This is a genomic window from Streptomyces sp. NPDC049040 (genome assembly GCF_043197715.1).
Lineage (GTDB): Bacteria > Actinomycetota > Actinomycetes > Streptomycetales > Streptomycetaceae > Actinacidiphila.
This window is the reverse complement of record NZ_JBICTO010000005.1, coordinates 324,984-378,981: the sequence shown is the minus strand read 5'-3', so window position 1 is coordinate 378,981 and position 53,998 is coordinate 324,984. Positions and strand designations below refer to the sequence as shown.

Here is a 53,998-nt window from a genome sequence, read left to right as displayed (position 1 = left end):
GCCGGTGGATGTCGCTCACCGACGCCTCGCCCACGCCCTGACCGGGCGACACTGTCCCGTCGAAGTGCATCCGGACAGCATTTTCGCTGGTCAGGCGTAGGTTCGGTAGTTCGGTGGGAGTTGCGGCCACTCGGGTTGTCGTTCGCTTGGGAGGCCGGGATGCCGTGGGCTGTCGCGTTGCTGGAACAGCACGAGGTTGCTGCTTGTGGTCGCGTTGATGGGCTGCGGAAGGAGGCCGACCGAATCCAGGCCGAGCGGTCGGCGGCGGAGCAACGACGACAGCGACGGCGACTATGTGCTGCTCAGCACCGTTGTCGATCGGCCAAGCGGGCGTTCTCGCGGACTATGCGGTCGCAACGCCCAGGAAGCGCAGCACCGCCAGGACGCGGCGGTGGTCGGCGTCGGCCCTGGGCAGGTCGAGCTTGGAGAAGATGCTGTTGATGTGCTTGGCGACCGCGCTCTCGCTCACGACCAGCTCGGCGGCGATGCCGGAGTTGGACCGGCCGCCCGCCATCAGCTCCAGCACCTCCCGCTCGCGCGGCGTCAGCCGGTCGAGCGGGTCGCTGTGCCGGCGCACCAGCAGCTGCGCGACGACCTGCGGGTCGAGCGCGGTGCCCCCGGCCGCCACCCGGCGTACCGCCTCGGCGAACTCCTCGATGTCGGCGACCCGTTGCTTGAGCAGATAGCCGACGCCCGAGGTGTTGGCGGCGAGCAGATCGGCGGCGTACCGCTCCTCCACGTACTGCGACAGCAGGAGCACGGCGGTACGCGGGTACTGGCGGCGGATCACCAGCGCGGCGCGCACTCCCTCGTCGGTGAAGCCGGGCGGCATGCGCACGTCGACCACGGCGATGTCGGGCCGGTGCTCCTCGACGGCTGCCAGCAGCCCTTCTGCGTCGGCGACTTGCCCGCAAATCTCGAAGCCGGCCGCCTCCAGCACCTTGACCACACCGATGCGCAGCAAGAGGGAATCCTCGGCGATCACGGCGCGCACGGCAGCTCCACGGTGATGACGGTCGGGCCCCCGGCGGGGCTGTGGCAGGAGAAGGTGCCGTCGACGGACGCGACGCGCTGGGCGAGCCCGGCGAGCCCGGTGCCGCCGCCGGACGCTGCGAGATCCGCGCCGCCCGCGCCGTCGTCCGTGACGACCACCAGCAGTGTCTCCCCGAACCGCTCCACGGTCACGTCCGCCCGGCTCGCCTGGGCGTGTTTGGCCACGTTCGTCAGGGCTTCGGAGACCACGAAGTACGCGACGGCCTCGACCGTGGGTGAGGGGCGTCGCGGCAGGTCCACCGCCACGCGCACCGGGATCGTCAGGTGGGCGGCGACCCCGGACAGCGCGGCGTCGAGGCCACGGTCCTCAAGGACGGCCGGATGCAGGCCGCGCACCAGGTTGTTCAGCTCGGCGATCGCCTCCTTCGCCTCGCGGTGCGCCTGGTCGATCACCCTGCGCGCTTCCTCCGGCAGGTCGCCGAGGGTGGCCCTGGCCAGGCCCAGGTTGACGGCGAGTGAGACGAGGCGCTGCTGTGCGCCGTCGTGCAGGTCGCGCTCGATCCGCCGCCGCTCGGCGTCGGCGGCGTCGAGCACACCGGCCCGGCTCTCGGCGAGGTCCGCGACCCGGCGGGCGAGCTTCTCCGTGCGGCTGGGTCCGAGCAGGACCTCGGCCGTCCGGGTGTCCAGCCGCACCACAGCGCCGGTCAGGCGGGGCCCGAGGAACAGCAGGGCGAGGCCGCCCGCGGTGATGTACGCGGCCTGCACGGTGTACCCGACGTCGGTGACCCGCCATTGCGGGGGCAGCGCCCAGATCCACACGTAGAGGGAGGCGGCCACGAGAGCGGCGGCCCAGACAGCGAGGACGGCGAGGTCCAGGACGGCGAGCAGCGGACCCGCCACGGCGTGGTAGCAGGCCTGCCGCCACAGGGCCCGGCTGGTCAGCCGGCGCACCGCCGCCTTCCGGTTGCGCCCCGGCCCGGGTACGGCGGGGCGCGGAAGGTCCTTGCCGACGAGCGCCCGATAGCGCCGCCGCTGCCCGACGGTCAGCAAGGGCGTCACCACGAGCGTGAGCAGCACCGGCAGCGGAGTCACGGCCGGCGCCCCCGCAATCGCGCCGGCCAGCCAGAGCCACAGCGGTATGAGGGCGAGGTGGAGCGGCAGGCCGGCGGCGACGAGCGCGGTCCGGTGTCCCGCCCTGCGGAACGGCCGGCCCAGCACCAGCCGCAGCCACGTGGTGAGTTGCATGCGCCAAACGGTAAAGCCGCAGGCCATCCCCATGCCATGACGCTCCCGCCCGGTTCAGGGGTGTACTTGACTCCACCCCGGGTCGGAACCTTGCGTGACTGACGGCGCCGCAGTGCACGCCGGAGGCTGGAACACGTGAAGGAGAAAGCCGTCAGATTGCGGGGGAAGACGATGCGTCATCTGGCTCTGTGCGATGAGGAAGTGGCCGGCGCCGAGGTGATCCCGCTCCACGAACAGGCGGAGGAGCCGCGCCCGGCGTGGGGCAGGCGGCGGTCCGGGTGGCTGCTGGTCGCCTGCGGGCTCGCCCTGCTGCCATGGCTGTACGTGCTGGCCACCGGCCTGCCGTCCACCGCGACCGCGGCGCACTGGCCGGTCGCCTGGGTCGGGCTCGACGCGCTGGAGGCGCTCGGCCTGATCGCCACCGGCCTCCTCGCCGCCCGAGGCGACCGGCGGCACGCCGTGGCAGCCGCCGCGACCGCGACGCTGCTTGTGGTGGACGCCTGGTTCGACACCACGACCGCCGCCCCAGGCGGTGACTTCGCCACCGCGGTCGCCATGGCGCTCGGCGTCGAGCTGCCGCTCGCCGCGCTGTGCGGCCGGCTGGCGCTGCGGACGCTTCGGCGGCCCGCGTGACGCCGACCGCCCGACTGCGTACCACGGACCGAATCGATCCCACCGGAGAACACGATGCACCGCATCACCACCGCCCCGGCGCCCCGATCCTGGCCCGGACCCGCTGGGCAATCGCCGCCGGCGTTGGCGCCGCATTGGCCGCCGCCTGGTGACTGGGGGCGACACGGCGCCCTTTCCGTACGCCCAACACGGCATGTCCGAAGTGCCGTTGCCGTCCCCGACCGCTGGCAGGATGGACACCGTACGGCGGCCGCGACCGTGGGAGCGGATCCTGGAGTTCGCCCGGGGACCGGCCTGCAGCCGCTGCACGTCGCCCCGCAGTTCGGGCCGGAGGGATGGCTCGATGTATTCGACATCCAGCAGGAGATGCCCGACCACGTGATGTGCCGCGCAGAGCGCGACCGCCTGGCGACGAGCACGCCGACTCGCTGGACGCACGTGAACAGCCCTACGTCGACGGGACCTTCGACGCCATGTACGCCGTGACCGCGCTCGGCAAGGTCCCCGGGCCGGATCGGGTACTGCGCGAGGAGACACGGGTGCCGGCACCAGGCGGGGCGAGTGGTAATCGGCGAGTTCGTCCACCGGCACTGGATCCCCTTCGGCCGGCTGCACCGGCTCACCGGCGCCATCGGACTGTTCCTGGCACCCGGCCACCCTTGGGCAGCTGTCGTTTTTGGGCTTTGCTGAAAGCAACAAGGGGGAGAGATGGCAGACGACACAGATGTCTTGCTGGAACTGTGGAAGGGCCAGCGTGAGGAAGCCCGTCAGATGGAGAATCAACGGGCAGCGCTGACGACCGTCGTGATCGCAGTTGCTGCCGCAGGGTTCGGCTTCCTCACACAGCAAGGGCCCCTTCGCCCCTCCTCGCTGGGAGTCACACTGCCGATGTTCATGCTCGGAGCCTTCGGGGCTGTGGCCTGTACCAAGTACGGGGAACGATGGGCTGTGCACTACGGGCAGGCCACCGCTTTACATCGGGCGATAGGGCTGCGGCACGGATCTCTGGACCTCCCCGGTCTCGTGGCTGCCAGCCGCGCCGAGCACCAAGCAGAGTTCCCGCGCATCTCGAAAGTGAAGATCTGGGTGCTCTGGGTCGGCCTCCACTCGGCGATCTCAGCCGGTGGTCTGGTCCTGAGCCTCTGTGCACTGCTGTCTTGATCCTCGCCTCGGAGGTGGTCTCCGCGGTGTCGCAGGCCTCGCCGGGCTCGGCGCAGCACGTTCGGGACATCCCAGGCCACCGCCTGGCGACACGTCGACGAGGCCCTGAACGCAGGAAGCATGGCATGGACGCGCAGGTCATCGCCCGGACCGACGGCACACCGCATATTGCGGTTCCCTATACGGGAGGGGTGGCCACGGTGGGGGTCGCCGGGCCCGCAGCGAGGGTGGCCGCCACGTCGGCACGTACCTCCTCCAGGTTCATGGTCGTGTCGGGAGCACAACCCGGGTCCCATTTGTCCTTGGACCACTCGGCATGCGCGATGACCGACCGGGCCGTCCAGCCGTGGTGGGCGAGGATCCCCGCGCTCACCCGCAACGCCGTCCGGTACTGCTCCGGCGACATGTTTCGGGACCCGGAGTACTGGATCTCCATGCCGTAGAAGCGCGCGTTGCCGTCGACCCCGTCCTTGTTGCCGCGGACGGGGTGAAGCTGGCTGGTGTAGTCCTCGGCGATGACATGGGTGAGCGTGGCCGGATCCCCGCCGCCCGCATGGTTCGTCCGGCCCCAGCCGACGAGGTACACCATGCCGTCGAGGCCGACGGACAGGTGGCACAGCGGCCCGGGCAAGTCCGGTCGCCCGTGGTAGAGGGTGCCCTTGGCGTAGGCGACGCCGTCCGCCGCGGAGAGCGCGACACCGGTGTGGTGCCAGACGAATCCGTGCACCGGTCCCCAGGGGCCGACCGAGTTGCGGTTGTGCGTGCGCCAGTGGGACACCTCCGTGTACGTGAGGCCCCACTCCCCCAGTCCCGCGACCAGCTGGTCGGCTGTCATCGGAGCGGCCATGACGCCTCCAAGGTGTCAATAGCCCCCGGACCGCCGGGCCGCGGGGCTGCCGGGCCGGGTGTCAGCCGGCGGGACGGGACTCCGCCCCGTGTCCACAGGGGTGGGCCCTGTCCGGGCCGGGCTCCGAAGGCTCCCCCACGGGGTGAAGCGTGGGGCTCTGGGAGGGCCGGCGGTGCCTCGCCCTCCCGGAACCGCCTGAATTATCCCATCCATAACACCTGACGTGCCCGCACGCCCGGCGATCAGCCGGGTCCACGCGCTGCCGACCGGGGCAGCACGGATGTCGGCGCCGGCTCTCTCCGGCTTTGACGCGGCCTGACGTGCCGGTCCCGGGCCCGACGTCCCTCAGCAGCCGCAGGGGCGGCGTCCACCACGCGGGATTGAGCCGAACGAGTGAAGCTCGCGCACTCTGCTGGTCCGCACGGATCCCTCGCCCGCCAAGCGCCGCAGTGTCAGTCGAGCGTGTCGTAGGCGGCGCGGGCGACGTTCACCTCGTCCATGTGCTCCTCCGCCCAGCCCTTGATGGCACGCATGACCGGCAGCAGCGAGCAGCCCAGTGGCGTCAGTGCGTATTCGACGCGGACCGGGACGGCGGGGGTCACGGTCCGCGACACCAGCCCGTCGCGTTCCAGGTGACGCAGGGTCTGTGTGAGCATCTTCTGGCTCACGCTCGCCAGCCGGCGTTGCAGTTCGCTGTACCGCTGCGGCCCGTCGGCAAGCGCGTTGACGGCAAGGCTGACCCACTTGTCGGATATGCGGTCCAGCAGTTGTCGGGCGGGGCATTCGGCGAGGTAGGCGTCGTAGGTGCTGCTCGCCTCGGCTCGGTGCTGGGCGGCCGTGCGGGTGGGCATGACTCTCCTCTCGGTGCCGTACGCACCATGAAGTGCGTACTTCCTGATGGAGAGTAGCGGTTCATACGGTGTGCGGTATGAACGCTGAAGAGACGATGCGGGCGGTGGTCGCCCGCGGCTACGGTGGGCCCGAAGTGCTCGAGTCGGTGAGGGTTCCGCTGCCGGAGCCCGGGCCCGGGCAGGTGCGGATTCGCGTCGAGGCCGCGACTGTCAACCCCGTTGACCTGGTCACCCGTTCCGGCACGCTCGTCGAAGCCGGACTGATGGCGCCCCGGGAACGCACGGGCATCGGATGGGACGTTGCCGGCCTCGTCGACCGGCTCGGAGCGGGTGTGACCGCGTTCGCGCCGGGGCAGCGGGTGATCGGGCTGCGCGACCTGCTCGACGTGTCGCTGGGCGCCTACGCCGAATGTCTCGTGCTGGACGCAGCGGCCGTCGCGCCGGCACCGCCCGGCGCCTCTGCCGCCGCTGCGGCGACGCTGCCGCTCAACGGCCTCACCGCCCTCCAGTCACTCGACCTGCTCGATCTCGCCGCAGGCGACACCTTGCTGGTGACCGGAGCTGCGGGAGCGGTCGGAGGCTTCGCTGTCGAGGTGGCACGGCGGCGCGGCCTGCGCGTCGTCGCCCAGGCCGGCGCCTCCGACGAGGGGCTGGCGCGAAGCCTCGGCGCCGAATGGGTCGTCGGTCGGGACTCGCGCGAACTTGCGGCTGACGTCCGCCGCCTGGTGCCGGGCGGCGTCGACGGCGCAGTCGACACGGCGGGACTGGGAGTCCGAGCCCTGGCCGCCGTTCGCAGCCGAGGCGTCTACGTCACGGTGGTCGGCGGTTCAACCGCGCCCCCGCTGCGCGGCATCCGGGTCCATCAGCAGTGGATCAGCGCGGACGGGGCCGCCTTGGCCGAACTCGCCGCCATGGACCTGACGCCGCGGGTTGCCGACATCCTTCCACTCGATTGTGCCGCCGAGGCGCACCATCGGCTCGCGGCGGGCGGGATACGCGGCCGACTCGTGCTGGTTCCCTGACCGACTCGGGACGGATCACGCCCGCCGTCGAACGCATCCGGCGTGGTCACCGGAGCGTGGCGATCAGCAGCTTCGCAGCTCACGGCCAAGCGGTGGCGGACCACCCCGCCCGCGCTCTTGGTACTCGGCGGGGCGGCGCACCAGGTCCTGGAGGAGGGTGTAGCCGACGGAGACCACCGCGCAGGTGCGGTCGTGACAGGTGGCGAAGGCGGCGACGGCGCTGCGGCCGACCGCCCGTTCGCGACGCGTACGAGGGTCCGTGCCGAGGATGGTCGAGGTCAGGGCAAGATGCTGCCTGCTCACAGGCGGGTGTCCAGGAACTCCCCGAGCTCGGTCCGGGCCATCGGACCGCTGCCCGCCCCGATCACCTCGCCCCGATCGATCAGTACGAAAGAGGGCGCGCCGGTGACCCCGTACCGCCGTACGGGGCCGGGGCACCTTGCGATGTCGGCCCGCACAACGATCAGCCGGCCCTGGTAGGCGTCCGCCACCTCCCGCACCAGGGGATCCATTTCCCTGCATGCCGCCGCGGCCTTGGGCCACACCCCGTGGAAGTACGCGAGGACGGGGACCTCAGCCCTCGCCAGGACGAACTCGAACTCGGCGTCTTCCTGGGGTTGATGGACCCTGTTCGCCATCGGCGCTCCTCGACCTCCACTCGGTGCGACGCAGCGATGCCTCCTGCCGCAGATCACAACGTAGACCCTGCGTCGACGATCACGATTCTCCCCGGGGGTGAGTTCAGGTAATTCCCCAGGGCTCCGGCTGGCGCTTGGCAGCCTGCCCGACGTGACCTTGGGAGCGGTCATCCGTGTGCCCTGCTGCCCGGCCCGCTCGCCTCGGGCCCCATCCTCGTCCGCCTGGCGGGCCGACCTTTCTGTGTCCTGGATGTCCGGACGAGGTGGCGCGCACGATCAGCGGGCGAACAATACGACCGCCTCCGCCATCCCGGCGCCCGCCCGCACTTCGGCGGACCCGACCCCGGGGGTCGTTTCTTCCGCAGCCGTGCCGCGCTCGCCACCGGTCCGGGTGCGGATCAAGTCCGCAGATGCGGACGCCGGCCCCCTGGTCGGGCTGGGTCTGGCCGCCGACGGGACGGTGCAGGTGCCGCCCCGTCGCGACCGGCGCCGTGCGCACCCGACGCATTGCGTGACCCTCCGACTCGGCGGCGACGCATCCCCCGCGTCCGCTGCACGTCGGCCACGGGACCGGTCGCCGTACGGGTGCGTTCATACGGCATTGACATCATGTGGCAGCCGCCATTGCATGCGCACGTCACGTCCGATCGGGATTCGCAAGGACCCCTCGGGCCGCACGGGCGCAGGCGTGTCCGCTGCCAGGGCCGCCCCACCGGATGTCAGGAGAAGCACTCATGGCCAACGTCGATCGCCGAAGGTTCCTGCAGCTCGCCGGGTCCACCGCCGCCGCTTCCGTGCTCACCGGCGGTATCGCCAGAGCCGCCGCGATCCCGGCAGCCACGGGGACCGGGACGCTCCAGGACGTCGAGCACGTCGTCGTCCTGATGCAGGAGAACCGCTCCTTCGACCACTACTTCGGCACCCTGCGCGGCGTCCGCGGCTTCGGCGACCCGCGTCCGGCCACGCTCCCCAGCGGCAAGACGGTCTTCCACCAGGCGAACGCCTCAGGCCACGAGACGCCGCCCTTCCGGCCGGCCGCCGACAACCTGGGCATGCAGTTCATCCAGGACCTCGACCACAGCTGGTCCGGCACCCACCAGGCGTGGAACGGCGGCAACTACGACCGCTGGATCCCGGCCAAGACCACCACCGCGATGGCCTACCTCACCCGCGAGGACATCCCCTTCCACTACGCCCTCGCGGACGCGTTCACCATCTGCGACGCCTACCACTGCTCGATGCTCAGCTCCACCGACCCCAACCGCTACTACATGTACACGGGTTACTCGGGCAACGACGCCAAGGGCGGCGGCCCGGTGCTGGGCAACGAGGAGAAGGGCTACGGCTGGACCACCTTCCCGGAGATCCTGGAGAAGGCGGGCGTCTCCTGGAAGGTCTACCAGGACACCGGCACCGGCCTTGACGCCTCCGGCAGTTGGGGCTGGACGAGCGACGCCTTCATCGGCAACTACGGTGACAACTCGCTGCTCTACTTCAACCAGTACCGCACCGCCAAACCCGGCAACCCGCTGTACGACAAGGCCCGTACCGGCACCAGCGTCAAGACCGGCGGCGGCTACTTCGACCAGCTCAAGGCAGACGTGCTGGCGGGGAAGCTGCCCCAGGTCTCCTGGATAGCCGCCCCCGAGGCGTTCTGCGAGCACCCCAACTGGCCCGCCAACTACGGTGCCTGGTACGTCTCCCAGGTGCTGGACGCACTGACCGCCGACCCCGACGTGTGGAGCCGTACGGCCGTCTTCCTCACCTACGACGAGAACGACGGCTTCTTCGACCACGTGGTGCCGCCCTTCCCGCCCGCCTCCGCCGCCCGCGGCCTGTCCACCGCCGACGTCACCCAGGACCTCTACACCGGCGGCCTGTCCGGATACGCCGCCGGGCCGTACGGGCTCGGCCCGCGCGTGCCGATGCTGGTCCTCTCACCGTGGAGCACCGGCGGCTGGGTGTGCTCCCAGACCTTCGACCACACCTCGATCGTGCAGTTCATCGAGAAGCGGTTCGGCGTGCGCAACCCGAACGTCTCGCCCTGGCGCCGCGCGGTCTGCGGCGACCTCACCGCCGCGTTCGACTTCACCCGAAGCAACACCGCCGCACCCGCGCTCCCCGGCACCGGCGGCTACGTCCCGCCGAACCACAACAATCCCGGCAGCTACGTCCCGGCCCCGCCGGCGACCGGTACCGTGCCCAGGCAGGAGCCGGGCCTGCGCAACGCCCGCGCGCTGCCCTACAACCTGGCCGCGGACACCGCCCCGGTCAGCGGGCGCATGCAGTTCACCTTCAGCAACCTCGGCTCGGCGGGCGCGGCCTTCCTGGTCACCTCGGCGGTGCGCTCCGACGGCCCCTGGCCCTACACGGTCGAGGCGGGCAAGACCCTCGCCGACACCTGGGCGATGCCCGCCGCCGGCTCCCGCTACGACTTCTCGGTCTACGGCCCGAACGGCTTCCTGCGCCGGATGGCCGGCACGGCCGGCTCGACAGGCCCCGAGGTGACCGCCAGGCACGACGCCTCCACCGGGCACGTCACCCTGGTGTTCGCGAACCCCGGCCCCGCCTCGGTCACCTTCACCGCCACCGACGCCTACGCCCCCACCCAGCACTACACGTACACCGTCAAGGCGGGCGGCTCGCAGAGCGTCCCGAACTGGGGCGTCGCGGCCGGCAACCGCTGGTACGACATCACCGTCACCTCCGGAACGGACGCCGCGTACGTGCGCCGCTTCGCCGGCCACGTGGAGACCGGCACCCCGAGCACCAGCGACCCGGCCACCGCGACCACCGCCTGACCGCCCGCCCGGCTCGTGTTCTGACCGGTGTCCCGCCTCCTGACACCCTCGCGGTCATGCCGGACACTCTTCCCCTCCCGGGCCGGTCACGGGTGAGCCGGCCGGGTCCGGCGTCCGTATCAAGGAGGGCGGCCACCTGATCAACACGCCGCGGACCGGGCACAGGAGACTGGGCGCATGACCTCTGAGGGCTATGTGACGTGTCCCGAGTCCGCGGCGGCGCCCGGTGGTGGTGCCGCCGCCGACGGCTCGGCGAAGGATGCCGCCGGGCCCGCCGCGGCCTCGTGGGCGCCGGTCGCGGCGCTCACCCTGGGGATCGCGGCGCTGGTGGGCAGCGAGTTCCTGCCGGCGAGCGTGCTGCCGGCGATGGCGTCGGACGTCGGTGTCAGCGAGGGCACCGCGGGGCTCGCCGTCGCGGCGACCGCGGTCGCGGGCGCCGTCACCGCGCCGACGATCGCGGTGCTGCTGCCTCGCACCGACCGCAGGACCGTGCTGATCGGCCTGCTCGCCGCCGCGGTCCTGTCCAACGTGGTGGTGGCGGTGACCCCGAACTTCCCGCTGCTGCTCGCGGGCCGGCTGCTGCTGGGCGTCGCCATCGCCGGTTTCTGGTCGTTCGCGCTCGGGGCCGGTACGCACGCGGCGCCGGGGCGCGACCATGTGGTGTCCACGAGCCTGGCGCTTGGCGTGAGCGCGGCCACCATCATCGGGGTGCCGCTCTCCTCCGTCCTCGGTGACGCGGTGGGCTGGCGGCCGGTGTTCTGGGCGGCCGCGGGCCTGAGCATGCTGGCACTGCTCGCGGTGGCGACGACCGTGCCGCCGGTGCCGGCGCAGCCGGGAGCGGGGCTCGGCATGCTCCGGCAGGCCCTGGCCAACCGCCGGCTGATGGCCGGGGTGGGCTGCATCGTGCTGGTGGCCTTCGGCAACTTCGCCGCCTATCCGTACATCCGGCTCGCGATCGAACGGGTCACCACGGGCAGTACGGTCTGGCTGCTGCTCGGCTGGGGTGTCGGCGGTCTGGCGGGCAACCTCGCCGCCGGCGCGCTCGCCCGCCGCCTCGGGCTCGCCGTGGTCGCCGCGCCGGCCCTGCTGGCCGCCAGCCTGCTGGTGCTGGGGACGACCGACGGACTGCCCGCCGCGACCGCGGCGATCGTCGTCTGGGGCTTCGGCTTCAACATGGTGCCTGTCGCCACCCAGTTGTGGGTGGCGAGCGCCGAGCCCGAGCGCGTCGAGTCGGCTCTCTCCTTGCAGGTGACGGCCTTCCAGGTGGCCATCACCGCCGGGTCGGCGATCGGCGGGGCCGTGGTCGACGACGGCGGGGTGCGGGCGGCGCTACTGGTCGGGGCCGTTCTCGCGCTGGCGGGCAGTGTCGGCTTCGCGGCGGCGAGCCGTCCCCGGGCGTGAGCGCCATGCCTGCGGCGAGTCGCCGTGGTAGGCGGAGAACGCACGGCTGAAGGCCGCGGCCGAGCCGTACCCCACGGTGAAGGCGATCCGCTCGATCGGCCGGTCCGTCCCGGTGAGGAGGTCCCGGGCGTGCCGCATGCGCACCTCCCGCAGGACCTGGGCGGGGCTGCGACCCAGTTCTCGGCGGAAGCGCTCGCCGAGCGACGAACGGGACAGGTGGGCGACCCTGGCCATGCTCTCCACCGTCCAGGGGCGCCCGGGGTGCGCGTCGAGCGCCGACACCAGCGCGGTGAGCCGCGCGTCGGAGCACTGCCGCCCGCCCTCATCGAGTGCCTGCACCATCGCGGCCTGGATCAGCCCGCCGTAGCTGGCGGCGAAAAGCGGCTGCCCGAGGCGCGGGTCAAGGGGGCAGATCCGCACCAGTTCGGCGATGCCGCGGTTGCTCCCCGCGAAGTCCCGCGCCACCAGCGGGCTGGGCAGCGGCGGAACCGCCCGCAGCGTGCCCACCGCGAGCTCGGCCCGCGTCAGCGCGACAAGCCGGTAGGTGCTTCTGGCGTCCACGTGGAAGGCGTCCCCGGCGTGCAGCGCCTCGACGCCCGCCGCGGTCTCCAGCCGTACGTCGCCGTCCAGGACCAGCGCCCAGATCGCGCCGTCCGCCCCGTCCAGCCACTCCCCTGGCTCCAGCCCGCGGACCGTCACTGCCGCCATGTCCCACGTCGGCACACCGCCCACACCGCTGCCGGGCGCGGCGCCCCCTTCCACCGTCGTCATGCACCGTCAAGCGCTCGGGCCGCGCGCGCTATTCCGCCGGAGGGCGGCAAGGGGGTCCCAGGCTTGTTCCGGACCAGCGCGCCGCCCGGTCGGCGGCGCGCCGGATCTGAGGGGGAGACATGGCCAACGGCACACCAGGAGCGCCACCGCCCGGGAACGGCGGCCCCGACGACGCTCCGACCTCCTACTACTTCTCCGCGGCCGGTTCCTGGCAGCCGCACGGCCCGGAGCACCCCGCCGTACCGCCCGCCACCGGGGTCCAGGGGCCGGCCCCGGCCACCTACTCGACCTACACGAACGCGACGGCCGACGCGCCCGCGTGGTCCCCGCCACAGGCGTGGGGCACCGCACCCCACCCGCCTGGCTGGGGCGCCGGCGGGCCGTACGCGCCGCAGGCCCGGGGCCCCGCGGGACCGTACCCACCGCAGACCAGGGGTGTCGGCGCACCGTACCCGCCACCGGCGTGGGCCATGGGGGCGCCACCGAGGCCGCCGCGCGCGCCGGGTGACTGGCCGTCCGTCGCGGAATTATGGGCGCAGACGCCCGGATGCCTCGCCGTCGGACTGCTGTTGCTGCCGCCCACCATCCCCCTGCTCCTGCTGTACGCCATGGCCCGATCGGCCCGCCACCATGCCCGCGCGGTGTTCGCCGGCCTCCACAGCCCGCTGGCCGACCCCGCCCTGTCCCGGGCGAAGACGACCAGGACGGTGCTCGCGGCACTGGCCTCCACCGCCTTCCTGCTCCTCTTCGGGGCCAGGAAGGACTACGCGGAGGCCTTCGAGGGCGGTGCCGTCCGGCTGATGATCGCTCCATGGCTGCTCGCGGTCACCGCACCGCTGGTCGTCCACCTGCTGATGCGGTGGGCGTCGGTGGACGAACGCCGGCGGATGCGGGCGAGCTTCCGCATCCCGCTGGCAGCCCTGGGCAAGTACGTCGTCGGACTGACGGCCGTTCCGCTGCTGGCCCTGCTGGCCTACGTGACACCGAAGTGGCCGGGGTGGTCATCGTTCCACGCCGTCGCGCTCAAGGTGGCGCTCGGCGCGTCACTGGCCTGGGCGGTCACCTTCACCCTCTTCGCCTCCAGCCTCGTGGTCCGCAGCGGCTTCGGCATCGGGCGGATCCACCAGGCGCTGCCTGCCCTGCTGACCGCGTTGCTGGTCTGGGAGTTCGTACCGGTGGCCGCGGTGCTGTCGGGTCTGCCGCCGGGTCCGCTGGTCCTCTCCCTGCTGTCGATGTTCAGCGGGCCGCTCTCGGTGACGGCCGTGGCGTGGTGGGAGGTTCACCTGCTGACCACCCGGCACGGCGTGGTCCTGCGGGCGTGAGGGGAGTGACGGGTCGGAGCGTGGCCTCGACCCATCGTTCTGAACCCACCGAGCCGACAAGGGCACTACTGTTCGACTGTGATCAACATCGACGGAACCCGCCTCGGGGTCGAAGCCGCCCGCCGCCTGCGGCAGGCCGACTGCTGCACCATCGAACCCGGTCTCGGCGACGACGAGTTCGAGCGCATCGAGGCCGACTACGGCATCCAGTTCTCCGACGACCACCGCGCCTTCCTGGCAGCCGGCCTGCCTGTGGGCTCACCACCCCAAGCGGGCGCTGCCTGGGAGAAGCCCTGGCCGGACTGGCGCAACGGCGACCCCGACGAACTCCGCGCCCAGCTCGCGTGGCCGGCCGATGCGGTGCTGTCAGATGTCGAGCACGGCTACTGGCACGCCTCGTGGGGCCCGCGCCTCACAGAACCGCAGCACGCCCGGGCCGCAGCAGAAAAGCACCTGGCGTCTGTGCCCCGGCTGGTACCTCTCTACGCGCACCGGTTCCTTCCCTCAGGTGGCGGAACCCATGGGCACCCGGTCCTGTCGGTCTGGGGCACGGACATCATCTACTACGGCGAAGACCTTGCCGACTACATCAGCCACGAGTTCGACGCGGGGCACGAACACTCCGGACCCTGGAACCCGCGGGCCACCGTCGCCTTCTGGCGGGACTTCGTTCAGTAGTCCATGACCGTGGGCGGGGCTCGCAGCCCTGAGCGCCGGGGCCGTCCGGTAGGGCAGAGGGACGGCTGGGGTGTTCTGCCGGCAGCAGAACACAGGCCGGACCGGGCTCGACGGTCACTACAGTCCCATCTCATGACGACGATGACGACGCGGACGGTCGAGTACCCGGCCGACGGTCTGACGATGATCGGGCACCTCGCGCTCCCGGCCGGTGCCGACCGCCGGCCCGCGGTGCTGCTCGGACCGGAGGGCATGGGGCTCAGCGACGTCGAGCGCCGCCGGGCCGATGCTCTCGCCGAGCTGGGATACGTAGCGCTGGCCTTCGACCTTCACGGCGGGCGCTATCTGGGTGAGCCCGAGGAGATGCTGGCCCGTTGCCTGCCGCTGCTCGCTGATCCCGACCGGATGCGGGGCATCGGCCACGCGGCACTCGACCGGTTGCGCGCCGAACCGCGGACCGACCCCGACCGGATCGCCGCCATCGGCTACGGCACCGGGGGCGCCATCGCGCTGGAACTCGGACGCGACGGCGCCGACCTGCGCGCGATCGGAACCGTCAACGCAACCACCACGGGCCGAGCGGGCGAGGCCGCACGTATCCGCTGCCCGGTGTGGGCCGGGGTCGGATCGGAAGACCCGATCATGCCGCCCGCGCAACGGAACGCGTTCACCGCTGAGATGCAGGCCGCCGGCGTCGACTGGCGCCTCACGATCTACGGCGGCGCCCTGCACGCCTTCCACCACCCGCCGGTCGACCACCCCACAGTCCCCGGCGTCGGCTACCACCCACGGCACGCGCAACGAGCCTGGCACGACGTCGTCGACCTGCTCGCCGAGTGCCTGCCCTTGGCGAAGGACCTGGAGGCATGACCTGGTCCAACACGCCGGCGCCGGGCCTGGTCAGCGTCGGGCACTGACAGCCCCTCGCCTCGAGTCCGCACACAACGCGCATGTCTCACCTGGGCGCATCATGCCCTGGAGAGCCGTGTGGCACCATTCCGCAATGAATGAGGACACGCCGAACTACGCTGCCCGCTGTCTGGCCGTCTGGGAAGGCGAAGGCCCGCCAAGCGACATCACTGCTGGTCAGACCTATAAGGAGCTCTACGGGCGCTTCGTCTGGAGTGGCGAACCGCACGAGATCCACTGCCCGAGCGAGCCTCCGACCGAGCCCATAGCGGCGTATGCGGCGGCGTTGCTGGAGCGGTGGCCCATCCCCATTGGGGAAGTCGATGACCATCCGATATGGGATGACGGACTGGTCGGCAACGAGACGGGCCCGCTGATCTACTTCGCTGTGCGGTGGAACATGGCCGAGAAGGTTTCGGCGTTCGCAGCTCAGGTCGCGGCGTCCATGGGGCTGGTGTGCTTCGACGTCTCGCGCGGGAAGCTGCTGTCGTAGGGGGCACCTGTTCTGGGCATGCGGCGGCGGCAGATGATGCAGCATGCGAGTTCCAGGAGGGCCTGGTGGAGGTCGGCCCGGCGTTCGTAGCGGGTGCGGAGTCGTTTGAACTGGTGGAGCCAGGCGAAGGTGCGCTCGACGACCCAGCGGGTTTTGCCCAGGCCGGAGCCGTGGGCGACGCCGCGTCGGGCGATGAGGGGTTTGATGCCGCGCTTCCACAGCAGGCGGCGGTACTTGTCGTAGTCGTACCCACGGTCGGCGAAGAGCCGTTTCGGTCTGTTGCGGGGGCGCCCGTGCAGTCCCCGTATCGGCGGGACGGCGTCCAGCAGCGGTATGAGCTGGGTGACGTCGTGCCGGTTGCCGGCAGTGACCGAGACAGCGAGCGGGGTGCCGTGCCGGTCGACGATCACATGGTGCTTGGATCCGGGGCGGCCGCGGTCGACGGGCGAGGGCCCGACGTGATCCCCCCTTTGAGCGCCCGGACGTGCGAGCCGTCGATCGCCCAGTCATCCATGTCCAGCAGCCCTACGCCGCGCAGTTCGGCCAGCAGCGTGCGGTCCAGGGCCGGCCAGACGCCCGCTTCAGTCCAGTCGCGCAGTCGGCGCCAGCTGGTCACACCGGAGCAGCCCACCACCTGAGGGGGGACATCACGCCAGGCCACACCCTTGCGCGGCACGTAGATGATGCCGGCCAGCGCCACCCGGTCAGGCACCCGCAGCCGCCCCGGATGACGACGCCTGCGCGCCGGCCCAGGAGGCAGCAACGGCGCTATGCGCGACCACAGTTCATCCGACACAAGATCAACAGACATCCCACAGAGCCGGCCGACGACCACCACCACATGCGAACCGACACACCGATCTCATTCTGAAACGATCAGTGCCCCACCGATTCCTTTGTGCCTCACGCATGGTCGGTACTCACGGGACCCCGCTGCGGGAGTCCCGTGACGGAAGGGAAGAACGTGACGAAGTTGAATGCCGCACTACGCACACTGGCCGTGACCTCAGCCGCTGTCGGGGCGGTGGTCGCAGGCACGGTCAGCGCCAGCGCGAACGCGTCGACCGTCCAAGACTGGGGTGTGGTCGGTGAGGACGGCGGGGAGACCGTCCACTTCGACAACTGCGCGGCCAACATCCACGCCGGGGTGGACACGGCCGACTCCGACAAGATCTACGCGCGCGCCATCTTCCTCCTGCCCACCAGCAGCAGGGGGCGGGCATGCAAGGGCTGGTTGCAGCGCTCGCAGTACGGTGGCCCGTGGGAAAGGGTCGGTGACGTCCACAGCGGCGGGACCAGCAGCACCGCCTGGTACTTCGCCGACGGCAACTACGGATACACCGTGCGCGTCTGCGTCGGCGACCTTCTCGACCCGTCCGTCTCCTACAGTTGCGGAAGGGAGTGGACACTGGTGCTCTAGTAATTCCCCCAGAGACAGGCGAGGGGCCGGGTCCCCGGGGGATCCCCGAGGCCCGGCCGACCGCTCCAGGGACCTGAGCCGCAGTGGATCGAGGCCACGGCGACCGGCACCTCGGGGTTTCGAGTCCACCAGTAGCCGCTCCCGCATCTCCGTGGTGATGCCGGGCCGCGCTCGCGCGTGGGAGCACCGGCGAATCCCCACCGCCGTGCGTCGGCGTGGCCTCGACCACCCGCGTCCGGGAGAAGCTCCTCGCGCATCGCCACTCCGTGGAGGCCCGCCATGTGCGCGGCCAGGCGGGCCAAGACGTCCACGTGAGCAGTCGGGTTCCGCCCCAGCCCCGACAGTTGCGGCTGCTTGAGATCGACCATCAACCAGCGTTCACAGTCCCCAAACAGCAGCGTGCACAGCACTCCCCCCGACTGCCCTCCAGGGCAAGCCCCTGGCCTGCAAGTTGTCCGTAGCTCGCCGCAACGTCGGCTTGCGCTGGCAGACCTTGGCACCATCGAACGCGGCGCCACCGCGGCCTGATTTCGAGGTGCCTCAGGCTGACTCGAAGCTGGGCCTCGCCGGCGCCGCCAAGGGCGTCGCACGGCACTGATCAGTAAAGCCGGCATTCCCAGGGCTCGATGTCGCAGGCACCCGTGGCCGCGCGACGAGACCGCGCCCGGGAAGGTGGTGCGGTGGTTCGACGCTAGAGATCGAGTACCGCCCGCAGCGCCTGGTCGACGCGCACCATGACGGCCGGGCCGACCGGTCCCAGGCACTTGGCGTCCTCGAGCCGTGCGACGCGCAACTGCTGGAGGTTGACGGCAACCGCGGTGCACGGAAGCGGATCGTCGATCACCACGGACATGGCCGTGTCGGGGTAACGGCCCGAGGGGTGGAGCACGATCACCAGGACGGCGCCGTACGTGCCCTGAAGGCCGTCCAGCGACACCAGCAGAACATGGCGCCCGTCGGCAAGGGTCCAGATCTCCCCTCGCCTCACAGAGTGTCGCCCTCGCCGGCCAGGTCATCGCCGAGACCGAGAGCGGCAAGCTTCTGCCCCGCATCGAGCACGGCCTGGCGGCGCGCGGCGCGCACGATGTAGGCATTCAGACTCATGCCGGCCGCCTCGGCGCTGGCACGGATCGAAGGATCCAGGTCATCAGGAATGCGAAGCGTCATCACAGACATGCCACCATGGTAGCCACCACATTTCGGTTGCACCACCTGCCACCGCATTCCACACCGAAGGGCCGGACCGGGCGGCCTTACCTCTCGGGGCACCCGCGGGAAATACTGCGCCCCTCGATGCGTCAGGCCCAGCACCTCACCCTCCATGTTGTCGTCCCTGATCCTCCACAGAGGGACGCGAGCGTGGAGGTCCGACCGCTGGTCGACAGCGAGGACATCCTGGCCGAGGCGTTCGCAGAAGGCCCCGGCGAAGATCCCATAGGACGGTGTTGACCTGCCCGAGTTCTGGTCCGACGCCCGGGAGTACCAGGCAGAGGTAGAGCGAACTGGTGCGCGGATCGCGGAGAGCTGTGCCTACTGAGCGGCCAGACACCTGACTGCCGCATCCTGGACACCGCCACCCCACCGCCCGGGCCCGTCACAGGCCCGCACCCGACAGCCTGCTCCACCGCGCCCACCATCCCAGCGGCCAGCACTCCACCCGCGCACTCACGGGTCAGCCCCGCGATGTGCTGCGGGGACGGATCAGACCCGGCGGGGCATGGCTCAGACCAGTTCGGGCCGCGCCACCGGCCGTGGTTCCGGCGGCAGCTCCGCCCAGCGTTCCGGGTCCCAGCAGCTTGTGGTCCGCGCGTAGTGGAGGACCACAGAGGCCAGCGCCAGGATGAGAAGCGGTCCGAATGCCCACGGATGGGTGGCCATCTCCACCGGCAGGTAGCGGTAGGACACCAGCAGCGCGACGAAGACCGCCGCGCCGTGGGCGACCAGGTGCGAGGCCGAGCGGTCCCAACCGCGGTCGAGCGCGCGCATCGCCGCTTCGACGGTGAGTGCGAACACCGCGCCGGCGACGAGGTCAACACCGTAGTGGTAACCGAATCCCAGCGTCGCGGCGAGCGTGGCGACCAGCCAAAACGCGCCGGCGGCCCGCAGGGCCCGCGGGCCCTTCCGCGAGTGGATGAAGATCGTGGTCGCCCATGCCGTGTGCAGGCTGGGCATGCAGTTGCGCGGGGTGATCCCGTCGAACACCATCTGGTGCGGGGGTCTGATCGGCGTCGGCGTGTCCGGCCACAGATTGGCGATCGCCCATTGGCTGCCCTCGGCGCCGAAGGCGTAGACCGGGCCGACGACCGGGAAGATCATGTAGACGGCCGGCCCGAGCAGGCCGATGACCAGGAACGTACGCACGAGATGGTGGCCCGGAAAGCGGCGCTCCACCGCCACGTTGCGCAGCTGGTACAGCGCGACGAGGGCCGCTGCCAGCGGGAGCTGACCGTACACACCGTGCAGGAGATGGCCACCCACCGGATCGGTGGCCGCGACGACCCGACCCATCACCCACGACGGGTTGCCCAGCGCGTGATCGGCGGTGGCTATGTACTGGTCGAACACCATCGGGCGGGTCTTCGACGTGATGAGCAACCAGGTGTCGCCGGTCTTGTGGCCGGTCACCAGCAGCAGGCCGAGCCCGACACCCTTCAGCAACAGGGCCCGCTCCTGGCCGGCGCGGCGCGTGACGGCGAAGACCGCACAGCCCAGGATCACCCACAGGGCGCCGTTGCCGAAGTGCATATCGGCACCTATCGCCCACCGCACCAGGCAGAAGACGATGTCGACGCCGACCGCTGCGCCGACGGCGATGAACCGCTGCCGCCAGGTGAGCACCACCGTCATCAGCGCCAGCCCCGCGTACAGCAGCGGCCCTGAGGTCGGAGCGAACACCACCTCGCGTGCCTGGTTGGTGACCGGTCCACGCAGGCCGTAGTGGCGCGCGACGATCTCCAGCGAGACGAGGAAACCGAGGATCGCCACGCCTGCAATGCCCCACAGCACCGCCCCCGGCCGGCGCCATGCGGTGAACACTGCTCTGCTGCTCGTTCGTGAAAACGCCCGCGATGTCTTGGGTATCAATTTTGGTTGATTCGTCGGATATCGGCCGCACGGAACACTCTTCGTGCCGGATGGCACGCCTCCCCCCGGCGAAGGCCGGCCGAAGAAGGCGATCCCCGCGAGTTCGAACATGCTACCGGGAGCCGAACGGGGGATGGACGGGGGGCGGACACCCGGTCGATCGGTGCCCCGCGGGCTCAAAAACAGGACGTACGCCACGAACCCTGTGGGGCTCACAAACAGGAGCGATCCGCATGCGCTGGAAACCTTCGCCGAGAGAACCGGAAGCTCCCCGACCAACCGCCTGACCTCCGGGATCATGGTGAGCGATGGCCCTGTCCACGAGAAGTGGCACTGGTCCGGATCCCGGAATCTTTCGCTACTGTGAGTCACGTCCATTCGCCCCGGGCAGACCTCGACGTCGCCCGAAAATGAGCCGCCGTGGGGCGGTCGGGCTCAGAGTCCCGGGCGCGGAAGAAGGTGGCCTTGGACTCCGGGAGCTGTTGCGCCCCCAATCGCGGACGTCGCGACACTGTCGGTGACCTGGATGTCAAGATCGTGCGCGTTGCGGTGCAGGGCACCTCGGTCGGCACCGCCATCCGCGGTGCGGAGATCACGGCGGCTCGACGATCCGAGTGGAGTAGCTTTCCCGCCCACACCGGAGTTGAGGGAGCCAGCCGATGAAGTACACGACGACGCCCGACGGGACCCGCATCGCCTACCAGCTCCAAGGCCGAGGAACGCCACTGGTCCTGCTGGCGGGCCAGGCCAACAACCACCACTGGTGGGACCCGGTCCGCGCCGACTTCCACCCCGCCCGCAGCACACTCACCCTCGACTACCGCGGCACCGGCGACAGCGACAAGCCCGACACCCCCCACAGCACCGAGCTGTTCGCCCAGGACGTCATCGCCGTCCTCGACGACCTCCGCATCGAGCGGGCCGACATCTACGGCACCTCCATGGGCGGCCGTGTAGCCCAGCAACTCGCCGCCCGCCACCCCCACCGAGTCAGCGCCCTGATCCTCGGCTGCACCTCACCCGGCGGCCCGCACGGCATCGAACGCGACAAGAACGTCCGCCTGGCCCTGGCCCAGCCTCGACCCGAAGCGGCGAGACAAGCCCTGCTGGAGCTCATGTACACGCCCCGCTGGCTCGCCGACCACCGCGGCCCGTACCGCACCCTCGGTGACCCCCGCATGCCCGCCCACTCCCGACGCCGCCACCTCGCAGCCAGCAACCGCCACAACGCCTGGGACGTCCTGCCCGCCATCAGCGCCCCCACCCTGGTCCTCCACGGAACCGACGACCTGCTCAACCCCACCGCCAACGCTCCCCTGCTCGCCGGCCGCATCCCCGACGCCCGACTCCACCTGATCCCCCAAACCCGCCACGCCTACTTCGAGGAAGCCCGCGCCTACGCCAGCCCCCTCGTCCTGGACTTCCTCACCGCCACCTCGCACCAGCAGTAGAAACGCCAGATCCCCAGTCACAGCGCCGCCCTCATTGCGAGCACGGCGATACAGCCCCCTGCCACACGTGCCGACCGGGCCGCCGCGCCGGGCCGCCCTGACTTCTGCCTGCTCCCGATGGCAGCGTCGACGCCCGCCGATCCATGACCTCCCGACGCCTGGCAGCTGTCCGGGGGCGTCAGCACCCCTCCCGAGCCCCAAGGTCGTGGGGCGGAAGGGCCGCCTGTAGCGTCGAGTCGTGCTTCGCGTTCTGATCACCCGCCGATGGATCGTGCTGACGATGGTGTTCGTCGCACTGACACTGGTCATGTGCCGGCTGGGTCTGTGGCAATTCCACCGCTACCAGCAGACCAAGCAGAACGACCATCGGATCTCCGAGGCCATCCACTCGCCGGCAGTCCCCCTGGAGACACTGTCGCGCCCCGGCGCGCAGGTGCCGGAGTCGAACCGGTACCGGACGGTGACGCTGACCGGGAAATTCGACACCGCCCACCAGTTCGTGGTCCGCCGCCGCACCAATGCCAGTGGTGAGATCGGTTTCTTCCTGGTCACACCGATGGTCACCCCCGACGACAAGGCCGTCCTGGTCAACCGCGGCTGGGTCGCACCCGACGATGACGACGGCGCCGCGTTTCCCGCCCTGCCGAAGACCCCGCAAGGCACGCTCACGCTGACCGGACGCCTGCAGGTCGACGAGACGTCGAAACTCAGCGGCATCCGCAACGTCTCCGGACTCCCCCCACGGCAGTACATGCTCATCAGCAGCAAGGAACAGGCCAGCAGGCTCCCCGAACCCCTGCTCGGCGGCTACGTCGAACTCGTCGCGACGAAACCGGCACTCCCCTCGGCGGACCGCGCGCAACGCGTCGCCGGGCCCGACGACAACGGCCCGTCCACAACCGACGCCGCGATCGTCGGCAAAGGCGTACATCTGCCCTATGCCATCCAGTGGTGGCTCTTCGCCCTGATGCTCCCGATCGGCTGGATCGTCCTCCTCCGGCAAGACCACAAAGAACGGCAGAGAAAGCAGGACACGACCAGCGTCACCACACCCCCGACACAAACCGCGCCCACAGCTCAATAACGGCTGACACCCCAGACAAGCCCATCCCCGGCTCCCCAGGTGCCCTCCCTCTCGAGAAGTGAAGGCGCCGCTCAGGTGTCAGGATGCTCCGGCAGGGCGAGCCAGTCCGACCAGGAGATGTCGCGGCCGAGGAAGCGTGGCTGCGCGAACGGCCATTCGGCGGTGATCCACTGCGGCACCAGCGTGTCGAGGGCCTGCTCGACCTTGCCGCCCTCCAGTTCGTCCACCACCCACCAGGAGATCTCGCCGTCGGCGCCGGCCCTCTCCGGTGGGTCGATGTAGACGCAGCCGAGCAGAACTGTCTCCGCCGCATCGAACAGCGCGTAGTTGAAGGACTGGTGTGCGGCGATCTCCTTCTCGTGCCGCAACAGGTCGGCCTGGTCGGCCTCGTAAGTCATGGTGGCCGCGGGCCAGCCCCAGGCCGGGCCGAAGATGGTCCACAGCCGTTCGCGCGAACCCATCACAGCCCGATAATCGAGCGGGGCGTCCGCCTCCCGGATCGGCCGCAGGTGGTGACCACCACCCGGCAGCGGTACGAGAACGGGATGGACGAAGTCATCGGGAAGCCAGCTCATGGCGCCCGACCGTAGCAGTGCGCATCCATCGGCTCCCCTGGACTGTCGCCGTATGCCTGCGCTCTGGATCCGAGCCGACAGCCACGAGACGATCATGAATCGCGCACCCCTACAGCGACAACTCCCCGACGACCTGCCCCTGGAGCTCCTCCCCGGTCGGGCGGAACCCCAACTGCCGGTAGAACCCTGCCGGGCCGTCGTCGCCGGGCACCCACAGCACCGTCATCCGGCGTTGTCCTCTGCGGCGGGCCTCCGCGCCCACCGCCTCCACCGCAAAGCGTCCGTAGCCCTGCCCTTGCCGGCCCTCCGCGATGTTCAGCCGCCAGATGCCGCAGCGGAAGGCGTCCACCGGGCTCAGCGGATCGAAGCCGCCCATGACGAATCCCACCGGCTCGTCCCCGTCGAAAACCAGCCGCGGCCAGGCGGCCTCACCATGCGCATAAGCGTCAGCCAGGGACCTGACGACCGGCGCGACAAAGCGCTCCTGCTCGGCACCGACCTTCACCCCACACGCAGCATCGACGTTCTCCGGCGTGATCTTCTCCAACCGCAGCGATGACCTCATCCCCGCAGCCTATGGATCAACGCGTCTACCTCGACAGGGCGAACGCTGCTCGATGGGGCACTAGGCTCAGCCGGGTGATCTACGATCATTTTCCCCTGGCCGGCGGCTTCAAGGAGCTGGCGTACGGCAGGCAAGACGGGCCGTCGATCCGGGCTGCTGTGCGGCCGACCGCGTCAGAGCACGAAGCGGGTCTGGTCCAATACCTGCATGGTGGTGCGACTTTGGTTCTCTCGCCTTCGGCTGAGCCCGATGTGCTGAGCGAAACCGGCGAGTTCATCGGAGGGCTGCACCTGCTCACCGATGGCCAGTGGCTGTGGTATTCCGATCTGGCCCACTACGTGACGCGCTACCACGTGGAGCTTGACCTAGCTTTCGTCGAGCACGCGCGTAGTCACAACTGGACCGTTCCGCAGATCAGCGAGGAGCACCTCGAAACCATGGTGACGTTGCTCGTTGAGGAGGAGGTGGAGTCGGACTGACGTTGCCGCCCGGTCCTCGGTATCACACAGGGGTGAGGGTCAACGGGCGCGGTCCCGGCCGGGTAGCCGACCTTGCCCGAGTCAGGCGGCGGGCCATGAGCAGGTGTGCTGGGCTGAGGCCCGGTCCCGGCCCGCCGTCCGGCGCTGGGAACATCCGTGCGAGACCGCAGGCCGGCACGAGCACGCTGTGTGGTCGAGGCAGACGGTCCGAATCATGTCCGCGATGGGGGTCGCCGTCCGAGTCCAATCGCCTGAGATCCGGACGCGGGTGCGATGATGTGATGGTGGTGACGGTTGCCGAGTGGGCTCGGATTCGCAGCGGGCTGCGCTTCGGGCAGGTCTTCGAGGGAACCGTCGTGAAGGTTCCGCAACCCGGTGCGATCGGGATCTTCGTGGACATCGGTCTGGGCGTCGGAGGTTTCGTCGACGTCCTGTTGCTGCCGAGCCAGAGTGAGGACTGGCCGAGGGAAGGCGCCATCGGGGAGTTCGAGATCTGGTGGGCCGACAGCCGTCAGCAGATCCGCCTGAAGCCGTGCGATCCCCGCTGTCTGCGCGGCGACTTCGCAGACTTCGTTGAGCGCTTCCGTCCCGGTTGGCCGTCCGACGTCGGCCGTCCCGTTCGCGACCCGGGGCCTCCGTCCCTTGAAGAGTTGCGGGCCGCGCTTCGCTCTGATGGGCCATCGGCTACCTCACCACAGGGTCCGGTGACGTAGCCGGCTGTCCTGGTGAGACGTATCCGGCCGGCTTCCGCCCGCGCGGGTGCTACCCGGCTGTCATGTCGCCGCGGGACCGGATCAGGGGGCCTCGCGGACTGCGTAATCGGCGAGGGATGGTTCCAGCAGCGCGAAGACCTCCTCGGCCGCCTCGGGCAGGGCGTCTGCGAGTTGGCGGTTCGTGCGGCCCGCGATGACGAGGTCCAGGGCGTGCTGGAACAGAGTCCGGTGGGCCGCAGCGAGCAGGGCCGCGGCGGCCCGGGGGGCCAGGGAGCCTGCGCGTGCTCCGGTTGCGACGGCGAGGGCCTCGGCGAGGGCGTCCTCGCGCTGCTGATGGAGTTCGCGCAGGCGGGCGGCGAGAGTGGGGCTGTCGATGATCATCCGAGCGAACTCCGGTCCGGCGAAGCCCGCGAGGGCGTCCTGCCGGTCGACGGCCGCCAGATACTCGCGGCGCAGCCCGGCGAGCGCGGACTCGCCCTTCTCGCGGGAGTCCAGTGCGGCCGCCAGGCTGCCGCGGAAGGTCTCGTGGAAGTCGAGGGCCAGATCCTCCTTGCGCGGGAAGTAGTTGGTGACGGTCATCTTGGCCACCTGCGCCGCGGCGGCGATCTCGGCGATGGTCACCGCCTCGAAGCCGCGCTCCAGGAACAGCCGCGTCGCGGTGTCGGAGATGGCCTGGCGGGTCTGGTGCTTCTTCAGTTCGCGCAGTCCGGTTGCCATGTCACCCAGTCTAACTTAGGTCCAGCCAAATATTATCGTTGACCTCTTAATAGGTCTGACCTAACTTTGTGTCTGTCCGAGCGACACGACGGAACGGAACCGTGTGAACCTGCGCATCACCCCGGAACAGTCCATTGCCGTCCGCGAGCGGCTCGCCCAACTCGCCGACGGCATCCCCGAAGTACCTGCCGATGCCGGCCTCGTGCCCGCGTTCCCCGGCCCCGGCATCGCGTCCGGCGGCTGGCCGACGCCTCCGGCCGGACGCCCGGCGAGGCAGGCACGCTCCTCTACGTCCACGGCGGCGGGTTCTCCGATCGGCAGCCGGAAGCCGAAAGGGCACTGGCCCGCCACCTCTCCCGCGCCACCAACCGCCCCGTCCTCGGCGTCGACTACCGGCTCGCCCCGCAGCACCCGTACCCGGCAGCCGTGCACGACGTCGCCGCCGCCCACCGGGTACTGCTCGACCAGGGAGTGCCCGCCGAGCACATCGTCCACTTCGGTGAGTCGGCCGGCGCCACCCTGGTCCTCTCCGCCCTCCTCACCCTCAAGGCGGCCGGGGAGCCGCTGCCCGGTGCGGCCGTGCTGGTCTCTCCGCTCGCCGATCTGACCCTGTCCTCCCCCTCCCTGACGGACAACCGGGGCCGGGACACCGTCACCAGGCAGGGCCTGGAGCAGGCCTGCGCCCAGTCCCCCCTGCACGGCGACCTGTCCGACCTGCCGGCCCTGCTGATCGCCACGGGCGGCGCCGAGGCCCTCGCCGACGACGCCCGCCGCCTCGCCGCTGCCGCCCGGGTGGCAGGAACGGTTGCCGAACTCGACCTCTACGAGGACCTGCCGCACGTCTTCCACCTGGCTCTGCTGGCCGGCCCGACCGCCGCCACCGACACCTTCCTCCGCCGCCTGGCGGAGTGGACCGAAAGGAACGCCGCATGAACCTGCGCGTCACCCGAGTACAACCGCTCCGCCTGATGAGCGTCCACGCCCACCCCGACGACGAGTCCAGCAAGGGTGCGGCGACGCTCGCCAAATACGCCGCCGAGGGCGCCGAGGTGCTGGTGGTCACCTGCACCGGCGGCGAGCGCGGCACCGTGCTCAACCCCGCGATGGACCGCCCCGAGGTACGGGCCGACCTGCCCCGGATCCGCCGCGAGGAGATGTCCGCCGCTTGCGAAATCCTCGGCGTCCGACGGCAGTTCCTGGGTTTCACCGACTCCGGGCTTCCCCCCGAGGGCGAACCGCTGCCAGCAGGCTGCTTCGCCGCTGTTCCGCTGGAGGAGTCGACGGCGGCGCTGGTCGCGCTGGTCCGCGAGTTCCGCCCCCACGTGCTGCTCACCTACGACCGGACCGGGGGCTATCCGCATCCCGACCACATCCGCACCCACCAGGTGGCCGCTGCGGCCTACCAGGCGGCAGGAGACGTCGACCGCTTCCCGGAGGCGGGACCGGCCTGGCAACCGTCCAAGCTCTACTATCAAGGGGCGCTGTCCCGAGCCTGGTTCAAGGCCCTGCACGACGGTATGACCGCTCGCGGCATCCCCTCCGGCATGGACGAGGTGCTCGCCGAGTTCGGCGACGAAGGCACCGACGCGACCGCGGAGTTCACCACCCGGGTGCCGTGCGCGGAGTATTTCCCCACCCGCGACCGGGCGCTGCTGGCCCACGCCACCCAGATCGACCCGAACGCCGGCTTCATGCTCCACGACCGCGCGGTGGAGCGGGAGGTGTGGCCCACCGAGGACTACCACCTGGCCGACTCCCGGGTCCCGGTCTCCCTTCCGGAGAACGATCTGTTCGCAGGGGTGCGGCCCGAGCCGCCCAAAGTGCCGGTCTCCCGGGGCGGGGTGGCACCGGCGCCGGCGTGAACTGCGTCCTGCCGATTCGGCGGTGAACGCCGGCGCTGGTTTCCGTGGCCTGCTCGAAAAGCACGGAGTCGACTCCTACCACGTCGCACCCGGCTGCGCCCCGCACAACGACACCGACTCCTGGGCGACCGTCTACGACGGCACCTCGGCCCGCCCCGGGGCACCGTGGATCCGGCGGCGGTGGACGATCACGATGCGCCGTGTGAGATCCGGCCCCGTGGGTGGTGTCTGCCCTGACACGCGGAGGTCCTCTCAGCCGCGGCGGCGCCGACCGTGCCGGCTCGGCGGGTCACACGATCGTCGGGTTGCCGACTCGGGTGTGGTTGCTGCGCAGGTGGGCGGGTACGGCCCACCACTGGTCGGGGCGGTCCACCACCGGGGCGTCGGATCCGATTCCGGTAAACCGGCCGAGGCGGAGCAGGTAGGCCGCGATCCCTGCCGCGCCCTGCATCCATGCAGTTCCCGGCGGCAGAAGTGGCGGATCCTGCCGGTGTTCCAGGAAGCGCCAGCGGACGCCCGACGCGTCGGCGATCGCGCGCCGCACCAACGCGTCGCCCATCGTCAGGGCCGCCTGCTCCAGGATCTCCCGCCGCTCGGGATCCGGGCAGTCCTGGGCCGCGTCCAGCAGGACGTCCCCGACCCCCGCCGTGCCACAGCAGCGGCCGTCGTTGTCCCAGAAACCGGGACGCAGGCGTTCCGGCACGCCCGAGGTGAGGATCGAGGTGAGGCAGCGCTGCCGCAGTTCTCCGACGTCGAGGCCCGCCACCTCGGTGACCCCTGCGTGCGCCAACGCCGTGAAGAGGTGCGAGGTACCCGCCGGACCGTGGCACCAGGTGTACGTCACCGGGTCCACCTCCCGGCGGGACGGCGGGATGGTGTGCGGGACGATGAAGCCGTCGTCCGCCAACGAGCCGACTGCCAGGACGTGTCGGGCGCCCTGCACCGCGGCATCGACGAAGTCCTGCCGGCCCAGTGCCGCACCGGCCACAGCCAGGGCCGCTGCAACCCCCGCGGTGCCGTGCGAGTAGTTCGGCGCCCGCCCCTGCGTCCGCGGCCCAATCGGCCAGTCGAGCCCATCAGGTGTACGGTCCCCCGCCCGCAGCAGCGCTTCGCCGCCCGCCGTGGTGATCGACTCGCTGAAACCGTCCCCCGCCCAGACCGCCGTCAACACCACACCGGCCGTCCCCATGACCACGTCGTTCAGCGGCGCGTCGGAGTCCGCCTCGAACGCGAGGGTGCTCCTCCACCCGTCCCGGTGCGCCAGTTCGGCGAGCCGCCGCAAGGGTTTCGTCTCCTCCCCCGGCGCGAGCATCCTCAACGCCATCGCATAGCCCGCGAGGCCGTCGTAGAGCGACGGTTCCATCCCGCCCGCCGATCGCGCGGTCAGCCTGGCCACGATCCCTGTCGCCAGGGCCTGTTCCCGCGCGTCCCACTCCCGGTACTGCGCGATCTCGGCGAGCACGGGTGCCAGACCGGCGATCCCGGCGTAGAGCGAGTCGCGATCCGCCGCCGGCTCGAGCACACCGTCGCCGTCACCGTCGGGCACGGTCTCCGGCAGCCACGGACCGTCGTCGTCGCGCAACTGGTCCAGCACCCAGGCCCACGCGGCCTCGCCCGTTTCCCGATACGCGTAGTTCCTCGCCATCGTTTCAGGCTACAAGCCGCCCGACCCACCAGCCTCAGCCACGGACGCGTGCCTCCGTCGAAGGCTTCCGGCCCCCGGGCGCTGTCCTTCCGGCTGTCAGGACCGTGCGCCTACCGCTGGATGAAACGGTTCGTGACCAGTGCAGAGTCGCGGTGCCCGTATTCGACATGGCCGGCGCCGGTGGTGACGGGCGCCCCGTCCTCTTGCGGCGGCGCGCGGGGCCCGAACGAGCGTGGCATCCGGGCAATTGCGGATTGGTTGATCTATCTTCCGCGCTTATGCGAGAAAGTGCGGGAATCAGTCGTCGGTCGGTACTCAAGGCCCTCCCCGCCGGCCTCGCAGCGACGCCCGGCGGGGCCCGGTCCCCGATGTCCGCTTCACCGAGATCGCCGTCCCTGGCTACGGCCCTGTCACCACGCGCACCTACAACGGAGCGATCCCGGGGCCGACCCTGCGCGTGCGCGGCGGCCACACTCACGATCACCGGGGACCGCGGCAACCTGCCCCTGCATCAGATCACCCAGGACGGGGTCACCTTCCCCAGGCCGGTCAGCGGCCCGGAGGTGGAGCTGGCGATGGGCAACCGCGCGGACGTCCTGGTCCGGGGCGGCACGCCGGGCCCTTACGCGCTGCGGGCGGCCGCGGTGGCGGGGCCGTCGAACCCGGCGTCTTCAACGTCTCGACCCGCCCGTCTGGCACGACACCATCGGCCTGGCCGACGGAGTACCGGCCCGATCCGTCACCTTCCTGGTCAGGTACGAGGGCTTCACGGGCCGTACCGTCGTCCATTGCCACCAGCTCCGCCACGAGGACCCCGGCATGATGCAGACCGTCGAATACGTCCCCGACCGAACCCGCTGAGCGGGCCCCCCGGGGCATTCGCCCGCAGAGGCCGGGCCCGAACTGTCCTTCGCGGCGACGCTGATGCCCTGCCCCAGCGCGAAGGGAACGAGGTGGGTTCTCGTGCGGGTTCGACCGCCACCTGGTCTCGAAAGCGCCAGCGGTGGCCGGTCGTCACGGTGCTCCTCGATGTGATGAATCGGCGGAGCGTCCTGTGTCACAACGCCCGCCTCTCGATCCGAGACGCCAGGGTGGTCCGTACCCGTATTCAGGAGGAGCAATGGGCAAGATGACCGAGGCCGAAGCCGAGGCTGTGTTCGCGGAGATCGACGCGGACGGAAACGGGGAGATCCGGCTGAGTGAGTTGCGGGACTACGGGAAGGCCCACAGCGGCGCCGTCGAAGGGGTGAAACTCGCGGACGTCGTCCGAGGGGCCGACACGGACGGCGATCGGCGGATCACCCTCGCCGAGTTCAAGTCCTTCTTCGCCTGACCGATCGACCTGCCGGTTCGGTGCGGGCGCCCGCACCGACTCGGTGCGCGCACCGACATCGAGGTCGGCGACGCCCCACCCGCTGGCTCGACCGCACCGTGTCCGCCACCGTTTCAGGGCTGTCCGTGGACCATTTACGGGACAGCCCTGAATGTGTGATGCCATGCGCCGACCGGGTCGCCTCCGAGGCCACCCCCTGCCGCCAGGAGTCGGCCCACCGTCCGCCTCAGCCCTCCTCACGTGGGGGTTGCTCGCCGGCAGGGCGGGGCTCAGTGCCGTTCCGGTCGTGCTCGGCGGGAGTTGCTCCCTCGGTACTGGTCGGTTGAGGGTAGCGGGTGCTCAGCACTACGGATGCCGCCAGGATCACCACGATGACCGCCAGGCTGACCGCTGACGGGATCTCGGGGATGGTGGTGCTGAAGAGCTTGTGGGACGCTTGAAGGATCAACTTCACGCCGATGAACGACAGGATCATCGCGAGGCCCTTGCTCAGGTAGTGGAAGCGGTCGAGCAACCCTGCGAGCAGGAAGTACAGGGCACGCAGGCCGAGGATGGCGAACGCGTTGCTGGTGTAGACGATGAAGGCATCGTCACTGACCGCGAGAACGGCCGGCACACTGTCGACGGCGAAGACCAGGTCGGCCGCCTCGATCGCGGCCACGACCGCGAGCAGCGGCGTGGCGACCCGCTTGCCTGCCTCCATGACGAAGAACTTCATCCCGGCGTACTCGTCCCGGACCGGCACGAACTTCCTCAGCAGCCGCACCGCGATGCTCCTGCCTGGGTCGAAGCTCTCCTCTTCCCCCTTGAGGATCTTGTACGTGCTGTAGAAGAGGATGGCCGCGAAGACGAACAGCACCGCCGTGAACCTGCTGACCACAGCCACGCCGGCGGCCAGGAAGAGGCCACGGAAGACCAGCGCGCCCACGACGCCGAAGAACAGCACACGGTGCTGGTAGGCGCGCGGGACCTTGAAGTAGGCGAAGATCAGCGCGAAGACGAACAGGTTGTCGACCGACAGGCTCTTCTCCAGCAGCCACGCGGTGGTGTACTCCACGCCCGGCGTCGTGCCCAGAACCAGGAAGACAACCATGCCGAAGACGACTGCGAGACCGACCCACGCTCCGCTCCACGCTGCGGCTTCCCTGAAACCGATGACGTGCGCATCCCGGTGGGCCAGCAGGTCCACCGCCAGTGCCACGACCACAGTGACCACGAAGACCGCCCACAGCCAGAACGGCACATCCTGCACGGAAGACACCTCACACGGGCAGTGGGGAAGGTAAGCCTGCCTCAGGGAGAGTGTTCACCACGTGGCGTGTACTTATCGCCCGAACCACACGATAAGCACCCATTTCTGTATTCGGCGGGCATTCTGCCGCGATCCGCCCGGGTGGCGCAGCCGGCCTGGGCCAGGCATCACCCTGGCGATGTCCCAGGCGGGTGCGTACGCCGTGAAGCGGGTGCCGGTTGTGGTCAGAGGACAGCTGAAGGCGGCCACGATGCCGCGATCGATCCATGGCCCCGCGTGCCGGGCCGCAGCCCGCGCCGCGAGCACGCAGAGATCCTCGCCGCCATCGCAGCAGGCGGGGTCCTGGGGGCCAGTGCCCGCTACGGCGCCACCCTGATCTGGCCCACCGGGACCGGCGCCTTCCCCTGAACCACCGTCTGGATCAACGTCACCGGCTGCGCCGCCATGCGCATCCTCATGGTCCTGGTCACCGAACGCTTCACCCCCCATCCCCTGACCCGGCCGTTCCTCGGCACCGGCGTCCTCGGCAGCTACACCACTTTCTCCACCGCCGCCCTCGACACGAAGAAGCTCCTCGACGGCCACCACGGTGCCCGAATCAGTGCAGCACCTCATCGGCCCCGGCCTGTGCGCAACGCTCAGCACCTACTCCACGTTCTCCTCCGAAAACCTGCGCCTGGCCGAGACCGGCTCCCGCTGCTTCGCGATCGCCAACGTCGGCGTCAGCCTTGTCGCGGGCCTCGGCACCGCCTACCTCGGCCGCCCTCGCCCAGGCACTCCTCGGGTGAACAAGGGGTCCAGCCGATCCGGCGGTGCCCCTTGACCGGCCAGCCGGTGTGCAGGCCGGTCACTTCCGTTCAGCAGCAACTGCTTTCGGCGAGGGTGTCCTTGGACCAGGACCAGTTTCAGCGGGGGTTCGATGATGGCGAAGTCGGCGTAGCCGTCGCGGAGTCTGGCGGGCTCGGTGCCGAACAGCTTGGTGTGGAAGGCGATGGACGCCTCAAGGTCGGGGACGCGCAGTGCGGTTGGACGCGGGACATGACGACCTCCTGATGCAGGGGTGGGGTGTTCAGCAGCAGCCGCCGGTCGATGCGGGCGCGCCGATGCCGATCTGCACCAGTGCGGGAGCGGGGGCGCAGCAGCTGCCTCCGTCGGCCTGAGCGGTTTCCGGGGCGTCGAAGAGGCCGGCGCCGCCGCAGACCCCGGTCTCGGGCAGGGTGAGTTCGACGCGGTCGGCTGCTTCGGTGTCGCCGGAGATGGCGGCGGTGACCGAGCGGACCTGCTCGTATCCGGTCATGGCGAGGAAGGTCGGGGCGCGTCCGTAGGACTTCATGCCGACCAGGTAGAGGCCGGCCTCGGGGTGGGACAGTTCGCGGTGGCCGTGGGGGTAGACGGTGCCGCACGAGTGCTGGTTCGGGTCGATCAGCGGCGCGAGCGCAACGGGGGCTTGGAGGCGCTCGTCCAGGGCGAGGCGAAGCTCGGACAGGAAGCCGAGGTCGGGGCGCAGGCCGGTCAGCACGATGACCTCGTCGACCGGCTCCAGGCGCTGCCCGTCGTCGCCGGTCAGGATCAGCCGACCGTCGGCGTCGCGTTCGATCGCGTGGGTGCGGAAGCCGGTGACGGCGTCGGCGTGGCCGTTGTCGACGGCGGCCTTCGCGGCCAGGCCGAGGGCGCCGCGGGCGGGGAGCTGGTCGGCGCTCCCGCCGCCGAAGGTGGAACCGCTGATGCCGCGGCGGAGCACCCAGACCGCGTGGGTGCCCGTGCCGTCGTCGGCCTTGGCCAGGGCGGCGAGCGATGCCAGGGCGGTGAAGGCGGAGGCGCCCGAGCCGATGACCGCGGTGCGCTTTCCTGCGTAGCGGGCGCGGACGGCCGGGTCCCCGAGGTCGGGCACGCGGTAGGTGATGTGGTCGGCGGCGGCGCGTTCCCCGAGTGCGGGCAGGCCGTTGCCACCCGCGGGGGAAGGCAGGGACCAGGTGCCCGAGGCGTCGATGACCGCTTGGGCGAGCACCCGTTCCTCGGTTCCGTCGGTGAGCGTGTAGTGGACGGTGAAGGGCTGGGTGTCGCGGTCGGTATCCACGATGCGGTCCCGGCCCAGGCGGGAGACCCCGGTGACGGTCGCGCCGTAGCGGACCGCGTCGCCGAGTGCGCCGGCGAGCGGCTGCAGGTACAGCTCCACCCAGTCCCCACCGCTCGGGTACGTGTCCGTGGCGGGCTTGGTCCAGCCGGTGGGGGCCAGCAGCTTCTCGGCGGCGGGGTCGGTCAGCTCGGCCCAGGTGGAGAACAGCCGCACGTGACACCAGCCGCGTACCGCGTCCGCGGCGGCCGGGCCCCGCTCCAGGACGAGCGGGGTCAGGCCGCGCTCGACCAGGTGGGCGGCTGCGGCGAGCCCGGTGGGGCCGGCGCCGACGACGACGACCGGCAGCTCGGTGGTGGCGGGTGCTGGCATGACGGTGCCCTTCTCCCAGCGCGATCCGGCGTTCACCGGGCCGCTGTTTCGATGTTTGTCGATACCTCGTAGGTTGCCTCCCTTATCGACGAGTGTCAACATAGACGCATGTCGAATTCGCAGATCGTCGAGCTGCCCGTCATCCAGGACGAGCCGGTGGCGCCGTGCTGCCCGCCGATCACCGCGGGCGAGCTGTCGGCGGCCGACGCGGAGAAGATGGCCGCGATGTTCAAGGCACTGTCGGACCCGGTGCGGCTGCGGCTGTTCTCGAAGATCGCCTCGCACCCGGGCGGCGAGGCATGCGTCTGCGACATCCAGGACGTCGGCGTCTCACAGCCGACCGTCTCCCACCATCTGAAGAAGCTCCGCGAGGCGGGCCTGCTGACCTCCGAGCGGCGCGGGACATGGGTGTACTACACCGTCGCCCCGTCGGTGGTGGCGGGCATGTCGGCGATGCTCGACGTGCAGCGCTGACCATTTCGGCGGTCCCGCCGGCCAATCCGGCGGCGCTTGCCACTTGACGACACTCTGCGCACCTCCCCCACCGCGACACCGACGAGGCGTTCCCGCAGCTCGCCCAGAACCGGCACAGCGACCTGGTGGTGACGACCGTCCTCGCGATCTTGCACCACCCGGCCGATCACAGCACGACCTGCACCGGTGCGGCCGGCACCGCCATCGCCCGCCTGACCTTCGATGCCGGCCTCAAGCGGCGGCGTCGTCCGGTCTCGGCACGGTGAAGACGACGGCGACCAGGACCAGACCGGCCACAGCGCCGACGAGTTGGGCCGCGATGAAGCCGGCGAGGGAGCCGGGGGCGATACCCGCGAAGGTGTCGGTGAAAGTCCGGCCGATGGTGACCGCCGGGTTGGCGAAGGAGGTGGAGGAGGTGAACCAGTAGGCGGCGCCGATGTAGGAGGCGACCGCGACAGGCGCCAGGTTCAGGCGGTCGGTGCGGGCCAGCCCGAAGATCAGCAGGATCAGGCCGGCGGTGGCCACGACCTCGCCGAGCAGCAGGTGCCCGGCGCTGCGGTCGTGAGTGGAGAATGTCACCAGCGCCCTGCCGAACATCGCGTCGGCCAGGATCGCGCCGCCGATCCCCCCGGCGATCTGGGCGGGGATGTAGAGCGCGGCCTCCCGCAGGGTGACGCCGGGGCCGCCGCGGCGGGCGGTCCACCACTGGGCCAGCGTCACCACGGGGTTGAAGTGCGCGCCGGAGACCGGGCCCAGCAAGGCGATCAGCACCCCGAGGCCGAAGACGGTCGCGGTGGAGTTCGCCAGGAGCTGCAGGGCGACGTCGTCGGTGAGTTCGGTGGCCTGGATGCCCGAGCCGACCACCACCGTCACGAGGGCGGCGGTGCCGACCAGTTCGGCCGCCGCACGTCGGGCCGGCGGCACGCGGGGCGGGGCGGTGCCGGAAACCGGATGCGGCGCGGCGGGCGCAGGGGCGACGGGTTCGGCAGCCGCGTCGGTGGCGGTGTCGGTGGCGCTCAAGGAGGTCTCCGAGTACGGCGACGGCGCCGGCCGCAAGGCCGGCGGAAGGGAGCGGGCGGGGGTCAGGGGCAGGCGCGCTTGGTGTTGTTCAGCTCCGTGTGGCGCGCGGTGGCCGCCAGCTCCGTGAACGATCCGGCGAGCCGCTCCAGGACCTGCGGGCGCAGCTTGTAGTAGGTGAACCGGCCGCACGGCTCGGTCTCGACGACCCCGGCCTCCCGCAGCACCTTCAGGTGGTTGGACAGGTTGGTCTGCCGGGCACCGGTCTCCTCCACCAGGTGCGTCGTGCAGAGCGTTTCACGGGCGAGCAGGGTGACGATCCGCAGGCGCAGCGGGTCGGCCAGCACCCGAAGCAGATCAGTGTCGACTGACGTCAGCATGGGGTGATACTTTCACATCAGTCTGCGCTGATGCCATCCCCGCCCGATTCCGCGCACCCCGAGCAGCCCTCCACTTGCCGGAGGGCTCTGCCCGCATCCGTACCGGCTCCGGCCCCCGCTGCCCCTCCCGACCACCGCCCGCTGACCGCGACCGTGCGTTCCGAACTGCTCGCCACCATCTGCCCTTCACCGCTCCGCTCCACGCCGACAGAAAGAACGAGACCGTGTCCGACAAGCCGTCCGTGCTGTTCGTCTGTGTCCACAACGCCGGCCGCTCCCAGATGGCCGCCGCCTGGCTCACCCACCTCGCAGGCGACCGCGTCGAGGTCCGCTCCGCAGGCTCCACGCCCGGCAAGGAGGTCAACCCGGCCGCCGTCGCGGCGATGGCCGAGGTCGGCATCGACATCTCCGCCGAGGTCCCCAAGGTCCTCACGATCGACGCGGTCCGCACCTCCGACGTCTGCGTCACCATGGGCTGCGGCGACACATGCCCGGTCTTCCCCGGCAAGCGGTACCTCGACTGGGAGCTCGAAGACCCCGCCGGCCAAGGCGTGGAGGCCGTACGGCCCATCCGTGACGAGATCAAGGTCCTGGTCGAGGGCCTGATCGCCGAGATCGCCCCGGACGCCCGGGGGTGAGCGCCGACCAGTCCGCGGTGGGGGGCGCGGTGGTCGTCGGCTCCCAGGGAACCGGGCGCCTGGACGCCCAGGGCTGTCCATCGCGATCGGCCACGACCCGCGCACCGAACTGTTCGCCGGGCGGCTCGACCTCGACGCCGAACGCCACGTCGCCGCATTCACCGACCGCGCCGCAGCAGCCACGCCCGGCCAGGAGACCGACGTACTCGCCGCCCCCCCTGACCGCCCAGGGGACTCAACGCCCCGTCCGGGACCCCGAGGCGCGGGCTCCGGACGACCGCCACGACATCGGCGACACCCGAGAACGGCTGAAGTGGCCGGAGTCAGCGGACGACGGTCGCCAGCACCTCGTTGAGGGCCTCCGTGGAGCTGGGGTGTGTCCAGATGGAGTCGCGGAGCGTCCCGGCGGTCGTACCACTGCGCATCGCCAGCGCCACGGTGTTCACGATCTCCTGCGCGTCCACGCTGAGGATCGCAGCGCCGAGGATCGCGTCGGTCTCGGCGTCCACCACGAACTTCATCAGCCCCCGGGTGTCGCCGAGGATGCTCGCGCGGGGCATCGCCATCACGTCCGCGATCAGCTTGGCGGCCACCCGCACGGGCCGGCCGGTGGCGCGCGCCTCCGCCTCCGTCAGGCCGACCCGGGCCAGCGGTGGTGTCATGAAGACCGTGAACGGGACGGCCACCCGGTCGGCGGTGGAGCGCCGCCCTTCGCCCAGAAGCTGGTCCGCGACGATCCGGTGGTCGTCGAGGGAGACGTAGGTGAACTGCGGCCCGCCGTTGACGTCGCCGACGGCGAAGATGTGCGGGCGGTTGGTGCGCAGGTGCGCGTCCACCTCGACGGCCCCGCGCGCGGTGCTGCGCACGCCGGCGGCCTCGAGCCGTAGCCCGTCCGTCCGCGGCGCCCGACCGGTGGCGGCGAGCACGAGGTCGGCGGTGACGGTGGCCGCGGCCCCGTCGTGCTCGTAGTGGACGACGGCCGCGTCGTCGGTGTCCTCGACACGGGTGACGCGGGCGGAGGTGACGAAGGTGATCCCCTCACCGTCGAGGATGTCCCGCACGGCCTGGGCGATGTCGTCGTCCTCCCGCGGCAGGATGCGCGGGGTGCTCTCCAGGACGGTGACCTCGGTCCCGTAGCTGCTCAGCATCGCGGCGAACTCCAGCCCCTGGTAACCGGCGCCGAGGATGGTGATCCGGTGCGGCATGTCGGGCCCGGCGATCAGGTCGGTGCCGGTGACCAGGTGGGGGCTGTCGCGCAGGCCGGGGATGTCAGGAATCACGTTCTGGGCGCCTGTGTTGATCACGATGGTGTCCGCGGTGATCTCCAGGCGGTCGTCGCCGGCGACCACCTCCACCGTGTGCTCGTCGAGGAAGGCGCCCGTGCCGGTCACCACGGTCACGGAGTCGAGGGTGTCGAGCATGCGGAAGTTCTTTCCGCGCATTGCGGACGTCAGCTCCGCGGTCCACGCGACGGACTCGGCGTACCATTTCGCGCGGTCAGCGCCGTCCGGACGCTCCGAGGCCCGGTGGATGAGGGCCTTGGTCGGTACGCAGCCGATGTTGATGCAAGTCCCGCCGTACATCTTTGCGGACTGCTCCACCATGACGACCCGCTTGCCCGCACGGCCCATGGTCGCCGCCAGCGTCTTGCCGCCCTTGCCGAAGCCGATCACCAGAAGATCCGCGTGCAGTGTGTCCATGTGTAGAGGATCCACCCGCCTGGCTGACCCTACAACGCGGAGAAGGATCAGTTATCGTCGAGATAGTCTCACATCTGCCGGGCACGAGGCTCTCGTGCAGTTCCAGGCGGGGCCAGGACCGGAGGAGACGCGATGGATGCGATCAGCACGCTCATCCGTATGGCCCGCCTGGAGGCCGACCTGGAGGTGCGCTGCCTGCTGACGGGCGGTCACGTCCTGGACAACCCGGCCGGCCCGGCGGGCCAGGTGCCCTTCCACATCCTGCTGGCCGGCCGCTGCGCGGTGCAGACCGGCGGGCGCATGGTGGACCTGGAAGCGGGCGATGTCCTCATCCTTCCGCGTGCCGAGCGACACCGCGTGCGGGTCCGAGCGGACGCGGCTCCGGTGCCACCCGCACGGCACGACGGCGTGTCCCTGGCCACCTTGCGCAGCCCTTCCGCGCCGGACGTGGACCTCTTCTGCGGCCGCTTCAGCTACCGGCCGGGCGCCGGGGACGTGCTCTTCGCGGGGCTGCCCGACATCCTGCACGCCTCGTTCGGCACCGGCGCCGACTCCCCGCTGCGGCTGCTCGGCGAGCTGATGCGAAACGAGGCGGCGCTGGACGGACCAGGGGCCGGAGCCCTGCTGGCCTCGCTCTGCGAGGCGCTGCTGGCGCTCGTCCTGCGCGGTGGCGGCGGCAACTCCGGAGGCGCCGGAGTGTCCTCGTGGACATCCGTGGTCGACCCCGGGTTGCGGGCCGTCATCGAGGCCGTCGTGCACGAACCGGACAAGCCGTGGACGATCGCCGCGCTGGCCGGCGTCGCGGGCGTCTCGCGGGCCACCCTGGTACGGCACTTCTCCGCCGCCACCGGCATGGGTGTCGCCGACTTCCTCACCCGGACCCGGATGACGGTGGCGGCGGACCTGCTGACCACCACGCAGCGCGGTCTGGGGGACATCGCAGAAAGCGTGGGCTACCGCTCGCCCTCCGCCTTCGGGCGGGCCTTCCGGACCATCACCGGGACGACTCCCGCCGGTTGGCGGCGCGCCGCGGCGATGAACGCGCCCGCGGGCGGGACAGCCCCGGGACGCGGGGCGGCAGGGCGGCCGCTCAGGGGGGAATGACCAGCCGTCAGGTCTTCGGCCGGGCAGCATCGGGGACTCGGCGAATGACGCGCTCCCGTGGCGGGCCGAGCCGCCGGTTGGCGTTCCCGGTCGAGTGGACGTCCCGGTTCTGCGGGTGGATCAGTTCGGTGTCTGCGCGGACCCGGTGAGCGACGCCGTCCGGATCGCCTCGATCAGCCGGTGCTGTCGCACCGCGTGGTCGAAGCCCACAAGCGTGGTGGCGCCGGAACCCAGGTCCTCAGCGAGCGTGGCGTAGGTCTGGGCAACGTTGTGGGCCGGCCCTGTGAGGGTGCGCGGCACGCGGCTGTAGTACGCCTCGGGAACCGTCAACTCGGCGACAGCGGTGTCGGCGCCGCGGCCGCCCTGCAGGACCAGGTCGGCGACCTGGAGGTTCCCGTTGACGCCGGGGGCGGTCACCACGAGGTCACCCTCGGTACCGTTGATCTCCCATCGGAAGTTGTCCCCGCGGGAGAACGCGCCACGGTAGTAGACGGCGGCCGTCGCTCCCTGGGTGAGGGTTCCGGCAACGGAGATCTGATCGGGCGCCGTGACCGGCAGCGTCCCGCCGGTATCGGTGACGCGGACCTCGGTTCGGGCCGTCGCCAGCCGGGCGGAGATCTCCGCGAAGTCGCCGAGGACGAAGTCCATGGCGTCCAGGGCGTGGAGCGCCGGTACGGTCAAGGCGGTGGCGCCCCCCGCCGAGTCAAAGGTGTACGCCTGCGCGCTGGTCGTCTCGGCGCCCCAGGCCACCCCGGAGCCCACCATCGTGGTCCCGAGCACCCGGCCGACGTACCCCTCCGCCACCAGGTCCCGGACGTGGCGGATGACCGGAGCGTTCCGGGACTGCAGGCCGATGACCGTGCGTGCACGTGCGATCGCCGCCTGGTCCGCCAGCGACACCGCCTCCTCCAACGAGACGCCCAGCGGCCATTCGCAGTACACGACCTTGCCGGCGGCGAGAGCGGCCGACGCGAGCGCCTTGTGGTGGACGACCTTGACGGCGACGACGACGACGTCGATGTCCGGGTGCGCCACCAGCTCCGCGGCGTTGTCGAACGCCAGGGGCGCACCGTACTCCTTTGCCGCCGCTTCGGCGGACGCCCGTCGGGTGGTCGCGACCGCGCGCAGCTCGAATTCGTCCAGGGCGCGCAGAGCCGGGACGTGGCTGATGGAAGCCCATCCGCCGGTGCTCGCGCCGATGATGCCGACGCCGATCTTCCTCATGACGGTTCCTTGCCTTCAGGGGGTGCGGCCGCGGACGAGGTCGGTGTCCGCCTGAGTGGGAGCGCACTGCGTCCGGCCGGCTTTCGCCTGGTTCCGGCGGTGCTCCTCGCCGCTTGGCTGGATCTCTCCCGGGCTGCGTGGAAGTATTGATGAGATATCTAGTACCTCATCGATACTGCAAGCGTGCCTCGCCGTCCCGACGGACACAAGAACGCACTTTCGCGTGCCGAGCTATACCGAGGGGAAGTAATGGACCCGACTCCCCAGCCCTCTTATGTGTCCTCGACATGCGCCCCGGAGAGCCGTGCGACGATCAGGAACATCCTGGAGCGCATAGGCGACAAGTGGACCGTCGTGGTCATCTGCAACCTGAACGGCGCGTCGCTGCGCTACAACGAACTGCTGAGGCTCAGCGCCCCGATCACCCCGCGCATGCTCAGCGCCACCCTGCGGGCACTGGAGCGGGACGGCATGGTGACCAGGACGGTGCACCCGCAGACCCCGCCCCGGGTGGAGTACGCCCTGACGGAGCGCGGGCTGTCCCTCTTGGTCACGGTCCGTGACCTGGCGCTGTGGGCGGAGCGCGAGCACGAGGCGATCGCCCGATCCCGTGCCGCATATGACGCAGCCAAGGGATCCGCGGTGTCCTGACGCCAGCCCGAGGCGTCGGCCGCACGCTCCGCCCGGCGCCGGACCCGGTGCCGAGGTATTCTCGGATGGTCTCGGCGCCGCCACCTGCGGGTGGTGCGTCTCCTCACCCGCGCGGCCACCGGATCATCCGCGACGCCAGCAGAGCGGTCGCGGCGGGGCCGCGTCCGAACTGGGCGGAGGGCACCCGGCCATGAGAGACCCGCGGAATGACCAGGGGGATGTGCGGGGCAGCGCGACCGCAGAGGACGGGCTGCCCGGGGTACTCCTGTCTCCGCTTGCGGAGTGCGTCACCGCGTCGGACGCCCTTGCGGGCCTCGTCTACCTCGCCGAGCCGAGCGGAGCCCGGCTGAGGGCGGCCGTGATCCAGGGCCCCGTACCGTTCGTCTTCGGCATGCCCGATGTGATGTCCACCGACGCCCCTCATGCCTCCGCCACCGCATGGCGCACGGGTGAGCTCACCGTGGTGGGCGGCCCTGCCCCCGAACCCGGCGGCCCTTCCTTCGCCTATGTGATCCCCTTCCCGTACTCGGCGGTGTCCGTGCCCCTGGTGGGACGTGACCGCCGCCACGGAGCGCTGACCGTCGTGCGTTTGTCGGCGCAGGGCGAGGAGCAGACACCGGACCCCGCGCTGCGTACGCATCTGCGCGCGGTAGGGGATCAGCTCACCGACCGGCTGGACGCCATGGCCGAGCGCGGGGCGGTGGTCGCGCCGGGTCCGCACACGCTCCTGGTGCCTGCTGCGGGAACGAATGGCGACATCGCACGGTCCGCGCAGGACTGGGGAATGCCGGGGGTGGCGGGGTCGTGCGGCCTGTCGCTGATGTACCAGGTCCACAAGCTCAGCACCCGGCTCGCCAGGCTGACAGGGCTGGACGAGATCACGCCGGCGGTGGTCGAACGCCTCATGACGCCTTTCGGGGCCCAGGGGGTCGTCGTGGGCCGGCTGGCCGACGAACGGTTGTGGGTCACCGGCAGTGTGGGCGTGCACTCCGCAGTCGTCCGCGAGCTGCACGGTGCCGGTCTGGTCCCGGGAACGCCGTGGGCGGACGCGGCGCTCACCCATTTTCCGAGGTTCTTCACCAGCCGCGCCGAGCTCAGGAGCCGCTACCCCGGGGCCTTCGACGGTGACGACACGGCGAACAGCTGGGCTGTCCTGCCGTTGTACGTCGGGGGCCGCCCTGTGGGCGTCTGCTGCCTGTCCTTCGCCGAGGAGCGGTCACTCGACACCGAGGAGCAGGCCGCCCTGATGATGCTCGCGGACCTCCTCGCCATGGCGGTCGAGCGCGCCCAGCTCGCGGCGTACGAGCACGTCCTGGCGGAGAGCCTGCAGCGGACGCTCCTCCCGCGTGTGCTGACGGCGCTGCCCGGGGTCGTCACCACCGCCCGCTACGTCCCGGCCAGGACCGATGCCGGCCTGGGCGGCGACTGGTACGACGTGCTGAAGCTGCCCGACGGGCGTATCGGACTCATCGTCGGCGATGTGGAGGGGCACAGCACCGACAGCGCGATCATCATGGGGCAGTTGCGCAGTGCCGTGATGGCTTATGCCAAGGAGGGCCACGATCCGGCCGCGGTGCTCGGGAGGGCCGGAAGCCTCCTCACCGAGCTGGACACCGATCTCATCGCGAGCTGCTGCATCGCTTTCCTCAATCTTGACGACGGTGTCCTCGAGGTCGCGCGTGCGGGCCATCCCGCACCACTCCTGCGCCACCCCGAGGGGCGGCTGGAGTCCCTTGACGACATCGTCGGCGTGCCGCTGGGCCTCACCCCGGCGTCCGCGACGAACTGCTCCACCGTCCTCCCGCCCGGCGCCATCCTGATGCTCTACACCGACGGTCTGCACCGGCCGGACTCCGGCGACATCCCCCCGGCGGCCCTGGACCTGCTGGCGTCCGCGGACGGCGACCTTGAGGAGCTGGCGGACGGCCTGGCGGCAACGGCAGCCGACGGCCACGACGATCTGGCCCTCCTGCTGGTGCACTACGAAGGTGCCGCCGCAGGCGCCAGCCGACGGATCGAGCACATGGGGATTCCGCGGCACGACCTCAGGGGGGTCGCCGATGCCCGGAGGTTCGTCCGAGGCTGCCTGGAATTGTGGAACGTGCCGGAGATCTCCGACGCGCTGGAGATGATCACCTCCGAGGCGGTCACCAACGCCCTCATCCACGCCGACAGCGACGTCGACGTCCGGATGCGCGAGTACGACGACCGCGTCCGGCTCGAAGTCCGCGACTCCGACCCCCACCCGCCGCTGCCCTCCGCCTTGTCGGTCTCGGACGAGGACGAGCAGGCCCACGCCGAGCACGGCCGCGGGCTGGTCATCGTCGACAGCCTGGCCAGTACGTGGGGCAGTTCACCGAACGGCCGCGGGAAGACCGTGTGGATGGAGCTGAAGTCCGAAGGGCCGGACACGCCGGACGCGTAGGGGTGGACGAAGCGAGGCCCACCTGCGAGGAGCGCATCAGGGCAGAAATCGCAGTCGCCCCACTTCACATGCCTTCTTGCGCGGGTCCGGTAGGGGCTCGAAAGCCGCACGGACGACACGTCGAGCCACGCCATGGCCGGGGAGCGCCGGGTTCTCCCTGCGGCCCGGAAGTTGCTCTTGAACACGTTCAAAAACGGTGCCAGACTGGGCACACGATCGGGCGGGGTGGGAGGAGCTGGTCATGGTGAGTGACCGGAGCCACGTCGACTCCCCCGCCGGGTTCTTCGCCCGGCATGGCCAGACCCCGCACGCCACGGCAGGGATTCGGCCGACCCGTCCTGAGTCGGCGAGAACCCTGAACTCCGCTGCCTGCACAGGCGCAAGGCAGGCGGGTCATGCGGCCGGCGGATCCCGTACTCGCCAAGCCGAGGTCGCCCGCCGGCCCCTGGCACGCCCGGAAAGGGGCGCAGATGCAGCTCAGGTCGGCCATCGTGTGGCGTGGTGCCCGTTACGGCATGCTCGCCTCCGCCGCTCCGTTTGCGGTGCTGACCGCCATATCCGTCTTCAGCGCACTCAGGGCAGCCGCCACGGGCGCGGGGGCTTCTGCCCTCGGCACACTGGCATTTGGAGTGGGCATCCTGGCCTGCGGCGCGGCCCTGGGGCTCCTTCCGGGTCTTGCCACAGGGGCCGCGCTGGTTCTGTTGCCGGGAAAGGCACGAGCGCTGACGCCCAGGAGCTGGGCGGCGATCGTCGCCGGTGCCGTCTTCTTCACCGAGAACATGGTCCCGGCTTTCCTCACCGGCGGACCTGTCTGGGTCCTGCTCGCTTTCGTCGGAACCCCGATCGCGGCGGTGCTCGCGGCCGTCCTCACCGCACGTATCCGAGGTGGCTCCTGACGGTGCCCGGGGCAGCTGACCCACCTGCACCAATGAGCCCATCCGCCACCTGAGATGATCCTTCGAACAAGCTGAGCCGGGGTACGGCCGGTGCGGGCCGAGCCGGAGCAGGCTCCCCGGGCCGGCCTGCGCGGGTCGCGCCCGGGGACCTTTCAGAAGTGTGTCTTCTTCCCGAAGGACTTCGTGTCCCGCATGATGACCCGGTCCCCCGCGCCGTACTCGGTGACCACGCCCGTCAGGCCGTGCTGGGCCCTGACGGCGAACCAGCGCTGCGTGGAGCCGGCGACGCGCACCAGCGGCGCGTCGGACGATGTGCCGTCGGACCAGCGGATGTTCACCCGCCGGATGTCGTCGGCGACCGCGCCGACCAGCGTACGGGTCTGCCCTATCCGGGATTCGGGGCCGATCAAGACGCCCGACACACCCGACGCCACGGTGTACGGGCTGGTGGTGGCGGCGGACTGCCCGGCGTCGTCGTAGCTGGGATTGGGGTAGCGCTCGCCGTCGAGGCTCCCCGAGACCTGGAGGTGTTTCTGCTCGAACTGCGGTGGCACCCAGCTGTCATCGATCGGCCCCCAGCCCGGAGGGAACTTCTCGTCCGCGGCGATGGCGCGCAGCTGCGCCAAAGCCTCGTCGTGCGTGCGCGGAGCCGGCCACAGCCGTGCCGACACCCTCCAGGTGTGGCCTTGGTTGTCCGTGCCCTGCCCGATCACCACGCTGGACGACGGCTTCATCGGGTCGGCCGCCGGAGGCGTGGTGGGCTTGGCCGGTGCCGGTCCCGCCTTACTGGCCGCAGGAGCGGACGCGTGGTGAGCGGCGGTGCCGGGGAGCGCCACTGCTGTTCCGACCGCGGTCACGGCGAGCGCGGCGGCCCCGGCCAGGACCGCTCGGCGCCTGACCAGCCTGCGGCGACCACCGCTGATCAGCGACGTCGATGACGGGGGCGGGGGCAACGGCTCGCTCTCCGCGAGCCGTGCAAGCAGGGTGCCGACGGCGACGGCGTCGTCATCGTGGGTCATTCGATGCCTCCGGTAGGGGTGAGGTCGCCGAGAGACGGAGCCAGGCGCAGCCGCGCGATGCCGCGGGACGCCTGGCTCTTGACCGCGCCGACCGAACAACCCATGGCCGCCGCGGCCTGGGTCTCGCTCAGGTCCTCCCAGTAGCGCAGGACGACGGCCTGCCGCTGGCGGAGCGGCAGTGCCGCGAGGGCAGCGAGCAGCTGTGGGCGGGTCTCCGCCCAGCCGCTCCCTGCCGTGGCCGGTTCTCTCGGCTCGGGCACGTCCGTGACCAGCGACTCACGCCGCCGGCGCCGCAGAAAGCGGGAGTGTTCGTTGATCATGATCTTGTGGACGTATGCGTCGGGCTCGTCGGCACGCCGGACGCGCGACCAGGACACGTAGACCCGTTCCAGGGTCTGCTGGAGTAAGTCCTCGGCTGCGTGCCGGTTTCCGCAGAGCAGGAAGGCAGTACGGAACAGGTGCGTACGGCGGCTGGCGGCGAAACCTACGAAGTCCTCGTCCCGGTCCGTTGGTCTGTCTCTCATCGGCGACCTCCTCACCCCATTGAGTCGCCGAGAACGGCAAACCGTTGCCTCGCCCTGTCAGGTCGACAATCCGGGTCAGCCGTCGTAGTCGTCTGTGTACTGCGGCCCGCCAGGCTCGTCCTCGCACCCCTCATAGTGCCCTGGCGCTCCGAAGTGGGTGACGGCCAGCACGTAGGACTGCGGGATCGCGTCGCACCCCTTGGCGCTCCACCGGTTCGCGGTGACCGACCAGATGAGGCATACCAGCAGCACGATCCCGATCCGGGTGGTGCGACGGCGGATCCACGGGCCAGCGGTGCTCTCGGGCATGCCCGTGATTGTCCGGGGCGGCCGCTCCGCGCCGTGGCCACTTCACCGACCCGTGACCCAGCCGATGAGGTGGTCAGACCGATCCGTCAGCCCTCAGGCCGCAGCTGCTGACGCGCTGCCACAAGCCGCTGGTCACAGTCGGGCGCGAACGGGTCAGGCAGTACGTGTCCAACGTCCCGGCCGGGTCCGACTCGGCGGAGCCCTCCACGATCAGCACCATGGTGTCCGTCCGGGTGGGATGGTACATGGGTACCCGCACTGTTCAGGGACGAGGCGCGCACATGCGGTGCAGCAGCGGTCGCGGGTGCAGCGGCCTGGTGCGCCACTCCGCGGTGAAGGTGCCCGTGCGAAGCACGCACCGCAGGTCCAGACTGTGCGGCGTCTCCAGGAAGCGCACGGTGGCCGTGAGCGTGTCCTGATCCGTCCACCCGGCGCTGACCGCACATGGCGGGGTCCCGGGGCCGCCTTCGGTCGTGGTCCAGCCGTCGGAGCCGAACCCGAGGCCGAAGCGCTGCCCGCCCTCGGCGAGGTCCAGCACCCAGCCCGCGCCACCGTCGTCCCCCGAGCTCCCGGTTCCGTCCCGGTGCCGCAAGGTCACCTCCGTGAGCGTCGGCTGGTGGGCACAGGTGCCCCCCTCGGGCACGAACCGCGCGCCCGCCCACGGCCCGGCCCCGGCCAAGGGCGCGGCCCGGCCCGCCACGGGCGGCAGCAGCAGCCGCGACAGGCGCGACCGCAGCGACGCGTCGTCCGCCTCGCGGCCCGGCAGCGGAGCGTCGCCGAACGCGGGCAGCAGGTGCCTCCAGACCGCGTCCAGCACCTCCTGCATGTCCTGGGTCTGCGAGGTCAGGGCGAGCACCGCGTCGTACTCCGGCAATATCACGCAGTATTGGCCGTACGCCCCGTCACCACGGAAACCGTGCCGGGACATCCAGAACTGGAAGCCGTAGCCCTGCTGCCAGTCGGAGTCGGCGGCACCCTCCGCTGTCCCATCGTGGTTCGACACGTGCGAGCGGGTCGCCTCGGCCACCCACTCGGCGGGAAGCAGCCGCCGGCCCTCCCAGACTCCACCCTGGAGGTGGAGCTGTCCGAGGCGGGCGACCGCGTCCGTCGTGGCGTGCATCCCGCTGAAGCCCAGGTCGCGCCCGGCAGGGAACTGCTCCCAGACCGTCTCCGTGATGCCCAGCGGGTCGAACAGCCGCTTGCGCAGATACGCGGTCAGGGACTGCCCCGTCACCCGCTGCACGATGGCACCCAGGGTGTACGTGCACGACTGGTTGTAAGCGAAAACCGTGCCGGGCTCGCGCTCCGGCGGGAGGGACAGGAACCCGCGCACGGGCTCGGCGCGGTCGGCTGGGACCGCACGGTCCCACGTCTCGGACTCGTGCCCGCTGGCCATGGACGCGATGTGCCGCACCAGCATCGACCGGCTGCGCTGATCGGTGATCTCCGCCTCGAACTCGGGAAAGTAGGACACCACCGGGGCATCCAGATCGATCAGGCCTTCAGCGGCGGCCGAACCCGCCGCGACCGAGGTGAAGCTCTTGCTCAGGGAGTACAGCAGCTGCGGCCGGTCCGCGGTGTGCGGCGCCCACCAGCCCTCGGCGACCAGGTGCCCGTTCCGCAGCAGCATGACACTGTGGGGGTCGATCCCGGGCGCCGCTTCCAGCGCGTCGAGGAATGCGTGGACGCCGCGCGCGTCCACGCCCTGTGCGGCAGGCGTGCTGCTGGGCAGCGAGCTGCCGACGTGGGTGCCCATGTCACTCCTCCACGATGAGATGATCGTCCCCAGTCCACCCAGCAGGACCGGTACGTGTCAACGTCACCGGCCCCCGCCCCGACGTGGCGACAGCCACAGTCCGTCCCGCCCTGGTGACCTCAGCCGCGGATCGCGCCCAAGGCGTCGGCCTCGAATGAGAGGTCCATGCGATGAGGCCGCGGAGGGGGATGCGCCGCGCATGCATCGAGCGCGGGACGAAAACCGGAACGAGCGGACAGGAGAGCCGGGAAATACGGGAAACACACCCGCGGATCCCACTGTTCACAAGGATCCGGAATTCGTCTCACCATTTCATGGCCGCGAAGCCCGCAGCAGCGCGAATGGCGGTCCGGAACGCGTGGCGGAGCTTCCGGGACGGCCGCAGGGATCGAGTTCGGCAAGAATCGCGTCCGGGCCAGGAAGTCCGGCCCGCCGGCCCGTGAACCGGGGGCGCTCTCGCTGCCCCCGGCAGGCCGTCCGCCCGTCGGGGCGCCGTCTGACCCTGGAGTTCGCCACTCGTCGCCGCGGTCCAGCCGTTTCCGGGGAGCGGTCTGCGCGAGCAGTCCAATCCGGCCCCAGGTACTGCGGCGTCCGCGCCGCGCAGCGGCCTGAAGTGCGTGACATTCCGGTACTTGTCGGGTTCTTCGACTTCGTCCATGCGCAATTCCATGAACAGTGTCAGTCCCTGGGGTTACACTTCGATGACCAGAACCGGTCGCTTCTTCAAAACCGGTTCAGGGATTCATTGTTTGAGATCCCATGGGGGGATTCGTGTCCGAAACACAGCCGGTACGGCCCAACAGCCGCCGGCGTCTTGTCGCTGCCTGCACAACCGGAATCCTTTCCCTCGGCGCATTCGCACTGGGGACCGGTGCCCAGGCGGCCGAGCCCGGAAGCCACAAGACCATCGAGCGGCACCCTGCCGCCGCGTCGCACGCGCCGCACATCGCCGCACCGAAGGCGGCGCGGAAGTCGAAGCCGGCGGCGGGCACCGCTGTACAGACACCGGCGCCCATGCGTTACGACATCGATGGGGACGGTGTCGCCGACCAGCTCTACCGCGGTGTCGACCGCAACTGGTACAACTCGCTGGCCACCGAGGACGTGAACCTCGGCACGGGCCCGTCCGACATCGGCCTCGTCGACGTGCTGACGCCGGGCGACATCGACGGCGCTCCCGGCCCCGACGTCCTGGGCCTGACCGCGAGCGGCAAACTGGAACTGTTCAGCTCGACGAACTTCCCGAACACCGCGGGGTGGACCAGCACCGGCTGGAACGTCTACAACAAGATCGTCGCGGTGGACGACATCACGGGCGACGGTCGCGCCGACATCGTCGCGCGCACCTACGACGGCAAGCTCTACCTCTTCGCCGGCACCGGCAACGGCAGCGCGCCGTTCCAGGCCCGCACACTGATCGGCGGCGGCTGGGACGTCTACGACCAGATCATCGGCATGGGTGACCTCGACGGGGACGGCATCAGCGACCTGATCACCAGGGCGCTGGTCGGCGGCAACATCTACATCTACAAAGCCACGGGCAACGCGGCCGCACCCTACGCCCCCAAGCTGCAAGTCGGCGGCGACTGGGGCACGTACAACCAGATGATCGGGCTGGGCAACGACGCGTCCGGAACCGGCTTCATGGTCGGCAGGGCCTTCAACGGCGACCTGTACACCCACGTGCCGAACGGCGTCGGCGGCTTCCAGGAGCGCTACGCGAGCGGCTCCGGAGCCAACGTCATCGACCTGATGGCCGGTATGGGGGGCATCCCGGCCTGGGGCAAGAAGGAAATGATCGGTTTCAACTCCGCCGGCACCCTGTACGACTACATCCCCGACAACACGGGCGCGCTCTACCCGCGGGTCCAGGCGAGTGAGACCGGCGCCTTCTCCGGTGTCTCCGACTTCGCTCTCGCCAACTCCCTTTCGGACAGCGGCCGCGCCGAGCTGCTCTACGTCGACGGCGGCACCCTGTACAACGCCGACCGCGACGCTCCGATCACCACCGGGTGGAACGCCTACAACACCACCCTCGGCCCCGGTGACCTGAGCGGCGACGGCAAGGGCGATCTGCTGGCCCGCACCACCTCCGGCGACCTGTACCTCTTCCGCGGCACCGGCAACGGCCTGACCTACGCCACCCGCCAGCTCGTCAGTGGCGGCTGGAACGTGTACAACGCCATCGTCGGGGCGGGCGACGTCGACGGTGACGGTCGTGCCGACATCCTGGCCAGGTCCACCGACGGCTCGCTCTACGAGTTCAAGGGCACGGGCAACGCCGCAGCGCCGTTCGCGCCCCGGATCAACCTCGGCACCGGATGGGGCGGATACAGCATGCTGGCCTCGGCCGGCGACGCCGACGGCAACGGCCGGGCCGACCTGCTCGTGGTCGACCCCTCCACGGGCACGCTCAACCGCTACAGCTCCTACGGCGACGGGCACTTCACCGGCCCCGTGGCGCTGGGCGGCGGCTGGAACACCTACACCAAGCTGTTCTGAGCCCGTAGCAACATCAACGGACGGCGCCCGCACCTTGGTTGGTGCGGGCGCCGCTTGTCGCTGCACCACTCGGCACCGCGATCGGCCTCGGCATGCCGTGCATCGACCGCAGCTCAACCCACCCCAGGAGCAGGGCGGTTGCAACTTCCGGGTTCGTGCGGTTGGTCAGGTAGTGACCGGTTGGGGTGCATAGCAGGGCAGACGCGGGCTTTGTGATCATTGTGGTGTCTACTGAGCTTTAAGGTGTGGTGTCGTCGAGGGCTGACAGTTGTTCGGTCCGGCGGTACGTCTGTTGTGTGAGATATGCGCAAGGTGGCGGGTTGACCGCCGGGTGTAGAGCGGTGCGAGAGCAGCTGAGGATGGAGGCCGGTGAGCGGTTCGCCGTCGGCGACGACAACGCGGTGATCGCCGAGGAGTTGCGGGTGCAGTTGTCCGTAGCCGGCCCTATCCGGCGTCCTGTGCCTCGATCAGGTCGAGGTCGCGAACGCAGAAGCCGTGGTGCTGGAAGGTCTCGCTGAGCACCGTGCCGAGGCACTGCCGCACCAAGCGGCCCCGGGCGTATGGCGGCCAGACATCATCGTCGGGCACCGGCGCTCGCGCTGCGAGCTGCACGGCGGTGACCTCGTCGAGCCAGGCCTCGAGCTCGGCGGCCTGCGCGTCACGCACGCTCACGATCTCGTCGAGGGCCGGATCGAGCGAGAGGTCGAGCCCGTGCTTTCCACGGTAGGGCTCGACGGTCGTCCCGATGCCCATCGGTGTGAACAGCTCCGTCGAGCCCAGGCAGCAGCGGCGGAACCACGAGTCGTGGACGAAGACCAGGTGGCGCATCGTCTGCACCGCCGACCACTCGTCGTTCACGCTGCGGCGCTCGATGCCGGGCGTACGGCGGATTCGCTCGATCGTGGCGGACCAGCCGGCATGGAGCTGACGCGATGCCTCACGCAGATCGTCAGGGTCCTCGGAGCGGATCAGCACCCGCACTGGATGACGCCGGTCGAGCTCTGCCTCAACGTACTCGGTGACCTCGACACCATTCACCTCGAGGTTGGTGACGAGCCCGTCGATCACGGCATCCTGCATGACGACGCCGATCAGGCGTGCCCCGGTCAGATCGCACTCGCGGAACTCCGCACCGTGCAGATCCTCGTCGATATATCGTGTCATGCTCCGGATACTAGGTCCGAGCACCGACAAGCCAGCCTCCCCGGTTCGGCCGCTCCCTGCGGACCGCCGGGGACGGCTGGTACCAGCTTGAGGTCATGGCCAGGTGAGGATCCGGATCCGGAGGAGCCGAAACGAGGCCCGGCCGAACATGGCACGCTTGAGCATCTTGATCTTGAACGTGTCCTTCGACCTTCCCGGCAGGGCTTGAGCGAGTTCCGGGGTCGGGCGGTGACCGGTTGGGGTGCATAGCAGAGCAGGCATGGGCTTCGTGATCGTTGGGGTGTCGAAGCTCAACGATCATGAGGTAGCCCGTGCCTGCCGCTGTATTTTCTCCATCCCCGCAGTCCTGGTGAAGCTGGGTCGCTCGGGGTGCGTCGGCATCCGCTGCGGTGGCGTCGCTCTCCCTCACGGACCACGATCGGCCGCGTACTGGCGGCCTGCCCCTGCTCGAACCGCCGGACCTGGACGGAGCTCTCGTCACCTTCGACGCGCTGCACTCGGTGAAGGCGAACGTCACCTGGCTCGTCGAGACCAAGAACGCCCACTACATCGCCATGATCAAACGGAATCAGGCGACCGCCTACCGGCAACTCGCCGGCCTGCCCTGGCCAGAACAATCCGCGACCAGCCCGAACGAGCCCTCCCACTCCTGGGCATCACCAACAAGCCTGACGCTCAGAGCACTTGATCAAGCCCTGACCCAGGAGGAGAGAACATCCCGCTGAGACGATCACCGGATGGCCGGCAAAGGGATCCGGTTCGACTGCCGGCACCCCGACCAAGGTGTTGCCGCCAGGCCACAGATGTCCCCTAACTGCCGACACAAAATGAGATGAGGGATGGTCTCAAGTCGGCGAGGATCGCTCTGTACCCGCCGACGAAGGGGCAGTCATGGGCGACGGTGTCCCGAGGGAGCTCATCTCGCTCGCTGATGACGAGGGCAACAGCGTCGCTGTCAACGTTCACGGACGTAACCCCAGATGGACCGCCGGGCTCGACGCGGAAATCGTCGTCAAGACGCCCTTCGTGTCCGGCCGAATCCACCTTGGGCTGGACGTCGGGCGGTTGAAGAAGTGGGCCGACACGCTGGACCGACTTGACGCCGGCGAGGATGCGGCCTGGATGAAAATGAGCAGAGGGCCGTCCATCGTCGTCCAGCTCACGGGCGAGCGTGACTGCCCGGAGGTGGCCGTGGAAGACGTGTCAGGGTCCATGGTCACCGTACGGGTCCCGCTCGTCCCGCCGGACGACTGGATTGCCGACCATCGCCGGCGTCTGCGCCTGGTGATGGATCACTGGGTGCCGATGCTGTCAGGGTAGGAAGCTGCCTGCGCCGAGACCTGTGCGCCCTGGCCTCGGAGTACCCCTGGCCGACGGGGCGTTGATTCTCCACTCATGGTGCACACGGCTCGTGCCGGCGCGGCAGATGCAGCTGCCGCCTCTCGCTGGGCCGTCCTTGTGGACCAAAATTTATTGACCTGCGCAGGTCAGCGCCCTTACTGTCTGCTCTCCCGCCCGGTTTTCCGGTGCGAAGGATCACCGGTCATGGACCGCACATTTGGGGAGAATCATCGTGCACTGGTACGTCGACGTGCTCAAGAAGTACGCCGTTTTCAGCGGCCGTGCCGGGCGCCAGGAGTTCTGGATGTTCACCCTGGCCAACGTCTTCGCGGTGATCGTGCTGGCGGGCATAGGCCTTTCCACCGGCACCATGATCCCTTACTACCTCTATGTTGCCGCGATGCTTGTCCCCAGCATCGCGGTCACCGTCCGTCGACTCCACGACATCCACCAGTCGGGATGGATGATGCTCCTCGGCGTCAT

56 protein-coding genes and 3 pseudogenes (1 of these 59 running past the window's edge) are annotated in these 53,998 nt (G+C 70.4%); 31 read left to right on the top strand and 28 right to left on the bottom strand.

What is annotated here, in order from left to right:
- Window positions 1-343: 343 nt before the first annotated feature.
- Window positions 344-994, bottom strand: a complete 651-nt coding sequence (locus ACGFMP_RS17375) for a response regulator (protein ID WP_393673252.1) — start codon at window positions 992-994, stop codon at window positions 344-346.
- Window positions 982-2,238: a sensor histidine kinase gene (locus ACGFMP_RS17370; RefSeq protein WP_393673251.1), complete on the bottom strand. Its 1,257-nt coding sequence runs from the start codon at window positions 2,236-2,238 to the stop codon at window positions 982-984. Before ACGFMP_RS17370 ends, ACGFMP_RS17375 begins: the two co-directional genes overlap by 13 nt.
- A gap of 171 nt (window positions 2,239-2,409) precedes the next feature.
- Between ACGFMP_RS17370 and ACGFMP_RS17365 the strand changes: the two genes are divergently transcribed.
- The gene (locus tag ACGFMP_RS17365; protein WP_393673250.1) at window positions 2,410-2,871 is read left to right on the top strand and encodes a hypothetical protein; all 462 of its coding nucleotides are present in this window, start codon (window positions 2,410-2,412) and stop codon (window positions 2,869-2,871) included.
- A gap of 708 nt (window positions 2,872-3,579) precedes the next feature.
- Window positions 3,580-4,032 carry a hypothetical protein gene (locus tag ACGFMP_RS17360; protein ID WP_393673249.1) on the top strand — a complete coding sequence of 151 codons (453 nt, stop codon included), beginning with the start codon at window positions 3,580-3,582 and terminating at the stop codon, window positions 4,030-4,032.
- A gap of 178 nt (window positions 4,033-4,210) precedes the next feature.
- Here ACGFMP_RS17360 and ACGFMP_RS17355 read toward each other — a convergent pair whose 3' ends face one another.
- The gene (locus ACGFMP_RS17355; protein ID WP_393673248.1) at window positions 4,211-4,879 is read right to left on the bottom strand and encodes an N-acetylmuramoyl-L-alanine amidase; all 669 of its coding nucleotides are present in this window, start codon (window positions 4,877-4,879) and stop codon (window positions 4,211-4,213) included.
- A 452-nt stretch (window positions 4,880-5,331) separates the two neighbouring features.
- Complete coding sequence (locus ACGFMP_RS17350; protein WP_393673247.1) at window positions 5,332-5,730, bottom strand: winged helix-turn-helix transcriptional regulator; 399 nt, start codon at window positions 5,728-5,730, stop codon at window positions 5,332-5,334.
- A 77-nt stretch (window positions 5,731-5,807) separates the two neighbouring features.
- Between ACGFMP_RS17350 and ACGFMP_RS17345 the strand changes: the two genes are divergently transcribed.
- Entirely contained in the window at window positions 5,808-6,752 is a 945-nt protein-coding gene (locus tag ACGFMP_RS17345; protein WP_393673245.1) for an NADP-dependent oxidoreductase, read from the top strand.
- A 63-nt stretch (window positions 6,753-6,815) separates the two neighbouring features.
- Here ACGFMP_RS17345 and ACGFMP_RS17340 read toward each other — a convergent pair whose 3' ends face one another.
- Window positions 6,816-7,055 (bottom strand): hypothetical protein, encoded by a 240-nt coding sequence (locus ACGFMP_RS17340; protein ID WP_393673243.1) that lies wholly within the window; start codon window positions 7,053-7,055, stop codon window positions 6,816-6,818.
- Complete coding sequence (locus ACGFMP_RS17335) at window positions 7,052-7,390, bottom strand: thioredoxin family protein (protein WP_393673242.1); 339 nt, start codon at window positions 7,388-7,390, stop codon at window positions 7,052-7,054. Before ACGFMP_RS17335 ends, ACGFMP_RS17340 begins: the two co-directional genes overlap by 4 nt.
- Window positions 7,391-8,124: 734 nt before the next feature.
- Between ACGFMP_RS17335 and ACGFMP_RS17330 the strand changes: the two genes are divergently transcribed.
- Window positions 8,125-10,191: a phosphocholine-specific phospholipase C gene (locus ACGFMP_RS17330; protein ID WP_393673240.1), complete on the top strand. Its 2,067-nt coding sequence runs from the start codon at window positions 8,125-8,127 to the stop codon at window positions 10,189-10,191.
- A 177-nt stretch (window positions 10,192-10,368) separates the two neighbouring features.
- Window positions 10,369-11,592 (top strand): MFS transporter, encoded by a 1,224-nt coding sequence (locus tag ACGFMP_RS17325; RefSeq protein WP_393673238.1) that lies wholly within the window; start codon window positions 10,369-10,371, stop codon window positions 11,590-11,592.
- Here the strand turns inward: ACGFMP_RS17325 and ACGFMP_RS17320 are convergent.
- Entirely contained in the window at window positions 11,521-12,363 is an 843-nt protein-coding gene (locus ACGFMP_RS17320) for a helix-turn-helix domain-containing protein (protein WP_393673237.1), read from the bottom strand. The genes ACGFMP_RS17325 and ACGFMP_RS17320 overlap by 72 nt on opposite strands.
- Before the next feature lie 119 nt (window positions 12,364-12,482).
- Here ACGFMP_RS17320 and ACGFMP_RS17315 point away from each other — a divergent pair, with 119 nt between their 5' ends.
- The 4 genes from ACGFMP_RS17315 to ACGFMP_RS17300 all read left to right on the top strand — a co-directional run bounded on the left by ACGFMP_RS17315 (window position 12,483) and on the right by ACGFMP_RS17300 (window position 15,765).
- On the top strand, window positions 12,483-13,685 hold the full coding sequence (locus ACGFMP_RS17315) for a hypothetical protein (protein ID WP_393673236.1): 1,203 nt from the start codon (window positions 12,483-12,485) through the stop codon (window positions 13,683-13,685).
- A 78-nt stretch (window positions 13,686-13,763) separates the two neighbouring features.
- Complete coding sequence (locus tag ACGFMP_RS17310) at window positions 13,764-14,363, top strand: hypothetical protein (protein WP_393673235.1); 600 nt, start codon at window positions 13,764-13,766, stop codon at window positions 14,361-14,363.
- A gap of 132 nt (window positions 14,364-14,495) precedes the next feature.
- On the top strand, window positions 14,496-15,233 hold the full coding sequence (locus ACGFMP_RS17305; protein ID WP_393673234.1) for a dienelactone hydrolase family protein: 738 nt from the start codon (window positions 14,496-14,498) through the stop codon (window positions 15,231-15,233).
- Between the two features lie 133 nt (window positions 15,234-15,366).
- Entirely contained in the window at window positions 15,367-15,765 is a 399-nt protein-coding gene (locus ACGFMP_RS17300; protein WP_393673233.1) for a hypothetical protein, read from the top strand.
- 17 nt (window positions 15,766-15,782) lie between these two features.
- Here ACGFMP_RS17300 and ACGFMP_RS17295 read toward each other — a convergent pair.
- Window positions 15,783-16,576 (bottom strand): annotated as a pseudogene (locus ACGFMP_RS17295) (IS5 family transposase); the annotation flags it as partial.
- A 153-nt stretch (window positions 16,577-16,729) separates the two neighbouring features.
- On the opposite strand from ACGFMP_RS17295, the gene ACGFMP_RS17290 reads away from it, so the two are divergent.
- Window positions 16,730-17,185: a hypothetical protein gene (locus ACGFMP_RS17290; protein ID WP_393673232.1), complete on the top strand. Its 456-nt coding sequence runs from the start codon at window positions 16,730-16,732 to the stop codon at window positions 17,183-17,185.
- A gap of 691 nt (window positions 17,186-17,876) precedes the next feature.
- Here ACGFMP_RS17290 and ACGFMP_RS17285 read toward each other — a convergent pair.
- The 3 genes from ACGFMP_RS17285 to ACGFMP_RS17275 form a co-directional block, all read right to left on the bottom strand.
- Window positions 17,877-18,173, bottom strand: coding sequence for a hypothetical protein (locus ACGFMP_RS17285; protein ID WP_393673231.1), 297 nt, complete (start codon window positions 18,171-18,173; stop codon window positions 17,877-17,879).
- Complete coding sequence (locus ACGFMP_RS17280) at window positions 18,170-18,361, bottom strand: toxin-antitoxin system HicB family antitoxin (protein ID WP_393673230.1); 192 nt, start codon at window positions 18,359-18,361, stop codon at window positions 18,170-18,172. Before ACGFMP_RS17280 ends, ACGFMP_RS17285 begins: the two co-directional genes overlap by 4 nt.
- 546 nt (window positions 18,362-18,907) lie before the next feature.
- Window positions 18,908-20,221 (bottom strand): phosphatase PAP2 family protein, encoded by a 1,314-nt coding sequence (locus tag ACGFMP_RS17275; RefSeq protein ID WP_393673228.1) that lies wholly within the window; start codon window positions 20,219-20,221, stop codon window positions 18,908-18,910.
- 707 nt (window positions 20,222-20,928) lie between these two features.
- Here ACGFMP_RS17275 and ACGFMP_RS17270 point away from each other — a divergent pair.
- Both ACGFMP_RS17270 and ACGFMP_RS17265 read left to right on the top strand, forming a co-directional pair.
- The gene (locus ACGFMP_RS17270) at window positions 20,929-21,720 is read left to right on the top strand and encodes an alpha/beta fold hydrolase (protein WP_393673227.1); all 792 of its coding nucleotides are present in this window, start codon (window positions 20,929-20,931) and stop codon (window positions 21,718-21,720) included.
- A 238-nt stretch (window positions 21,721-21,958) separates the two neighbouring features.
- Window positions 21,959-22,804, top strand: coding sequence for an SURF1 family protein (locus ACGFMP_RS17265; RefSeq protein ID WP_393673225.1), 846 nt, complete (start codon window positions 21,959-21,961; stop codon window positions 22,802-22,804).
- A 71-nt stretch (window positions 22,805-22,875) separates the two neighbouring features.
- Here the strand turns inward: ACGFMP_RS17265 and ACGFMP_RS17260 are convergent, their stop codons facing one another.
- Both ACGFMP_RS17260 and ACGFMP_RS17255 read right to left on the bottom strand, forming a co-directional pair.
- On the bottom strand, window positions 22,876-23,379 hold the full coding sequence (locus tag ACGFMP_RS17260; RefSeq protein ID WP_393673224.1) for a GNAT family N-acetyltransferase: 504 nt from the start codon (window positions 23,377-23,379) through the stop codon (window positions 22,876-22,878).
- A gap of 109 nt (window positions 23,380-23,488) precedes the next feature.
- A complete protein-coding gene (locus ACGFMP_RS17255; RefSeq protein WP_393673223.1) occupies window positions 23,489-23,944 on the bottom strand; it encodes a GNAT family N-acetyltransferase in 456 nt (151 codons plus the stop codon).
- A 74-nt stretch (window positions 23,945-24,018) separates the two neighbouring features.
- Between ACGFMP_RS17255 and ACGFMP_RS17250 the strand changes: the two genes are divergently transcribed.
- The gene (locus ACGFMP_RS17250) at window positions 24,019-24,423 is read left to right on the top strand and encodes a hypothetical protein (RefSeq protein ID WP_393673222.1); all 405 of its coding nucleotides are present in this window, start codon (window positions 24,019-24,021) and stop codon (window positions 24,421-24,423) included.
- Window positions 24,424-24,704: 281 nt separating this feature from the next.
- Complete coding sequence (locus ACGFMP_RS17245; RefSeq protein WP_393673221.1) at window positions 24,705-25,136, top strand: hypothetical protein; 432 nt, start codon at window positions 24,705-24,707, stop codon at window positions 25,134-25,136.
- 81 nt (window positions 25,137-25,217) lie between these two features.
- Here ACGFMP_RS17245 and ACGFMP_RS17240 read toward each other — a convergent pair whose 3' ends face one another.
- Complete coding sequence (locus ACGFMP_RS17240) at window positions 25,218-25,853, bottom strand: TetR/AcrR family transcriptional regulator (protein ID WP_393673220.1); 636 nt, start codon at window positions 25,851-25,853, stop codon at window positions 25,218-25,220.
- A 66-nt stretch (window positions 25,854-25,919) separates the two neighbouring features.
- On the opposite strand from ACGFMP_RS17240, the gene ACGFMP_RS17235 reads away from it, so the two are divergent.
- Complete coding sequence (locus ACGFMP_RS17235; RefSeq protein ID WP_393673219.1) at window positions 25,920-26,786, top strand: alpha/beta hydrolase fold domain-containing protein; 867 nt, start codon at window positions 25,920-25,922, stop codon at window positions 26,784-26,786.
- The gene (gene mca / locus ACGFMP_RS17230) at window positions 26,783-27,715 is read left to right on the top strand and encodes a mycothiol conjugate amidase Mca (protein ID WP_393673217.1); all 933 of its coding nucleotides are present in this window, start codon (window positions 26,783-26,785) and stop codon (window positions 27,713-27,715) included. Before ACGFMP_RS17235 ends, mca begins: the two co-directional genes overlap by 4 nt.
- Window positions 27,716-28,004: 289 nt before the next feature.
- Here mca and ACGFMP_RS17225 read toward each other — a convergent pair whose 3' ends face one another.
- Entirely contained in the window at window positions 28,005-29,360 is a 1,356-nt protein-coding gene (locus tag ACGFMP_RS17225; RefSeq protein WP_393673216.1) for a lanthionine synthetase LanC family protein, read from the bottom strand.
- A gap of 120 nt (window positions 29,361-29,480) precedes the next feature.
- Here ACGFMP_RS17225 and ACGFMP_RS17220 point away from each other — a divergent pair, with 120 nt between their 5' ends.
- Window positions 29,481-30,221, top strand: coding sequence for a multicopper oxidase domain-containing protein (locus tag ACGFMP_RS17220; protein WP_393673214.1), 741 nt, complete (start codon window positions 29,481-29,483; stop codon window positions 30,219-30,221).
- A gap of 259 nt (window positions 30,222-30,480) precedes the next feature.
- Window positions 30,481-30,693 carry an EF-hand domain-containing protein gene (locus tag ACGFMP_RS17215; RefSeq protein ID WP_393673213.1) on the top strand — a complete coding sequence of 71 codons (213 nt, stop codon included), beginning with the start codon at window positions 30,481-30,483 and terminating at the stop codon, window positions 30,691-30,693.
- Between the two features lie 226 nt (window positions 30,694-30,919).
- On the opposite strand, the gene ACGFMP_RS17210 is transcribed toward ACGFMP_RS17215, so the two are convergent.
- Window positions 30,920-31,945, bottom strand: coding sequence for a TerC family protein (locus ACGFMP_RS17210; protein WP_393673211.1), 1,026 nt, complete (start codon window positions 31,943-31,945; stop codon window positions 30,920-30,922).
- 276 nt (window positions 31,946-32,221) lie between these two features.
- Between ACGFMP_RS17210 and ACGFMP_RS17205 the strand changes: the two genes are divergently transcribed.
- The 3 genes and pseudogenes from ACGFMP_RS17205 to ACGFMP_RS17195 all read left to right on the top strand — a co-directional run bounded on the left by ACGFMP_RS17205 (window position 32,222) and on the right by ACGFMP_RS17195 (window position 32,768).
- Window positions 32,222-32,353 carry a hypothetical protein gene (locus tag ACGFMP_RS17205; RefSeq protein WP_393673210.1) on the top strand — a complete coding sequence of 44 codons (132 nt, stop codon included), beginning with the start codon at window positions 32,222-32,224 and terminating at the stop codon, window positions 32,351-32,353.
- Between the two features lie 36 nt (window positions 32,354-32,389).
- Window positions 32,390-32,473: pseudogene (locus ACGFMP_RS17200) on the top strand (CrcB protein); the annotation flags it as partial.
- A gap of 61 nt (window positions 32,474-32,534) precedes the next feature.
- Window positions 32,535-32,768, top strand: a complete 234-nt coding sequence (locus tag ACGFMP_RS17195; protein ID WP_393673209.1) for a fluoride efflux transporter FluC — start codon at window positions 32,535-32,537, stop codon at window positions 32,766-32,768.
- Between the two features lie 61 nt (window positions 32,769-32,829).
- Here ACGFMP_RS17195 and ACGFMP_RS17190 read toward each other — a convergent pair.
- A pseudogene (locus tag ACGFMP_RS17190) lies at window positions 32,830-32,985 on the bottom strand (glyoxalase/bleomycin resistance/dioxygenase family protein); the annotation flags it as partial.
- Between the two features lie 29 nt (window positions 32,986-33,014).
- On the bottom strand, window positions 33,015-34,391 hold the full coding sequence (locus tag ACGFMP_RS17185) for an NAD(P)-binding domain-containing protein (RefSeq protein WP_393673208.1): 1,377 nt from the start codon (window positions 34,389-34,391) through the stop codon (window positions 33,015-33,017).
- Between the two features lie 108 nt (window positions 34,392-34,499).
- Here ACGFMP_RS17185 and ACGFMP_RS17180 point away from each other — a divergent pair, with 108 nt between their 5' ends.
- Window positions 34,500-34,865, top strand: a complete 366-nt coding sequence (locus ACGFMP_RS17180) for an ArsR/SmtB family transcription factor (RefSeq protein WP_393673206.1) — start codon at window positions 34,500-34,502, stop codon at window positions 34,863-34,865.
- A gap of 231 nt (window positions 34,866-35,096) precedes the next feature.
- On the opposite strand, the gene ACGFMP_RS17175 is transcribed toward ACGFMP_RS17180, so the two are convergent.
- On the bottom strand, window positions 35,097-35,885 hold the full coding sequence (locus tag ACGFMP_RS17175) for an aquaporin (protein WP_393673205.1): 789 nt from the start codon (window positions 35,883-35,885) through the stop codon (window positions 35,097-35,099).
- 62 nt (window positions 35,886-35,947) lie between these two features.
- Window positions 35,948-36,262: an ArsR/SmtB family transcription factor gene (locus tag ACGFMP_RS17170; protein ID WP_393673204.1), complete on the bottom strand. Its 315-nt coding sequence runs from the start codon at window positions 36,260-36,262 to the stop codon at window positions 35,948-35,950.
- A gap of 224 nt (window positions 36,263-36,486) precedes the next feature.
- On the opposite strand from ACGFMP_RS17170, the gene ACGFMP_RS17165 reads away from it, so the two are divergent.
- Window positions 36,487-36,900, top strand: coding sequence for an arsenate reductase ArsC (locus tag ACGFMP_RS17165; protein WP_393673203.1), 414 nt, complete (start codon window positions 36,487-36,489; stop codon window positions 36,898-36,900).
- A 323-nt stretch (window positions 36,901-37,223) separates the two neighbouring features.
- Here ACGFMP_RS17165 and ACGFMP_RS17160 read toward each other — a convergent pair whose 3' ends face one another.
- The gene (locus tag ACGFMP_RS17160; protein ID WP_393673201.1) at window positions 37,224-38,600 is read right to left on the bottom strand and encodes an FAD-dependent oxidoreductase; all 1,377 of its coding nucleotides are present in this window, start codon (window positions 38,598-38,600) and stop codon (window positions 37,224-37,226) included.
- 132 nt (window positions 38,601-38,732) lie between these two features.
- Between ACGFMP_RS17160 and ACGFMP_RS17155 the strand changes: the two genes are divergently transcribed.
- A complete protein-coding gene (locus tag ACGFMP_RS17155; protein WP_393673199.1) occupies window positions 38,733-39,704 on the top strand; it encodes an AraC family transcriptional regulator in 972 nt (323 codons plus the stop codon).
- 120 nt (window positions 39,705-39,824) lie between these two features.
- Here ACGFMP_RS17155 and ACGFMP_RS17150 read toward each other — a convergent pair whose 3' ends face one another.
- Window positions 39,825-40,928 (bottom strand): Gfo/Idh/MocA family protein, encoded by a 1,104-nt coding sequence (locus ACGFMP_RS17150; protein WP_393673198.1) that lies wholly within the window; start codon window positions 40,926-40,928, stop codon window positions 39,825-39,827.
- 276 nt (window positions 40,929-41,204) lie between these two features.
- Between ACGFMP_RS17150 and ACGFMP_RS17145 the strand changes: the two genes are divergently transcribed.
- The 3 genes from ACGFMP_RS17145 (at window position 41,205) to ACGFMP_RS17135 (ending at window position 44,900) form a co-directional block, all read left to right on the top strand.
- Complete coding sequence (locus ACGFMP_RS17145; RefSeq protein WP_393673196.1) at window positions 41,205-41,579, top strand: winged helix-turn-helix transcriptional regulator; 375 nt, start codon at window positions 41,205-41,207, stop codon at window positions 41,577-41,579.
- Between the two features lie 190 nt (window positions 41,580-41,769).
- Complete coding sequence (locus ACGFMP_RS17140; RefSeq protein ID WP_393673195.1) at window positions 41,770-44,004, top strand: SpoIIE family protein phosphatase; 2,235 nt, start codon at window positions 41,770-41,772, stop codon at window positions 44,002-44,004.
- Window positions 44,005-44,474: 470 nt separating this feature from the next.
- A complete protein-coding gene (locus ACGFMP_RS17135; protein ID WP_393673194.1) occupies window positions 44,475-44,900 on the top strand; it encodes a hypothetical protein in 426 nt (141 codons plus the stop codon).
- A gap of 152 nt (window positions 44,901-45,052) precedes the next feature.
- Here the strand turns inward: ACGFMP_RS17135 and ACGFMP_RS17130 are convergent, their stop codons facing one another.
- The 5 genes from ACGFMP_RS17130 to ACGFMP_RS17110 all read right to left on the bottom strand — a co-directional run bounded on the left by ACGFMP_RS17130 (window position 45,053) and on the right by ACGFMP_RS17110 (window position 48,508).
- Window positions 45,053-45,919 (bottom strand): hypothetical protein, encoded by an 867-nt coding sequence (locus ACGFMP_RS17130; RefSeq protein ID WP_393673193.1) that lies wholly within the window; start codon window positions 45,917-45,919, stop codon window positions 45,053-45,055.
- Window positions 45,916-46,443, bottom strand: coding sequence for a SigE family RNA polymerase sigma factor (locus ACGFMP_RS17125; protein WP_393673192.1), 528 nt, complete (start codon window positions 46,441-46,443; stop codon window positions 45,916-45,918). The genes ACGFMP_RS17130 and ACGFMP_RS17125 overlap by 4 nt, the downstream gene beginning before the upstream one ends.
- 75 nt (window positions 46,444-46,518) lie before the next feature.
- On the bottom strand, window positions 46,519-46,752 hold the full coding sequence (locus ACGFMP_RS17120; protein WP_393673191.1) for a hypothetical protein: 234 nt from the start codon (window positions 46,750-46,752) through the stop codon (window positions 46,519-46,521).
- A gap of 73 nt (window positions 46,753-46,825) precedes the next feature.
- On the bottom strand, window positions 46,826-46,999 hold the full coding sequence (locus tag ACGFMP_RS17115; RefSeq protein ID WP_393673190.1) for a hypothetical protein: 174 nt from the start codon (window positions 46,997-46,999) through the stop codon (window positions 46,826-46,828).
- A gap of 15 nt (window positions 47,000-47,014) precedes the next feature.
- Window positions 47,015-48,508: a serine hydrolase domain-containing protein gene (locus ACGFMP_RS17110; RefSeq protein ID WP_393673189.1), complete on the bottom strand. Its 1,494-nt coding sequence runs from the start codon at window positions 48,506-48,508 to the stop codon at window positions 47,015-47,017.
- Window positions 48,509-49,522: 1,014 nt separating this feature from the next.
- Here ACGFMP_RS17110 and ACGFMP_RS17105 point away from each other — a divergent pair.
- On the top strand, window positions 49,523-51,010 hold the full coding sequence (locus ACGFMP_RS17105) for an FG-GAP repeat domain-containing protein (protein WP_393673188.1): 1,488 nt from the start codon (window positions 49,523-49,525) through the stop codon (window positions 51,008-51,010).
- Between the two features lie 444 nt (window positions 51,011-51,454).
- Here ACGFMP_RS17105 and ACGFMP_RS17100 read toward each other — a convergent pair whose 3' ends face one another.
- Window positions 51,455-52,174: a DinB family protein gene (locus ACGFMP_RS17100; protein WP_393673187.1), complete on the bottom strand. Its 720-nt coding sequence runs from the start codon at window positions 52,172-52,174 to the stop codon at window positions 51,455-51,457.
- A 389-nt stretch (window positions 52,175-52,563) separates the two neighbouring features.
- Between ACGFMP_RS17100 and ACGFMP_RS17095 the strand changes: the two genes are divergently transcribed.
- The 3 genes from ACGFMP_RS17095 to ACGFMP_RS17085 all read left to right on the top strand — a co-directional run.
- Window positions 52,564-52,899: a hypothetical protein gene (locus ACGFMP_RS17095; RefSeq protein WP_393673186.1), complete on the top strand. Its 336-nt coding sequence runs from the start codon at window positions 52,564-52,566 to the stop codon at window positions 52,897-52,899.
- Window positions 52,900-53,065: 166 nt separating this feature from the next.
- A complete protein-coding gene (locus tag ACGFMP_RS17090; protein WP_393673184.1) occupies window positions 53,066-53,494 on the top strand; it encodes a DUF5959 family protein in 429 nt (142 codons plus the stop codon).
- A gap of 238 nt (window positions 53,495-53,732) precedes the next feature.
- Window positions 53,733-53,998, top strand: partial view of a DUF805 domain-containing protein gene (locus ACGFMP_RS17085; protein WP_393673182.1) — the 5' portion only. The gene runs 106 nt beyond the window's last position; the window shows 266 of its 372 coding nt (coding positions 1-266); it begins with the start codon at window positions 53,733-53,735; its stop codon lies off the right edge, out of view.

What these genes read in the sequence shown, in the direction of transcription:
- ACGFMP_RS17370 (WP_393673251.1), bottom strand. Translation starts at nt 2,238, where the DNA reads ATGCAACTCACCACGTGGCTGCGGCTGGTGCTGGGCCGGCCGTTCCGC.
- ACGFMP_RS17365 (WP_393673250.1), top strand. Translation starts at nt 2,410, where the DNA reads ATGCGTCATCTGGCTCTGTGCGATGAGGAAGTGGCCGGCGCCGAGGTG.
- ACGFMP_RS17360 (WP_393673249.1), top strand. Translation starts at nt 3,580, where the DNA reads ATGGCAGACGACACAGATGTCTTGCTGGAACTGTGGAAGGGCCAGCGT.
- ACGFMP_RS17355 (WP_393673248.1), bottom strand. Translation starts at nt 4,879, where the DNA reads ATGGCCGCTCCGATGACAGCCGACCAGCTGGTCGCGGGACTGGGGGAG.
- ACGFMP_RS17350 (WP_393673247.1), bottom strand. Translation starts at nt 5,730, where the DNA reads ATGCCCACCCGCACGGCCGCCCAGCACCGAGCCGAGGCGAGCAGCACC.
- ACGFMP_RS17345 (WP_393673245.1), top strand. Translation starts at nt 5,808, where the DNA reads ATGAACGCTGAAGAGACGATGCGGGCGGTGGTCGCCCGCGGCTACGGT.
- ACGFMP_RS17335 (WP_393673242.1), bottom strand. Translation starts at nt 7,390, where the DNA reads ATGGCGAACAGGGTCCATCAACCCCAGGAAGACGCCGAGTTCGAGTTC.
- ACGFMP_RS17330 (WP_393673240.1), top strand. Translation starts at nt 8,125, where the DNA reads ATGGCCAACGTCGATCGCCGAAGGTTCCTGCAGCTCGCCGGGTCCACC.
- ACGFMP_RS17325 (WP_393673238.1), top strand. Translation starts at nt 10,369, where the DNA reads ATGACCTCTGAGGGCTATGTGACGTGTCCCGAGTCCGCGGCGGCGCCC.
- ACGFMP_RS17320 (WP_393673237.1), bottom strand. Translation starts at nt 12,363, where the DNA reads ATGACGACGGTGGAAGGGGGCGCCGCGCCCGGCAGCGGTGTGGGCGGT.
- ACGFMP_RS17315 (WP_393673236.1), top strand. Translation starts at nt 12,483, where the DNA reads ATGGCCAACGGCACACCAGGAGCGCCACCGCCCGGGAACGGCGGCCCC.
- ACGFMP_RS17305 (WP_393673234.1), top strand. Translation starts at nt 14,496, where the DNA reads ATGACGACGATGACGACGCGGACGGTCGAGTACCCGGCCGACGGTCTG.
- ACGFMP_RS17300 (WP_393673233.1), top strand. Translation starts at nt 15,367, where the DNA reads ATGAATGAGGACACGCCGAACTACGCTGCCCGCTGTCTGGCCGTCTGG.
- ACGFMP_RS17280 (WP_393673230.1), bottom strand. Translation starts at nt 18,361, where the DNA reads ATGTCTGTGATGACGCTTCGCATTCCTGATGACCTGGATCCTTCGATC.
- ACGFMP_RS17270 (WP_393673227.1), top strand. Translation starts at nt 20,929, where the DNA reads ATGAAGTACACGACGACGCCCGACGGGACCCGCATCGCCTACCAGCTC.
- ACGFMP_RS17260 (WP_393673224.1), bottom strand. Translation starts at nt 23,379, where the DNA reads ATGAGCTGGCTTCCCGATGACTTCGTCCATCCCGTTCTCGTACCGCTG.
- ACGFMP_RS17255 (WP_393673223.1), bottom strand. Translation starts at nt 23,944, where the DNA reads ATGAGGTCATCGCTGCGGTTGGAGAAGATCACGCCGGAGAACGTCGAT.
- ACGFMP_RS17245 (WP_393673221.1), top strand. Translation starts at nt 24,705, where the DNA reads ATGGTGGTGACGGTTGCCGAGTGGGCTCGGATTCGCAGCGGGCTGCGC.
- ACGFMP_RS17240 (WP_393673220.1), bottom strand. Translation starts at nt 25,853, where the DNA reads ATGGCAACCGGACTGCGCGAACTGAAGAAGCACCAGACCCGCCAGGCC.
- mca (WP_393673217.1), top strand. Translation starts at nt 26,783, where the DNA reads ATGAACCTGCGCGTCACCCGAGTACAACCGCTCCGCCTGATGAGCGTC.
- ACGFMP_RS17225 (WP_393673216.1), bottom strand. Translation starts at nt 29,360, where the DNA reads ATGGCGAGGAACTACGCGTATCGGGAAACGGGCGAGGCCGCGTGGGCC.
- ACGFMP_RS17220 (WP_393673214.1), top strand. Translation starts at nt 29,481, where the DNA reads ATGAAACGGTTCGTGACCAGTGCAGAGTCGCGGTGCCCGTATTCGACA.
- ACGFMP_RS17215 (WP_393673213.1), top strand. Translation starts at nt 30,481, where the DNA reads ATGGGCAAGATGACCGAGGCCGAAGCCGAGGCTGTGTTCGCGGAGATC.
- ACGFMP_RS17185 (WP_393673208.1), bottom strand. Translation starts at nt 34,391, where the DNA reads ATGCCAGCACCCGCCACCACCGAGCTGCCGGTCGTCGTCGTCGGCGCC.
- ACGFMP_RS17180 (WP_393673206.1), top strand. Translation starts at nt 34,500, where the DNA reads ATGTCGAATTCGCAGATCGTCGAGCTGCCCGTCATCCAGGACGAGCCG.
- ACGFMP_RS17170 (WP_393673204.1), bottom strand. Translation starts at nt 36,262, where the DNA reads ATGCTGACGTCAGTCGACACTGATCTGCTTCGGGTGCTGGCCGACCCG.
- ACGFMP_RS17160 (WP_393673201.1), bottom strand. Translation starts at nt 38,600, where the DNA reads ATGGACACACTGCACGCGGATCTTCTGGTGATCGGCTTCGGCAAGGGC.
- ACGFMP_RS17155 (WP_393673199.1), top strand. Translation starts at nt 38,733, where the DNA reads ATGGATGCGATCAGCACGCTCATCCGTATGGCCCGCCTGGAGGCCGAC.
- ACGFMP_RS17150 (WP_393673198.1), bottom strand. Translation starts at nt 40,928, where the DNA reads ATGAGGAAGATCGGCGTCGGCATCATCGGCGCGAGCACCGGCGGATGG.
- ACGFMP_RS17140 (WP_393673195.1), top strand. Translation starts at nt 41,770, where the DNA reads ATGAGAGACCCGCGGAATGACCAGGGGGATGTGCGGGGCAGCGCGACC.
- ACGFMP_RS17135 (WP_393673194.1), top strand. Translation starts at nt 44,475, where the DNA reads ATGCAGCTCAGGTCGGCCATCGTGTGGCGTGGTGCCCGTTACGGCATG.
- ACGFMP_RS17130 (WP_393673193.1), bottom strand. Translation starts at nt 45,919, where the DNA reads ATGACCCACGATGACGACGCCGTCGCCGTCGGCACCCTGCTTGCACGG.
- ACGFMP_RS17125 (WP_393673192.1), bottom strand. Translation starts at nt 46,443, where the DNA reads ATGAGAGACAGACCAACGGACCGGGACGAGGACTTCGTAGGTTTCGCC.
- ACGFMP_RS17120 (WP_393673191.1), bottom strand. Translation starts at nt 46,752, where the DNA reads ATGCCCGAGAGCACCGCTGGCCCGTGGATCCGCCGTCGCACCACCCGG.
- ACGFMP_RS17115 (WP_393673190.1), bottom strand. Translation starts at nt 46,999, where the DNA reads ATGTACCATCCCACCCGGACGGACACCATGGTGCTGATCGTGGAGGGC.
- ACGFMP_RS17110 (WP_393673189.1), bottom strand. Translation starts at nt 48,508, where the DNA reads ATGGGCACCCACGTCGGCAGCTCGCTGCCCAGCAGCACGCCTGCCGCA.
- ACGFMP_RS17105 (WP_393673188.1), top strand. Translation starts at nt 49,523, where the DNA reads ATGCGTTACGACATCGATGGGGACGGTGTCGCCGACCAGCTCTACCGC.
- ACGFMP_RS17100 (WP_393673187.1), bottom strand. Translation starts at nt 52,174, where the DNA reads ATGACACGATATATCGACGAGGATCTGCACGGTGCGGAGTTCCGCGAG.
- ACGFMP_RS17090 (WP_393673184.1), top strand. Translation starts at nt 53,066, where the DNA reads ATGGGCGACGGTGTCCCGAGGGAGCTCATCTCGCTCGCTGATGACGAG.